We start from the raw sequence: 57671 nt of genomic DNA on the forward strand, positions 1-57671 counted from the left end.
AACTGCAATCATATCAGTCACTCGCAATATATCAGGTATCACCTGAAAACTATTAACCGACATGCCTACCCGTCGTGTCAGACTGAGCTTAGTCAGTGCTTCATCTGTAACACCAGTGAAGTTACCTTCTGAAGACACTAGAATATGTTCCTGTTTGCAAAATTGTTCGAGCGTCATTTCCGAACTCGCTGCCAGAGGATGATGACTTCGTGCTACGCAGACATAATCTTCTTCATAGAGCGCTCTTCCATGCAGGTCTTCGGGGGTTGTTTGCGGTGTTACCAAAGCCAGATCAACTTCACCCCGAGACAACTGCTGATACATTCGCTCATTGTCCACAGGCCGCACGGCGATTTTAATATATGGTGCACGTTGTTTTAGCTCAGCCATCAACGGAACGACAACTGCCTTAAGTGCATAATCCGTTGCGGCGATGGTATAAGTCAGTTCCGCCGTAATGGGATCAAATTCCTTTTTTTTCAGCAGAATAGTGATATCGGTGAGGATTTGTTTTACCGGCATAGAAAGTTCGTTGGCCCGTTGTGTGGGAACCATACCGTGACTAGTGCGAACGAAGAGTGGGTCGCCAAAATAATCACGCAAGCGAATAAGCATGCCACTGACGGCAGGCTGTGTCAGGGAGAGGCGCTGTGCAGCCCGAGTCACGCTTCCCTCATCCAGTAACGCATCAAGGGCTTTAAGAAGGTTAAGGTCGAGAGTTCTAATATCATTTTTCATAATGAAGTAGCCTGACAGATATAAAAATTTTAATTTAGGCTAAATGCTAAGGAAAGGGTTGTCTAGAAGGTTTATGAGGGTTTTCCTTTCGGATGATCTTCCATTTCTAGATGGTAACCCTTGTACAGATAAGTCCGCTTTTCGCTCATAGTGGACCTTTTGCTCAGTCAGTTCGTGCACTTCGTGTCAGGCGCGGACTGTCAATCATACAGTCGAACCGCATGAACCGGGGTATTTGTATATTGAGGTTATAAGGAAACGATGAGCTGTAACCTGGGATAACGTTCCAACCATTGCTTTGTAATGACCCGTTGTTTAAAACAATCCAACTTTTCACGTTCAAATGCAGGAGTCGGTCGTAAACGCAGTTCAAATAAGTCAGAAAGCCCATAAGGTGCAGTGATATCGAGACCTTCCTTCCCCAATCTGACAGCTACGGCCGTAGCTGTTTCAGGCCAGTGCAGTAAAGCATTTCCCGTTGAGGTATAGGGATGGTCACCATTACGTTGATGCATTCTGGCTTGATTCTTCACCGACCAGTTTAGCGAAGGTAACTGTTGCCTAAGCCTGCCTTCTGGATAGCTATCATGGTCTGGGCTACAGTGATCACAGTCAAACCAGACGACATCTACATCACCAGAAACAGGACTTAGCCCATACCCATGTAAGTGATCCCAGACAGCGTCTCGTACAAATCCCGCTCCAACCCAACCATCATTGAGCTCCAGTGCCCGAACCGCATGTAGGATCTTCATTCTTACAGGGTCATCTGACAATATTTTCTGCAATGACGTTTGGTATTCCATTCGTACCCCCTGTTGGATAAAGTTACCCACTGGCGGAAATATTATCAGCATCCTCCTGTCCATGTCCGCTTCACGCCCTGAGACATTCGACAAGCTTTTGATGGCTTCAGTAAGGGCTCATTACGCGCACCCCCAAGGGGACATTACAGCTTAGTGTTAACACCCTCATTCCAGACCTGTTCCCCCGGCGCGGTTAATGCTACATTGGCACAGCAAGATCATTCCCCCCACCAAAAATAGTAGGGCTATAGCCAGAATCAGGGCGCAAATGACACGTTATGTTACCCATTGTTGGTAACCCAAAATCGTTATAATGTGTAGGGATCTCCCTAAGGGAAATGCTTTCTGAAGTGCTGTCACGATATGCGAAGTCAGCGACGAAAATACGCCGCAAACTGAACTAATCTTCCTGATGGAGGACTGCACGTTTTATATACAGCCCGGCTATAAGGAACATCATCATGGCGACGCGTAACTATCGGCTGAATAATGACAACAATCCCCAGGAAAAAACCAGCACCCTGGATGGGCAGTCGCACAGGGCCGCACGGGCGCTGGACTCCTGGCGTTTAAAGTTTGACAATATTGCGCTGAGCAAATGTGGCGGAATGTCTCTGGAAAATGCCCGCCAGAATGCCGCAGAAATTTTTCCGATGCTGAAATTACGCTGGCAAAGCCACAATGATGATAACGTGGATTGCAGCGATATTCTTTCCCAGCTCCATACACGGGCAGATATTGTTCAGTTGATTATTATGTCTATCAACGTGGCGCAACACGCCATAATGACTCACGGTTTATTTTCCAGCGAAGCAGAAGCGCGCCTGTATTTAATGGGCCGGATAATGGACCATTACAAGGTGCCCCACCGTTTATAATCCAGGCAGAGCTGCCACCTCCACAGTATTCCCGCACCGGGTTCACATTATTCACCTCGCCCTGTTCCCATATAAAAAGCAGGTGTTAATATTCACCTGTTTATCCATACCCAATCTCACCGGAGCTTTGATGCTGGAGAATGTAATCATCTGATAATCAGCCTGCTGGCTCTACGCCACACTGGTTATCGCTGCGCTAAAACCTTACGCGAACACCTGCGGGTGTTGGCATGTTTTTGCACATGATGATTAACAGGTTTCAGTATGAATTTATCCCGTCAGGAACAACGGACTTTGCATGTACTCGCAAAAGGCGGGCGCATTGTACATACCCGTAATACCGCTGGTCGCGTTACCGCAGTTGAATGTTACAGCCGTGAAGGTTTATTGCTGAGCGACTGCACACTTGCTGTTTTCAAAAAACTCAAAACCAAAAAACTCATTAAGTCCGTAAACGGGCAGCCCTATCGTATTAACACGACCGGGCTGAATAACGTTCGCCCCCAACCGGACAACCGCTGAGGAGAGCACCATGGATATCCCACGTATTTTCACTATCAGTGAAAGCGCTCACCGGATCCACAACCCCTTTACCCCGGAGAAATATGCCACTCTTGGCCGGGCATTACGCCTGCAACCCGGAGACAGAGTACTGGACCTGGGCAGTGGCTCAGGCGAAATGCTGTGCACCTGGGCCAGGGACCACGCCATTACCGGCGTGGGTGTGGATATGAGCCCACTATTCAGCCAGCAGGCAAGGCAGCGTGCCGAAGCACTCGGCGTCAGCCATGCAGTGACGTTTATTCATAGCGATGCCAGTGGCTTTGTGGCCAGCGCCCCGTGCGATGTGGCCGCCTGTATTGGTGCCACCTGGATTGGCGGCGGTGTTGCCGGTACCCTTGCGTTACTGGAGAAAAGCCTGAAGCCGGGCGGCCTGCTGCTGATTGGCGAGCCATACTGGCGCCTGTTGCCGCCCACTGAAGCCATCGCCCGTGCCTGTGGCGCCACTGCACCAGGCGACTTTCTCACACTGCCGGAACGGGTTGCTTCATTTAGTTCATCCGGCTACGACCTGGTGGAAATGGTGCTGGCAGACCAGGACGGCTGGGACAGGTACGAAGCGGCAAAATGGCTGACAATGCGCCGCTGGCTTGATGAAAACCCGGGTGATGACTTCGCCGGGGAAGTGCGGGCGCAACTCACTGAAGCCCCACTCCGCCACGTAACATACACCCGTGAATACCTGGGCTGGGGGGTATTCGCCTTACTGGCTCGTTAATATTCATCAGCCAGGCAAGCCTGAAAGCAAAAAGGCCGGCATACCCAACTGGGTAACCGGCCTTTTTCTTGTGGAGCGGCCGCAAAAGCAGAACAAACGGGCGCTCAGAGCAATTCACTGTTATGAGCAAGCGCGGCGCTTCACTGAACCGGTTTCACCTGTGCCACCCAGAGCGGTAAATCCCAGGTACCGCCCAGGCGCAGGTAACGGCACGACCCGGTACCACCTTCATGGCTTTTACGGAAAGCAGCGCCATCCCATACCCAGCTGGCATTCCACCAGCAATCGCCTATGCCACGGCCTTTCTGGCTTTCTGAAATTTCGCCATCGGTATAATCAGAACCCGATGTCGTCACTAACACCGGCTTGCCCGCCAGTGACTTGTCGATAACCCAGTAGCCATAACCCTCGTTATAAGCCGCCCGCCAGCACAGGGCTGAAATCAGGGAGTGACTGTTATCCAGAGGCTGTAATGTTACCTCGTTGTCGCCCGGCATCTGGCTGTCGCCCTGCTCTTGCGAGTCGCTCAGGTTATCGCACATGTCGTCTCCCCCAAGCGTTGCCAACAGTTGCGGCTTCAGTATTTTCAACTCTGGTGCCGTTAACGGGCGAGGCTGAGCGCTGGCCGTCTTCACTTTTTGAATTACCGGTGCCGGAATGGCCGCCAGCACACTGCTTTCCGGCTTATCGCCTTTTTTGGTTAATGCACCCGGCGTACCAATGCGCCCTTGTACATCATCCATTTTCAGCAATACGGCATAAGCGCCATCGCCAGAGAGCACGAACGGTTCCGGCCCGCCCTTAAATTCAACTTTACCGCTACCTTTAATGGCGGCAACCAGGCGCTGGGTTTGTTGTTGTGAAAGTTGCCAGTCGTCGTTTTTGGTCGGCGTTAATGCACCCGCTGGCTGGCCGTTTATCCACAGTGCCAGTTGAGCTACCGGTGTGCTTTCACCTTCGTCCACTTCAGCCAGCATCACTTTGCCGGTAACCGCACTGCCCGCCCCAGCTTTACGGGTTAACAGCACCGAGCCGCCTTGCCCTTCTTCCGGGCTGTAACCTGCTGCCCGGCAGGTGAGCGTGTTATCACACACCACTTCCCAGTTTTTGTGGCTGAACGACACTCCACTATCCTGAGCCAGCGCTGGCACGCTGCAAAACACCATGGCCAGTAACCCCACCGGAGTAATACCCTTCATGTCATCTCTCCATAATGAATAAGCAAGATTAATCACAAAAAAACAACTCACCAAAATCAGCCTGCCATATACGTAATATTCATGCTGAGAATACAACGTTGTTTTTTGCTGAATAGCACATTCTTGCGGCACAAAGCACCGCCATCGCTGGCTGTATTGCGCCAAATGCAGGAGTAAAATAATAAACAATGTTAACAGATGATTTATATATATAATTACTTATTATGAGACAACAATAACATACAGTTATGGAGCAACAGTGATGATCAAACGGGCAACATTAGCCGCCCTTCTCCCGGCAATACTTCTGGCAAACGGGTGCGATGATGCATCCAAAGACAAAGCGAATACCGCAGAAGCACCCACTACAGCGCAGGCCAGTAAAACGGCACCGGGCGCTAACGAACTGGATAAGCGGCTCGCAGAAATACGTGCACAATCCACGTCAGCAAAAATTGAAGAATTTAATCAGTTAAAAGATAACGACCCAAAGTTACTGCAGAAATCCGTAGTGGCAGAAGTTAAAAAACAACTGCCGTTATTAATTGATGATGCCACCATGATGTCGGATGTCTCATCGGAAGGAAACACGTTCACTTATAAATTCGTGATTAAAGGGCTCCCTGCCAGTATTACGAAGAATGAGGAATGGCGCAGTAATATGCAGAAAGTGATTATCAAAAACTATTGCTCCAACGATAACCGGGTGAAAGTTTTCCGCTCACTCTTCCCGGATGGGGCAGTTTATAACTACTACCAGGACAACGAACTGGTCTATTCCTGGAAAGCACAGCCTTCCATCTGCAAGGAATAGTGGCACCTGTGTGGCTGGTGTGGTTTGTGGTTAGTTACAGCCAGCCCGTTCTCAGAACGGGTTGGCGGCATGATTACCCTGCGCGGAGCGCCCTATGCCGGTATTTATTTTCTTAAAAAAAGGCAGCCAGATTGCTGTGGTGGAGAAAGCGGATGCCCCTGAGGCAGCCCGCCTGAAAGCACAAGGTTATGAACAGCAGTTTGAGGAAATTACCGCCCCCAATACCGCGAAAGCACTGGCCCGCTTTCGGGATATTAAACAAGAGGAAGAAGCAATACAGCATGGTTTTTCTACAGGTGCGGCGTTTTTTTCCCTGCTTGCCGTACTGATGATGATCATCGCCTTTTTCTTGCAGAGGTAGCCAACCTGCCTGGCAACACAGGGGGCCATTTACCCCACCAAAATAATTCATATTTTTTGAAAGAGATCTGCAAATTGTTTTGATTTTAATCACCTCATGGCAGGCCTATGATTGTTCACATCAGGGCAATACAGCCCTACCGAACAAAACTATTTAAGGAATACGACCATGAAATCCATCAAAACTTTCGTTGCAGTTGCCGCTCTTTCTGTTATGTCTTTCGGTGCTTTCGCTCAAAGCGTAACCGCCACCGCTTCCACCCTGGACGGCGCTGAAGCACAGATTGCGGCTCAGGCTAAACAGGCTGGCGCTTCTTACCGCATTACTGAAGCCAATGTGAATAACGGTGTACATATGACGGCTGAACTGACCAAATAAGCCAGTACCCAGGCGAAAAAAAACACCAGTCTGATGACAAACCTCATGTCCGCACAGAACGAGAGGATGTCACCCAATAAAAAACCCGGAAAATCAATTTATTGATTTTCGGCTGCTAACTAAAAAGAAGGAAAAACCACGCTTTTTCCTTCTTTTTCATCAACCTGAAACCACCTTAACCGGTGGTTTTTTCGTTTCTGAGCCCTCAGCCTTTACGGCTTGCCAGGGTAACGCCGGCAATAATGGCGGTAATACCTGCCAGGTGAAACAGGTGGAACGGTTCACCCAGAAACACCAGCGAAAGCACCACGCCGAACACCGGAATCAGGTGGATGCACAACCCGGCGCGGGCAGCACCAATAGTTTCCACACAGCGCCCGTAAAACCAGTAAGAAATAAACGACGGGCAAACGCCCAGAAACAGCACCGCCGACAACGTGGTGGCATTCCACTGCACCGCCAGCCCACTGATATGCTCATGGAGCCAGAGCGGAGACACCACCAGCAATGTGATAAGCACCTGCACCCACAGTAACCCCATGCGGTTAATTTCCGCCGGCAGTTTACGCAGCCAGAGTGTGTATAACGCGAAACTTGCCATGGCCCCGAGCAGCATCACATCCCCGGAAGAGAACGCCAGTTGCATAAGCCCCTGCAGGCTGCCCCGGAAAATAATCACCAGCACACCGCAAAATGACACCGCAATACCTGCCACCTGCAACCCGCCAAGGCGTTGCTGATAAAACAGCGCTCCAAACAGCATAATCAGAATAGGTATGCAGGAATTCAGCAACAGGGCATTGGTGCCGGACGTGTGGTGCAGACCGTAGTAAACCAGCAAACTGAACGCAGTAATGCCACTAAGCGACAGGGCGATAATGCGCAGTGGAACCTGCAAATAACGGCGAAAATCCCGGCGGATAAACGGCGCGGCAAAAGGGAAAATGACCACCAGCGCCACCAGCCAGCGGAAAAAGGTTAATGTTGCCGGGGGGATATCATTACGAATGGCCCGGCCGACAATAAAGTTACCGGCCCATAATAACGGCGGGATAATAAACAAGAAAAAGGCCACCAGCCGCGCAGGCGATGCACCGCTGGTTTTCTCCAGTGCTGCAGATGATTCAGAAGCCACCCTGTTACTCCTTATTTTTCTCCCCCGCACAGACCTGGCTGCACACCACGGGCAGAATACGCATTATTTTCCTCATCATCTCTGTTTTTCGGCTATCTGGCATTAACTGTTTGGCACTTTAATGCAAATTGTATGGGGGTGGGAAAAGCACGGAAGGCGTTGCGGGCGAAAGTAAATAACCCGCAAGAAGCCACCTACCACTACTGATTCAACTCTTGCAACAACCTTGTGTTGATATACAGTTTTTCGCGCCCCACAGCCATTTCTTCCAGCACACCAATATCAACCAGTTGCTTAAGGTATACGGATGCTGTCTGGCGTTTAGCCACACCACGTTCCACAAGGTTTTCAATCCGGCAATAGGGTTGAGCAAACAGCGCCTGGATAAGTTCATGAGTATAAATTTTGGGTAGTTTTTCACGCACAAACGCTGCGATTTCTGCCATCAAGGCCCGAATAACTGAAATTTTACTCGTCGTCCACCGTGACGCGCTTTCTACTGCATTCAGCATAAAGAGTATCCAGGATTCCCAATCGCCTTCTGCGGTCACTTTTCGCAAAAGGGTGTAGTAATCATCACGCCTTTCCAGAATAAAACGAGACAAATACAAAATAGGTAGCGAGAGCAGTTCTTCCTGAATTAAATACAGGATATTCAGTATACGGCCTGTTCGCCCATTGCCATCGGGAAACGGGTGAATGCACTCAAACTGATAGTGCGCAATAGCCATTTTCACCAGCGGATCTAAATCATCTTCACTGTGTATAAACTGTTCCCAGTTCGCCAGTAAATTACGGATGGCGTCTTCACCGACGGGTGGCGTATATACCACTTTGTTGTTCTGATCCCGCAAGACTGTACCCGGTGTTTTCCGGACATCTGTTTGCACGGCGCGCAATTTGGTACAGATAGCGACCGCGGTATTTGTACAGAGTGGACAGGTTTCAAGGTGGGTAAAACCATCATAAAGCGCAGTACGGTAGCGCAGCGCCTCTTTGGTTGCAGGATCAGCCTTATCTGCGTGATCTGCATACTGAAAAAGCTGATCGCTGGTCGTTACAATGTTCTCAATGCGCGAAGAATCTTTTGCTTCCAGCATGGGCAGAATATTTATCAGTAAACCCTGATCGGGGATCAACTCACCGGCCGTTTTCAGCTCGGCAATGGCTGCGCGCGCACTAATGCATGCTTTAAGAACATTGCGTGTTTCAACCCTATCCAGTTCGGGCGGCAGCACGGGCAGTGCGTTGTAAGGCGTTTGCGGATCCCAGTTCATATGTTTATAAAAACCGTTTTAATCGACACATCACCATACTATGCCGATACGCGACACACGTCACTCCAATATGTTTAAAAAAAAGCATTTTATCGACATATCACCAGAACGTGTCGATGCCATGAACATGTTTGAGCCATATGTTTAAAAAAACGTATTTTATCGACATATCGCCAGAACGTGTCGATACCGTAAACATGTTTAGGCTATATGCTTAAAAAAACGTGTTTTATCGACATATTGATGGTGAGTTGTTGTAAATCCGGGCAGCAACTTTAGCCTGGGTTGTGACTTATAGTCCGTGGCCTGAGCGGCAATACCAGGTCATGTTAGTGGGGTGAATAACATCTCTCACATTCAGGCGCATTTATGGGGCTCATTCACTGATGTAATCCGCCATGAAAGTGAGGCAGAACCCACGAAGGAGCAATTATCATGAGCAACACAGACTGGCATTCAGCAGATATTATTGCCGCACTGCGTAAGAAAGGGACTTCCATGGCCGCGATTTCCAGGGAAGCGGGGCTTGCATCTTCTACACTCTCGAATGCACTTACCCGCCCCTGGCCCAGAGGCGAAATATTGATTGCAACAGCAATTGGCGTGGATGCCAGCGAGATTTGGCCGAGCCGTTATTTTGACAAGCAGGGCATGCGGATAGACCGAGCAGCCATGATGCGCAGGAAGAATGCGGTTTGATTACTCAGCACGCCCGTAAAGGGCGTGTTTGGCGATTGAGCAGCGCCCATCTTCACAGTGTTGATTCTGGAGAACATGCGTTAACAATCAATATCAAGCACGAAGATCTGCGATGTGGCAACATATTTTTCATTCATAAACCGAATGAATTCCCACGGCCCCACCTCGAACTCTATCTCGCCAAAATTGGCATCAAAAAGGATACAGCTTGATTTAATCCTGTTATCAAGCACCACCACATGAACAATGTGTGAGAACGTGAATACAATCATATACACGCCGTAACCCATCGAGACGGTATGTTCCCAGCGGTCAAAGTAAAAACGAAAAGTGTAGGGAAGGTTATCGCTTTTTAATATACAGGTAATTGAATTGAGCTTTCCTGCTTCACAGGCGTAATACGCTGCCCGCTGCCTTGCGGTAAAGTGGCAGGCTCGCGAGAAATACTCCAGTTCCTGAGGTTTATTTCTCACCAGGTTACGGCAATATGCAATACTTGTGGCCGTGCACACGCCACCATTGATGCCATCGGTGTAACCGCCTTTTTTTGCATCAGCATTGATATCACATTTGAATCTGTATCTCATTTTCTTCCTGAAAATTCACAGTTATAGCGTAACAATAATTAATCACAGGCGTGCTTTTAAGAGGGACATGACTTACCCAATACAACCACTGCCTGCCTGAGTAGCAGGAATCGATTTTAGGTACCTGATCCGGGTAAGAAAAGTAGATGTTACTTACTGGTTTAGCCAGTATTTAGAATAGTTCCGGTGTTCATTTTTTAAGTAAGACGGTTTCATTGCCGGAACAAACAGAAAGGCAGACATAAACCATGATACACATAAAAACCTGCCTGACCGCCGCTGAGAATTCACAGGTTGTGCTTACCTCAAATTATTGCCATCGCCGGAAAGAAAGCCAGGCAGAACACTCAGCCGGTACATAGCATATAGGGAGTGAATGAGTTCCATACTAAATACCCTCCCTGAACACGGGTCAGCCGTATTCTTGGGTGATCTCTCTGCACATCGAAAACGTAGGAATTAAAAAAATCATCCGGAAGATTATCTTCCAGATATTTAGTTGTTATAAACTTATCTATGTCAATCCAGCCATTGGTTTTAGTTTTATAGGAAAATTTTAACTGGCGGTAAACATGCCATGACTGATTGATATTACCCTCCTGGTGCACATCGCCAAAGATGACAAACGTACCATCATTACCATCAAGGCTGAAGGAAATATTTGAGTTAAACTGGTGCCCTGTTGCAGGTAAAACAATATTCAGCCTGCTGGTGCAATTTACTTCTTCTGAATAATTCGCATGCCGTAACGTATAACCATTGAGGTTAAGTAATATTGCGCCCAGTACCAGAAAAGCAGCAACAACGGAAACGATAAAGTACTTCGTTCTACCTTTCACGCAGGTAAACTCCTTTGCAATTCGAGAAAACGGCACTGCCACCCTTTACCTGGGCACATCGGCTCAAAAAAACACGGCCATTGGCATGGCTCAGAAAAACGTTGTCAGTAAACAGCACATAGACCTCATCACCTGAGCATTTTGCATACTGGTTAACCACCCCAATGAGCTTCTCATTAATGGGTGTTGATTTGTCTGCCATATACACCGGGCACTGCCCTATTTTCCCTGCCAGCACCAGGTTTTGTTGAGGAAATTTAATTCCCTGAGCTCCGGGAAGTGGAAATACCAATAAAGCGGTAAAAATAACCAGTAACAATATACCGTATAAAACAAGCCACTCAGGACTGTGTTTTTTTATTTTTGAGGAACTGTGCCCTGCACTGGATAATTTTTCGCTTGTTGGACCTGGAGGAGAATCATTAATAGTTACCGAATCACTGGCAATCAGAAGCCCTTTTTTCGGAATGGTTTGAATCACTTCACACTCGCACCCTAATTCAGAGAATGTCCGCCTGATCTGGGAGATATGCTGATTAAGAGAATTACTGGATGGCACCAGGCCATAATCGTCCCATACATGCTTAAGTATGCCCTCACGGTCAATAATGCACCCCTGGTTTTCTAACAAATGGCACAAAATACGAACAGGTAATGTAGTCAGTGTAACAACATTATCAGTATTAGTAACATTCCAGACTGCACCGTCTTCCGGCCGAAATGCAATAACATGTTGTATTATATATATCATAATTATTTCTGACGGTTAATTTACAATACAAGAGAAGCCAGGTAATGAGAAAGCACCCTGAGATTGCCCGGTTTTGCATGTAAAAGTTGCTCTGCGCCTCGCTGAAAGAAACCCTGTTCTTGATGCTCAGAAACTTGTTCTTGACATGAAGACGTATACTGGCCGCATATAAGTAGTCACAAGGTGAAGCAAGCCCTGCCTGGCGACTTCTGGTTTATCCTTACTGGGAGGTAAGGAGAATGCATTGGCAATACGCAGAGTACTCCTCCCATTCAGGGCACCATTTATAACCTAATGCCCAAAGTAATGATGACCTGGCCTGGTACTTATGGCAACCCAAAGCTTCATCAAATACATCTTCATGCCCTCCAAACAACTCGCTATTAGCTTAGTAAACACCTCGTATTTTACTTATTAATTTATTAATCACTGTATTAACTCATGGTCATCACCTCCCGCAAATCAGAATTTAAATCTGTTTAAATTAAAAATTTAAACATTTTTATCTAAATTTTATCGTAAACAAAACATATGTTGCCAGAGAAAATCAATAACTTGATCCTGACTCGCATCGGCCAATAGCACAAAGAAGTCATTTAGTGATCCTGATTCATATTGGCCGATACCCATAACGAAATTATTTTTGATTAACCTAAATAACCTTGAGTAAACATCATGAAAAAGACTTTGCTGGCAGCCATTATGGTTCCAACCTTATTCGTCGCATCTCAGAGTTTTGCCGATGAAGGCGACGGCCCAACCCCCATTAACGTAAATGGCGGCGTGGTTCAATTCTCCGGTTCAATTGTTAACTCACCTTGCAGCATTTCTACTGGCACCCAGAGCCAGACAGTTGAACTTGGCCAGTACCGCGCAGCAGACTTCAAAAATATTGGTGATACCTCTCCGGCAACTGGTTTTAACATCACTCTCAAGGATTGCTCAGTAGACTCCTACAGCAATGTTGCTGTTAGCTTTAATGGTAATGCAGCCAGTAATGATACTTTAGCTGTTGAAGGTGGCGCAGATGGTGTTGGTATTCAGATCGTAAAAGACGGTAAAGCACTGGCGGTTAATGGCAACGGTTCAACTGACCCGACGGACCTTATTGAAGGTGCTGATAACAATATCTATTTCCAGGCACAATACGTTTCTATCGCCAGCACAGTGACCGCAGGCGCGGCAAATGCTGTGGCCGATTTTATTCTGCACTATAAATAATTTTCCCAATAGCGCCTCACGTAACAGTGAGGCGTTTTGAGGTGGTAATGAAATGAAAAAGTTAATCTCATTCATCCTTGGCCTTTCACTGTGCGTGCCATCTTTAGCTTTAGCAAACGGGGTTTCATTAAATACAACCCGAGTTATATATGCAAAAGATGCCAGGCAGGCAACAATCAGCTCAAGGAATAGCGCCAAAGAAACAACATATTTAATGCAAACCTGGGTTGAAGAAGAAACAGGGGAAAAATCGAAACGGTTTATCATTACGCCTCCGTTGTTAACGGCCCGGCCAGGTAGTGAAAACCTGATGCGCATCATTTTGAAAGATGGCGCATCATTACCTAATGACAGGGAAAGCATTTTTTACCTTAATTCTAAAGCCATTCCATCAGTAAACAAGGCAGAGGCTGAAGGTAAAAACTTGTTAATTATTGCCGCAATAACTCGCATTAAACTTTTTGTTCGGCCTTCCGGGCTTAAAATCGGCCCTGATGAAGCCCCTGGCAAACTGGAATTTAAAAAGGAAGGCACTAACGTTAAGGTCCGTAACCCTACGCCTTATTACATCACCATAAATAACTTGCAGGCGGGCTCTAAAGTTATTAGTGATTTAATGATTGCACCACAGGAAGAACAAGTTATTAACAATATATCTGCCAGTTCTCTTGCATTCAGCACAATCAATGATTATGGGGCAACAACCCAGCAGATAAAAGTTAACTTATAACAGGCTTTGTTTGATATGGTTATTTACAAGTGTAAAACAATATCTTCGCTTTTGATATTAAACGCATTGGCGTGTAATTCATATGCCGAGGAACTTTGGTTTCCTGAAAGCCTTATTAATGAAAGTGGTTCAGACAACACCGACCTAAGCGCTCTGCTCAATGGCCATCAAAACCCCGGTGTCTACTCAGTTGACATTTTCTTTAACCAGGGAAAAATAACCAACCGTGATGTAGAGTTTATCTCTTCCAACGAAAGTGCTGATAATACGGGATTAATTCCCTGTATCAGTACTGAGGAATGGCTACAGTTCGGAATCAAAGCAGAATTCTTACCTGCAACCTCAGAAGCACCAAACCAATGTGTCTCCCTTAAAGACTCTATTCCTTCGGCTACGATTCGGTTTGATTTTGAGAAACTTGCCCTGCACATTGATGTTCCGCAAATTGCACTTAACAATAAAGCCAATGGCTGGATTCCGCCAGAAAGCTGGGATAACGGCATTACGGCAGCCTATATCAACTATTATGCCAGTGGGCAAAGAGGCAGCACACCTTACTCCCGCAACGAACACCGCTATCTTCGGCTGGAAAACGGGATCAATATGGGTGCCTGGCGAATCAGGGATGACCGCACATGGACCGAAAGCTCGGTCGGCGGCATCACTGAATCCAGGTGGCAACATGGTAATACTTATATTGAAAGGGCTATTATCCCGTTAAAAAGCCGGTTGACACTTGGCGACAGTACAACTGAAGGCAACATTTTTGACTCAGTGGCAATGCGGGGTGCCCAACTGCTATCTGAAGATGCCATGTACCCGGATAGCCAGCGCGGCTATGCACCTGTTATTCGCGGAACCGCATTAACCAATGCTCAGGTATTGGTCAGGCAAAATGGGTATTTAATCTATCAGCTCAATGTCGCCCCGGGCGATTTTGTCATTGATGATTTATACCCAATGTACTCAAGTGGAGACCTGCAGGTTACTGTTATTGAATCTGACGGCTCATCACGCATCAATACGATACCATACTCTGCTGCCCCTTTAATGATTAGAGAAGGCCGCTATCAGTACGCCATTGCGGCAGGTAAGTTACGCAATAACTTATCCAATGAATTTGAGTCACCAACATTTTTGCAGGCGACTTTTTCCGTAGGGCTGCCTGGTGATATAACCAGCTACTCCGGGGTCCAGTACTCTGAAAAATATAAATCAGGTTTGGTAGGGGCCGGGATTAATCTGGGTAGCTTCGGGGCAGTATCCGGTGATTTAACCCATGCTAAAACAGAGCTCTCCAATAAAGAAGAAAGCAAGGGTCAGTCATTACGGTTATTATACAGCCGTTCATTGAACGAGACAGGCACCACATTTCAACTTGCTGGTTACAGGTATTCAACGAAAGGTTTTTATTCTTTCAATGAAAGTGCCTATAAAAATAGCACCATTAATGAAACAGATAACAATGTTGTATACGACTACATCACAAATAGTTACAACCGCAATGATATCCGTAAGCAACAACTACAATTAAATATTTCACAATCACTGTCAGAAATAGGCAGCATATATATTACCGGAACAAGGCAAACCTATTGGAATAAAAAAACTCCCTCCGACTCATTAATGGTTGGCTTTAACGGATATTACCGTGATGTAAGCTACAGTATGAGTGTTAACCACAGCAAGTATGCCGGTAATCAGGGAAGTGACCGTTCCTTATTCATGTCGCTCTCTTTTCCGTTTAATTTTGGCCGGGTACTTAATCGTAACCCAATTAACGTCAATCTCAGTGCATCAAGAGACAACAACGGTACATTAACACAGCAAACCGGCCTGAGTGGTTTGTTACTGGAGCAAAGAAACCTGAGCTGGTCAGTAAATCAAAACTACTCAAAAGAAGATTCTGGTGGCAGTGCCAGTGCCAGTTATCAGGGGAGTTATAACAATAGTTCTGTTGGCTATTCTTATAACAAAAACTACCATCAGTTAAGTTATTCTACCTCAGGTAGCATCCTGGGGCATGCGGATGGCATTACCCTTGGGCGGCCGATTGGGAATTCTGCCATTCTGGTTGAAGCCAAAGGGGCTGCCGGCATTGAACTACAGAATTCAAACGGAATTAAAACAGACTGGCGAGGATACGCCATATCGCCATGGGCGAATAATTACAGGCTCAACCGGGTGGCATTAGATAATACTTCATTAGATAACTTTATAGAGGTTCAGGGGTCTGTTGATAACGTAGTTCCTACCCGCGGCGCTATTGTTAAATCCAGTTTTGCCACTGTTAAAGGGTATCGCGCATTATTTACTTTAAAACATAATGGTAAGCCACTGCCATTCGGCTCTACTGTTGTTGCATCAGGTAATTATGGTTTAGTTGATGATGAAGGAAATGTATTCCTTTCCGGCCTGCCAGATACCGGTGAATTAACCGCCAGTTGGGGAAGTAAAGAATTCAGTTGTAAGGCAGAGTTTGATATTTCAAATTCTGAATCAGAGCATATTATTGAAAAAACACTAACTTGCCAATAATGGGATTTATCTATGATTATCAAAAAAAGAATTAACTTTATCTGCCCACTACTGTTTGCGATGTTTTTTTCCTCGTCGGCTTTCAGTGCCACAAATATGGAGATGAAAGTAACAGCAACAATTAAGGATGCTACCTGTAGTTTTGCAAAAGAACTCGGCACCATTCCTTTGGGGGAAGTAGACATAGCAGACCTCTCTACTACGGATATCTCACTGAGTAAAGAAGTGAAAGTTGAACTTAAATGTGGTAGCGATGCCAAATCAGTTTATTTGACGATGAACGGCACTGCCGCTACCAACGATACCTTTAAAAACGAAGGCACTGCCGCTGGCGTTGGTTTAAGAATTTTTGAAGATGCGGCCAAAACTAAAATTGTTATCCCTAACACAACTAAAATCGCACTGACCCCAAGTGCTCAAGCCGCATCGCATAATTTTACTTTGGGTATTTTAGCATTAGCTGGTGCAACACCTGGCCCGGGGTCTTTCTTATCTACAGTAACCATTGCTATTAGCTATTCGTAAAAAAGGAGTGGGCCCATAATGGGCCCATCGGAACATCCAATGAAATATCTTCTCATTGCTATTTTGGCATTCAGTAATTCATTCTCTGCTATTGCGGCCACACTCCAGTGTACAGCCAAAGGCTGGAGTGCCGGTAGAAATCATACTTCTTACCATACATCCCAATATTGGGATGAAATAATAACAAAGAACATTAAGTTAACGCTTCTGCGTGATAATATTAATTTTTTAACAGGCGCTGAGGTGATGTGGTCCGTGGGTAACGATAAGACTATGCTTTACTATAAGTATGCGTTGACAGGTAAAGAAGACCAGGCAACGCTCCTCACAACCTCAGGTAACGTAGTTTATTGTACCGGTGGTACCTACGATCGTTGTGATATAGGACGTTCTACTATACCACAGAGCTATGGCAGACGTTATAACGTGGATTTCACTATAAAGAAAGATATTACCGGAGATTTAAAAATAAAAGTCAGCGCCGACGATGGAAGAGTTGACGAATATTTTGTTCTAAATGCACCTGATATAATCAATATTGGCGACGCCGTTAGTATACCGGATACGCTAGAATTCACAGCCAGTAATGATAAAGATTCGCTCTTATCGCAAAAAGTTTTGGAAAAAAATAATGGCCCGGGTAGTATTACTATCAGGCCGTCTGGTGGTTTCAACGACTGGTACACAGATGCGGCTAAAAGTGTATTTATCTACCCATCCAGTACCGCCAATAGCAGCACTGTTCCATCCAGCACAACCTATACCAACAAAGTTGGCGAACCGATTTATATCAATTTAAAGGTTAATAAGGGTGCGACAAGTGCTGCTCACTCTCAACGATTAACAATAACACTAAACTGCCCTTGATTAGCGGTGCGGGCAACATCGTATTTTATATTTTGCTTCAGCTTATTTGTTGAAGGTATATAGGGTATATGTTTGCTCGCCAGTGCTTGTCTCTTTTCTGCGTTGTGCCGCCAAACAGCCTGCCCTGGTGGAATGTGCCAGCTCCTGCACTCAACAGGTATTAAGCAAGCGGCGCACCACCTGGTTGCGAGCCTGACCGTTACCTCCCAGCCCACCGCAAAGCCAGTATTTGAGCCAGACAAAGAGGAGGCCGGGATGTGCCAGTAGCGACTGGTAAGCCGTTTCATCAAAACCGCCCATCACTTGATTATCTATCAACTCTTTCTTTGTTGGCTGGGTGTTGCGACTGCGGGGTTTACAGCCTTCAGCGTTGGCGATTTCCCAAAAGCCGTCAGCTCGGAGCCGCCAGAATGGCATATTGGGGTAGTCAGTGCGCCGTTTGGGGCCAAACTCTTTTAACAAGTGAGTAAGCTGCTGGTGGATCTCCTGGCCGTAGTTGAACAGGCGCGGGTGGCCTGCTTTGTACTGGGACAACACATACAACAGCAGCAACGGCTTATGCGGCGCGCATACATCCCCCTGACGCCACACAGAAACGTTAGAGATGGCCGATTGCAGCGCTTCGCGAGATATCATAGGAGTTAACCAGGTAACAGACTGATGTTATTGCGATCATGCTCGCAAAAGCGGTGAAATTCAATTGTTGCCTGTTGAGTGCACCAGCATGGAATTCCCTCGCTGCTCGTGGTCGATTACCTGTAGATGAAACATGTCAGTGGCGTGAATTATCCTCTTCCAGCCAAACGCCCACACTGCTGCCGCATGCCATCAAAAATACACTCAGCAAGCTCAGGTGGAAACGACTCCGGAAGCAACGCAGATACACGCTCAATGACTTGTGGTGTGCTGGATATAATGTCATCCATCATGGACTCAACCTGTCGTCTTCCCAATCCGGTTAATTCACCATGATTGATCCAATGCCGCCGTTGAATTCTATAAATGTGGTAATAATTACTGCTGCCGCGAACAGCCATTGCCAGTTTGCATCTCTGCCAGGATATTTGATTATTACCATGGCCAATTACCGGCCATGCTGATAAAACATCATAAAGAGGCGTAAGGTGGTAACGGCTTTGTGGCTCAATAGCGATACTGAAATTTTTGGCATGGCCGTCAGTAGCAGCCATCAGCCAGAAAATAATTTGCGCCCTGAAGAACTGCTCTTTGTCCTGCTCAGCCTGATATGAATGACTCAGTATTTCCATAATATCGGAAATACCCGGCCCACCATCAGACTGGTATTTTCGTAACGGAGAAACACCCAAAGCCTGACACATATCCTCTTGTGGCAAACGAATGATCCATTGCCGATCGCCTGACCATCTTCTGTCGAAACGCTCAACCACTAATGCCTTTTGATCTTCAAACTGCGCAATCTGTGTTTTTGCTACAGGGATCCCGTAGTGCTCAAGAAGCAAAGAACATAGCCATTCATTTTCAACCGATGTACTCATATCCGCTTGCATGTTCCCAACCAACCCTAGCGGCAGCTTGAAGATATGCGTCGTCGGGGTATTACCTTCTGGTAAACACCATTGTTCTTCATGCCACAATAAAGCCGTTTTTTCCTGCGCACCGGCAATTGATAATCGCAAATCGTCAGTTTCGTCCTGCCGACCAGGCAACGATACCGCCGTAGTGTTACGCAATGTAGTCGCGATATCAGCTTCAGAAAGTGGGCGATAATTTACGGAAAATAAATCTGTGGGCTCTTCATCAACATTCAGTAACTGTATTGCACCAACGCAGTCTCTTCCCAGCTCAGCCAATAGATCAAAAGGCTCAAGGCTTTCAGACTGGTAACGCACAGCTAAACGCCTGCGTATACTTTCGCTGTCAGGCAATAAATTATCAAAATAGTCACGAACAACATTACCGCGCCAAAGCTGATTACCAGGAGTGAAAGGCAAAGAAAGCGATAAAGGTCTTCCCTGTTCATCCACTATCCATTCTGGAAAGTATTGCAATAAATCCTCGCCTCTGACCTTCTCCCAGAATCCGACCCGAATTCCATTCATCCATATTGCTAAACGCTGCTGTGTTCGACGCATATCGTCACCATTTTTCCCGTCTGGCAGGTGAATCTTTTTGCGGTTCTGACTCTTTCATTGTTGAAGATGACATCGAAGAAAGTATCTGTGGTCCAGAAGAGAGTACCATTTCAACACCCAGCACGGTAAATACCCTGAATAGCCGCTCCATACTGGCACTGGCTGGATTCGCTTCCAGCCGGGCATAGGTTTGTTGTGTTACTCCTAACCTTTCAGAAACTTCTTTTTGTGTCAGTCCATTAGCCTTGCGAAAGCCAATCAGCAATGGACGAATTTGATTCAAAGTTTTCAACGGATAAACAGTATTCATAAGGCATTTACCATTGTTAGAGGCGTTGATACAGTCTATAAGCTGTATTTGGACAATACACCTTATAAGCTGTAAATGCAAAATACAGCTTATAAGCTGTTAAATGAATACAACACCCTATAGGCTGTTAGAAGAGGTATCCTTATATGATGAGCTCTCATCAGCAGCATTCTGGAACTTGGAAATGATAAAGCCAGCATAGTAACCCAATCCTCAATTCAAGTTTTTCGCGCGAAAAACTTGAAGAAAAGGTGTGAATTAATTCTAACGCCAGGTGCTTAGGCTAACAGTGGCAAAAATACGCTTTGATGCCAGTGGCATTACATCAGCATCTATCAATCTACCGCTAACCAATAGGCAAAAGGGTAATGCCACTGGCATCAAAATTTCCATCAAACAATCTTCCCACCTAAGTTCTCGCTTTTCCATTGCTTACAACCCCTCACACCGTCACTCTACGCTGGAGCTAACGCTGAGCTGGAACGTTATGCCAGTCGTCATGTTCTAGCTGAGAGCAATCTATCTCAAAAATAATAAATATTGAGATAGTTGTACAAAGCAGTCTATACTATCTCAAATCAATGATATTTTGAGATAGTAAAATGCCAATCAAAAGACCACCGCGACTTATTCCGTATTCCCAACTCACCGGGGCGGATCTCGAAGCCCACCAGCACTACAGCCGCGTGACGGACGATAAAGGCCGCTATCTTCCGTTTGACGAATTTTGCCGTCGCACGGCCCGTGGAGAAAATGTCTCTATCGCCTGGACGCTTACACGGCGCGCGCGTGACTCAGCCCTTCAACGGATCAATTATCGCAACGAAGCAGGTGAGCAAGCGGGTTTTGTCCTGACGCCTAATATTATGTCAGTGTGTGAGCTGGTAGATAAACACGCCACAAGGCTGGCGCTCAAGGAACTTACCACCCGGCTCAGGGGCGCAGGTAAAGAGTTAACGGCACTAAGCCTGGAAGAGCCAATTACCTCATCGCAACTGGAAGGCGCTAACACAACCACGCTTGTGGCGCGGAACATGCTGGAAAGTGGCAGGGCTCCCCGCACTGAAGATGAACACATGATCGCGGGTAATGCGCGGCTGATGGCCGAAATACCGGAACTTATCCAGGAGCCACTAACACCAGATTTAATCCGCCGTTTCCATGCTGTTGGCATGGGGGGAATTAACGACGAGAAATACCGCCCAGGAGAATTCCGCGACACCGATGATGTGGTGATTGCAGATTATGACGGTAACATCGTTCATCAACCGCCAGCCGCCACCGGCCTGCAGGCACGCCTGCAAATGGTGTGTGACTTCGTTAACGGCACAGAATCCTACATTCACCCCCTGGTGAAAGCCTGTATTCTTCACTTCATGATCGCCCACGAACACCCTTTCCGAGACGGTAACGGACGTACAAGCCGTGGGCTGTTTTACTGGTACATACTGAAATCAGGGTATGACGTGTTTAAATATGTCTCTATCAGCCAGCTACTGCATTCCGCCCCGGCTAAATACGCCCACAGCTACCAGTACACTGAAACCGATGGTATGGATCTGACGTACTACCTCGAATACCAGGCCAGTATTATCCACCGGGCGGTGACACGGCTCTTAAAGCATGTTGACGAACTGGTTGCCTGCGCTGCCCGGATTGACCAATTTTTATATAAATCAGGAAGCTTAGCGCGGCTGAGCGGGCGACAAGTCACCCTACTCAATATCATTTTGGCGGAGCCAGGCAGGAAATATTCCGCCGCAAACGTAGCGGAGGCGCTGGGCGTATCGGATAACACTGCCCGTAATGACCTACGCACCCTGGCGCGTGAAAATCTCTTAACCGAGATATCAGAGAACGACCAGAAAACGGTTTATAAGGTGTCTCGGGAACTGAGTTAATACGCTGGGAGAATAGTGGGAGGGAATAATTTCTTCCCGACTTTCAAATACAATGGCTACTACATTGAGAAAATGCAGTAATGCTCTTCTTCCAAGAAAAGCTTGTTCAAAGCCTGTTTATTATCAGCTTCAGTTACTGGGCGCTCACCTAATGCCACAAATTTAGGATCATGACTGCCGCGCCCCCCATAAGATCAATCTCCAGGCGTTTGACGCGTTGTTCCTGCTCTTTAGCTAGCACTCACTGAAAGTGACATGTATACACGGAAAGCGTTTTATCAGAAGTGAAATTATGGGGACGATGGTATTTAATTATATCGAGTGTGATTACAATCGGTGGCATCGCCACAGTGTCTGCGGCGGTCTTAGCCGGAACAATTTGAAAACAAAAACCTCGCTTAGGATTGTGTCCACATTGTGTTGGTAGGATCAAATCATCAGTGCCGCTACATGCAGCAATTACTTGAACATGTAAATAAGTATATGAATGCTGCTTAGCCGGTCCCCGGCAATCAACATGCTCAGGCTAAGGTTGAACGATAATATGAGCCGTTATTTAGTAATTAATTCAGTAAACCCTTCCGCCTCACGCTGCAGACGATGTTACCATTTAACGTGTTGATAAAAATATGGAAAATAATTTTAAGCACATATGATGCAATGCATAAACAACCCATATGTTTTTACTGATGATACAACTGTTATTACCCTTGGTTGCATAGTTCTCCTGAGTGTTCTATATCTAAGAGCTTAAACTATTTGTCATTGTGCATAGCGACGCCAACGCCAACGCCAACGCCAAGGTAAAGCTTCCTTTTATTTGAAATAATAGAACAACTAAACAAATAGAGTGAAATAATCAATTTTTGTCATTTTTTAAATAAAAATCACTTGTGGCATCCCCCACAAAAATTAGTAGTTGAAGTCATACCGACATAAGAATATAATTATCGGTTTTTAAAAAAAACCAAAAAAATTTTCTCTTGCTTGTAAGGAGTTTGCTTTGAGTCAATCAGAATGCATTTCTTGGGTAAAATGTACTCCCTGGCTAAGTAACTTTCTTAATCGTAGAGGATTAAAACAACCTGATGGCCGTCCACTATATGAATATCATGCGACCAACGATGAATACAATAATCTAACACAATTACTCCGCGCAGTGGGTCAAGTACCGGGTAATATCGATGATAAAGGTCACGCTGCCTGTTTTGTCCTTTTTTGCTCTGAATGGTATCGCAGGGATTATGAGCGCCATTGTGGTTGGACGTGGGACCCTATATATAAAGCATTGGGGGTATCATTAACGTCGACTGAATTACGGATTATTATCCCTAAAGGGATGGAAGGTTACTGGCTCCGCCCAATTCGGTTTTACGAATCGGAACGACGTAATTTTCTCGGAACATTGTTCAGTGAGGGAGGATTACCATTCCGCTTACTGAAGGAATCGGATAGCCATTTTCAGAATGTATTCTCCCGGATTCTCAATCAATATGAGCAGGCACAACTGGCGGGGTTTTCCATACTTTCACTGGTACGAACTGTCATAGAAAAGTCAGCCTTACCAACTGTTTTTAGTGAAGACACCTCTGTCGAACTCATCAGCCATATAGCGGAAAAACTCAGCTCACTTGTTCTAATGTACAACCTGAGCAATCATACCGAACCAGTGAAGCAGCTTGATCAAGTGCATCCAAAATGGCGCGATGAGTTTCCCATGCCTTTGGATGATGAAACAGGCACCCGCTTTCTTAATGGGTTGCTATGTACTGCCTCTGTAGAAACTAAATCACGCTTACAAAAAAATAAGGGTTCCGGTTATCAATTCTATTGGTCGGAAAACCATCCTGATCAAATCCAGGCGGTAATTGCGCTGCCTGATGAACTCATTTTCTCAATCATCAGTCCCCCTTCGACGACGCGATTTGAACTTGCCATTTATGAAGATGGTGAAGAAGTCACAAGTCTCGGTACAGCCTATGCGTCACTGGAGAACGCCCATGCCAAAGTTCGCCTGCGAAAAAATGAGTCCAGATTTGTCAGACGCCAGCCAGCTGCAAGCTTAACGATTGTTGCACGAACTGGAGGAATGATTGTTGGCACCATAAAACTTGAAAATAGTGAAATCGCCGTTGGCGAGGTACCACTTACTTTTGTTTATGATGAAGAACGCTGGTTATTGCAAGGGCAAGCTTCTTGTAATGTACGTAATAGCAATGTTCTTATTGCCTTACCTCAAGAAAAAATCACTCTTTCAGGATATGAAGGCTCTCCAGGAACAGCCTCGTTATTAGGACTTAGAACACTGTCCGTAAAAGGACGACAGGATGTAACCATTTCCGGAGATGAAACATACAGGATCCGCATCGGGAGAGAACAATCTAATCAGAGCGGATTTCATTTTTATGGGAAACATGTAACCTGGGATTGCCATCCTGATGAAACATTCCTTGGTGTACCTAAAGTTACGGCTAAAAACCTGAATACTGAAGATATACAATTCAAACGGTACCTGAGTGGCATATCGTTAGATGAATGTCAGGTACAAGAGATGATGGGTACACAATATGTTTCTATCAGAAATACTCACAATGAAACACTACTGCGTCGAAAAATTGGGATCTTGCCGGCGGATTTTAACATTGAAATAAAAGGTGGCGAGCTCGCCAATGAAGGTTCCATTGTTATCTCAACGCAACATCCCTGCATGACTGTCTTAAAAGATAAAACACTAGAGGTTGCTCGCAAACGCTCAGCAGGACACACAGAAATATTACTTAAAGCAGAAGGAATACCTCCTGCGTTTGTCTCTTTGCAGATTTACCCAAATTTGGGAGCAGCCCCAGTAGAGATGACCTTACCTTTCCCTGCAAAAGGTTGCCTGGCCCTAGATGTAAATGGATGCTCTCTGGATAAAAATATTACTCTGAATGATTTGCTTGGCTCGAGAGCTTTTTTATTTGGTAAAAATGGCGATCCGACACGTTTTTCACTGGAATTACATTTACGTTCCCAAAGTGGGTTACAGGCATGGCAAGAATGGCGTTATACCGCAGGAGAACACCCCGTTGAACTCAATTTATACAGTCTGAGGGAGCACATTGAAAACTTACTGTCTCTTGAGACAGGAATTGACCAGGTTGTAGAGATGCAAATCAAAGGCGCAGGTGCTGTGATAAACTGGCAGATTTGGCGCTATAAATACAGTTTACGCTATGATTATGAAAGAGAACTTCTCATCAGCCAGTCAAACCATTACCGTACAGGGCAAATGCCTTCACCTGTCATTATGTTATTGAGCGAACCGGAGAAGAAAGTCATTCCATTAGCATCAAGAATGAGCGAAGGTGTACCGATAGGTGAATATGAACTGAGTTCGATTATTAACAAAAATGGGCCGTGGTTAGTCGTCCCCAAACAGGGTGAGGAAATGGCGTTTCGCCCCTGCTTCATTCGTGGGGAATCTTCATTACCCATGGATGAAAGTAGTATCCGCTCATTACAGAAAGCAACCCAGCTTTTTAATCCCCAGTCAGAAGTCAACACCATTACACTGGTACTTGAACAGATGGCTAACGATCCCGCGCATTCCGGCTGGCAGTTTATGCGTAACCTGTACGACCAATTTGGTTATCTGCCGCTGGCAACCTTTGAAGTTTGGCGTGCGCTAGTACAGCATCCACGAGCACTGGCGATGTCGCTATTTAAATTTGAGATGTCAGCTGAGTATCTGAGCCGCATTGAAAATGAGTTCCCTATTTTATGGGAGTTATTCCCCATCTTCGAAATCAAAACCGCAGCCGATCGATTTAAATTGTTCCTGAGCCAAAAGGGGGCACCGGAAGAAACTCAGAATTTACTGGTGAAGAGCATGTATCAGCGATTGGGGCTCGTTTTTCCGACATATGCCGACGAAATTGAGAAATGGTTAAGTTACGGACAATTCCCTCCGCCCATTCCAGAGTTCTTCGTTCGCGAGTGGTATCAGGAGCTTTTACGTGAGCATAGTGAAGCTCGCTGGCCAGAGTACGGTAGCAAACAGCTGCATAGCTGGATGGCATCACAAAAAAATCCAGTGATCAGCATTAATCCTGACGCAGATTACCGCTATTCCGTTGCCTGGTTACCCATCTTCGCCGCGGCCGTAGCAAGCGGTAATACCTCTTTTGAAGCCGTATTTGACCATGAACCCGGTGCTGTATTTTTCCTAAGACAGGTCAGGGACTTCGATTCCCGCTGGTTTAAGGCCATCTTCCAGTGCAGCCTGTTGCGTTATTTTGCTCAAAAATAAAAAGGGATAAGAATGACTACACGCTATTTTTCGTCACTTATTGAACAATCGTTGTCTCGTTCAACTGAAGCAACACTGAGTATCATGGGGGTCACAAACCCGCAGTTGCGTGAGCACCTTGCGCAACAAATGGGCGCCGATTGTGGGAAATCAGGCTCATTCCTTGCCTCTCCCGTTTTCCAGCAAATGTTTGGCTGGAAAGAGTCAAACAACACGATGCGCAGCCTGACGGAAGGCAACGCATTGCTAAGTAAAGCCGTGGTTGATTCGCTCGATGATCAGAACAATGGTCGCTACCGTTTTGGTGCTGACTGGAAACCTTTCACTCACCAGCTAGCCAGTTGGAAGGCTTTACTGGAAGAGAAACATTCAGTGGTAGTCACCAGCGGTACGGGTTCAGGAAAAACGGAATGTTTCATGGTTCCTGTGCTGGAGGACCTCTACAAAGAATTACATGAAAATGGCAACAACCCACTTGTCGGCGTCAGGGCCCTTTTCCTCTACCCTCTCAATGCCCTGATTAATTCACAACGTGAGCGCCTGGATGCCTGGACACGTGGTTTTGGTTCTGGAATCCGATACTGTCTCTACAACGGAAATACTGAAAATCTACACGCCGCAGTGAAAAGCGAGCAGGTAAAAAGGCCGAATGAAGTACTCTCACGCGAAAAAATGCGCGAAGAACCAGCTCCGATTCTGGTGACCAACGGCACGATGCTGGAATATATGATGGTCCGCCAAGTCGACGCCCCGATTATCCAGCAATCTAAATCACAAAAATCATTACGCTGGATCGTATTGGATGAGGCGCACACCTATGTCGGCTCGCAGGCCGCTGAACTGGCGCTGCAGTTACGCCGCGTGATGACGGCCTTTGGCGTGATGCCAGATGATGTGCGTTTCGTGGCAACCTCTGCAACTATTGCCGGAAGCGATGCCGAAAAACAACTGAAGAAATTCCTTTCTGAATTATCCGGTATACCGCAGGAGCGCATCGATGTACTGGATGGAAGCCGGGTGATTCCGGAACTGGAACAGTGCAAGCACGTTTATATTCCGTTAGAAGAAATCGAGCAAATCCCTGATACAGACATTAAGGGCGTGAGCCCTGAGCGCTTTGATGCACTTACGCATTCACCTGAGGCGCATTACTTGCGTGAGATGTTAGTCACTCAGCCTAATCCCATGAAGCTGGATACGATGACGCTGCGGTTGAATACACTGACCAAACATAATTACAGCCAGCAGGATGTACTGCGCTGGCTTGACGTTTGCTCTGGTACACAACCCAATACTAGAGATCCGGCATTTCTGAAGGTAAGAGCACATATCTTTCAGCGCAGTACCCAGGGGGTGTGGGCTTGCATTGATAAAGAGTGCAGACAAAAGCATGGCACTCCGCTGGAAAAGGGCTGGCCCTTTGGTTATGTGTATGTGAACCAACGGCAAAATTGTGACTGCGGAAGCCCGGTCTACGAACTGGCATTCTGTAATGAATGTAACGAACCGCATCTTCTGGCACGGGATAAAAATGGCAAACTTGTCCAATGGGAAAATAAAGGTGGCGATGAATTCTCTTTGCAGGATGAGGTGAATGTTGAAAACGACGCCACTGAAGAAAAAGTTGAGAAAGAAAGTAGTTACCACCCTCCACTTATTATTGCGCCAAACAAGACCAGCGAAACAGGTTATATCATACAGCAACTCGATCGCCAGACTCGTCGTATTGGTGTAGTTAATAATGAAAGCATTGAACTGATGATTAACGATATTGAACAGGTATGTAGTGCCAGTGGCTGCGGCTACAGAGGCTCGAGTGGAAAACAACCTTTCCGCCGCGCATTGTTGGGTGGACCGTTTTATGTCACCAATATTGTGCCAACCGTTCTGGAGTATTGTCAGGACTTTACCAGTGAAGAAGGAAAGGAGGGAGTGGGCCCTGATTCACTGCCAGGAAGAGGCCGCCGTCTCATCACCTTCACCGACAGCCGCCAGGGAACAGCGCGCATGGCGGTACGCATGCAGCAAGAGGCTGAACGCAGTCGCTTACGGGGCAGCGTAGTAGAAATATTGGGCTGGCATCAACGAACACAGACTTCCACCACTCCCAATGCTAATACAGATCTGGAAAAGTTATTAGCATTGGCAAAACAGGCACGCGAACAGGCCGAAGAATTTAGAAGCTGGGGATTACCAGAACAAGCGAAGCTGGCAGAAGTACAGGCTGAACAGCTTGAACAAGCTTTTCAGGCTGCAACCGGAGGTAACGTAGCGCCCATTCTGATTTCCCGAACCTGGACAGAAATAGTCAATGAGCTTAAAGAGAAAACAGATATTAGCGGCCCTATTCTGCAATACAATCACTATTTGAAGCCTGAAATTTTCAACGAAAACGGCGGGCCGCTGAAGCTTTCGGAAATGTTGCTTTTCCGGGAATTCATGCGCCGGCCTAAACGAACTAACAGCCTGGAAACGCAAGGACTGGTACGGGTTGGTTACCAGGGGCTGGAAAAGATCCATAAGATCCCGGTACATTGGCAGGAGAAAGGGCTGACCCTGGATGACTGGAAGGATTTTCTTAAGGTTACGCTCGATCTATACGTTCGTGAAAGCAACTTCACACAACTGGACGATGAGTTAAAAAACTGGATTGGTAGTCGTTTTTCGTCAAAATTCGTCCGTAATCCGGAAACGAAAGATCCCGAAGATAATCAGAACAAACGCTGGCCACAAATTCGTAAAGGCAATTTATCTCATCGTTTAGTGAAGTTACTAATGCTTGGTGCCGGATTTAAAAAAGTAAATACGTCGACGATTGATATTATCAATACATGGTTGAAAGAAGCATGGAACCAGCTTACCGGGCCACTTGCCGTACTTAAGCCGGATGGTAACCGTTTCTATTTGCCGAAAGAGCATTTGACCTTCTCTTTAATCACGGATGCATGGATTTGTCCAGTCACCAATAAAATTCTGGACACTGCTTTTAAAGGGTTAACCCCATATCTACCCACTCATATTTCCTTTGAACAACTCACCCAGGCGCAATACGACGCATTTGTCGCGCAGAAGGTCACCATGCCAGAGATCTGGAAGCTGGATCGTTCACAAGAAGACTACGCTCCGGGTCTGGCGAAAGTACGTGAGTGGGTCAGCCATGAGCCGCTGATAGCGCAATTACGTTCGGAAAATGTCTGGACGGATATTAACGATCGTGTCGTGGAAGGCGGATTTTACTACCGCACTGCCGAGCACTCTGCTCAGCAGTCTTCAGAACGCCTGCAAAGCTACGAAAAGATGTTCAAAAACGGGCAGCTTAATGTTCTCAACTGTTCCACCACCATGGAAATGGGGGTTGATATCGGTGGCATTACCGCCGTGGTGATGAACAACGTACCGCCGCATCCGGCTAACTATTTACAGCGTGCCGGGCGAGCCGGGCGTAGCCAGGAATCACGTGCGATTTCTTATACTCTGTGTAAAGGAAACCCGCACGACCAACAGGTTTTTGCCAACCCACTCTGGCCGTTTGAGACCATGATACCGGCACCTATGGTGGCGATGAACTCAGTCCGGCTGGTACAACGCCACGTCAATGCATTATTACTGTCCGACTTTCTATGTCACGTCATTGGCGAAACGGATAAGGAAAAAACCAGTCTTGATAGCCTCTGGTTTTTCGGTGAAGACGACGGGCAATCAAAATGTGAACGCTTTAAAATCTGGCTCGAGCGTCCGGTTCTTGATATCGACGCAGCGCTGGAACGGCTGGTGAAAGGCACAGCATTACATGGCGCCAGACCCGACCTGTTGCGGGATAAAACAATCCATGCGATTACGTTCTTGCAGCAGCGATGGCTTTCCGTCTACCGCGGTCTTGTAGCCCAGGAGCGAGAATCGCAGCCACAAACACCTTATCGCAAGCGCATAGAACTGGAGAAAAAGCGGCACTGTGGCGAATATTTGCTGCGTGACCTGGCGGCCAGAACTTTCCTGCCTGGATACGGCTTCCCGACAGATGTGGTGACATTTGATAACTTCACCATGGAAGACTATGTCCGTGAAAAATCACAGAAAAGCCGGGATAAAAAAGATCGCGAAGATAACGTTTCGCGTTATAAAGGACTCCCCTCCCGCAACCTTGGGGTTGCCATCCGTGAATATGCACCAGGTGCAGAAATTATTCTTGATGGCCGGGTCTTCCGTTCTGCCGGCGTCTCCCTGCACTGGCACAATATTAATGCCGATACCAATGAAGCCCAACGTCTGGATTGCGCCTGGCGCTGCCACAAATGCGGGACCATAGGCTATGAAGAGGGGTTGAGCAGTTCCGGGACGCTATTTTGCACCAACAGTGCCTGTGGTGAAAAAATCATCCTGGATAATCGCCGCCAGGTGCTGCAGCCTGCCGGGTTTGTGACCGATGCGCATGCGCCAGTGACGAACAATATTGAAACCATGAAATTTATCCCGGTTGTCCCTGCCTGGGTATTTGTTAAAGCAGAACCTGTACCGCTGCCTAACCCGATAATGGGGTATATGTCATCTGGCGCTGATGGGCATGTTTTCCAGCAAAGCCTTGGAGAAGGTGGGCATGGTTACGCACTTTGCCTGAGCTGCGGTCGCGCAGAGTCGATGTTGAACGCAAACGATGTGCCGAAAAGTATGGAAGCCCACTACCCGCCACGTCCGGGAAAAGCGGATCGCGACAACCAGAATCAACGTCTAATTTGCCCCGGTTCGACGGCGCTCATGAAGAACGTCACACTGGGGGCATTGGCACGAACGGATGTCTTTGAAATGGTTCTACGCAAGCCGCAAAACGGTGAATATCTGCCGGATAGCACGGAAGAAGGCCGGATTGTTGCCATGACTCTGGCAGTTACCCTACGCCAGGCGCTGGCCGGGGTTTTGGGTATCTCCGCGGCAGAACTGGGCTACGCTGTGCGTCCTGTCAGACTGGAAGACGGGCAATCAGTATTAGCCATTCAACTTTACGATGTGATTAGCGGTGGTGCGGGTTTTGCATCCAGTGCACCAATGCACATTGAGGCCATTCTATTGGGAATGGTGAAACAATTAGGCTGCCACCACTGCGATACGGCATGCAGTGAATGCCTCCTCGACTCCCAGACTCGCCACGATCACGATCTGCTGGATCGTAAAGCAGCACAGGCATGGCTTGGTGATGACTTCTCGTACTACATCGGTTTGCCGGATGATGAAACATTCTCGCTACCGGATGCCCGATATTGCCCGGGAGCCATTGGCGATACCCTTCGTCGGGCGATTAACGAAGGAGCTGAAAAACTCACTCTGTGGATGAATGGGCCACTCAATGAGTGGGATCTTTATGCCCGTCAATTCCGGGCGGCTATTCAGAACTACCGGGTAAAAGACAATGTCGCGGTCGACCTTGTCATTCCTGCTGGCGTAGATGATCCGGAGCTGTTGCATGAGCTTTCGCAGTTTACTGCTTTGGGCGTGCGTTTGTGCCATAGCGAACAGGTTCTGGAATTGCCGATTGTGGCGCAAATCGCCTTTGCTGATCGCATAATGACGCTGGCTTCACGCAGCCAGCAGGCAACTATCCCGGGGCCAGGCTGGCACCTGAATGACGAACTGGTCATTCGCAGCCTCGGCTATAAAACGGTAAAACTGAACGAGTTTGTTCTGCCGGGAAAAGCAGCGAATGCTGTTGAGCGTGTAAAAGACATAGAGATTCATAAACAGTTAAATGGTCCACTTTCGCAGTTCGGACAACGCTTCTGGGACGCGCTGTTTAACAGCCATGAAGAAGCACAGTCGCTGATGAAAAACCCGCGAATCACCTGCGTTCACTATACCGATCGCTATCTGCAAAACCCGGTTGCGCTGGCGCTGCTGGGGGCGATACTGAAACCGCTAAAAACAAAGCTGACCGATGACGCTGAGCTTAAACTTGATACGCTGTTTAAGCCCAAAGATCGTCCCGGTAACAGACCATTCCATGACTGGATGAGCAACGTGGATTTTCAGGATTTCGCCGACCAGTGGTTTACTGCGGCAATGGGCAGAGCGGTAGAACTGACTGTGTTCGATTCACCGCGAGATATTCCACATCATCGTAAGCTGACGGTGACCTTTGAAAATGGTCAGACGTTGAAAATCCGTTTCGATCAGGGAATGGGATACTGGCGTATCGAATTCCCGTATGTATGGCGTAATTTTGACTTTGCCGATGACGTGACTTATCAGCTCGGAAAAATGGCGCAAGCCTGCCAGGAAGGTACGGTGATTAATAGCGAGGAAAGCTGGGCAACGGATGTGCTGGTAGAGGTGATGGCGTCTTAATGGATTAGCGCTCCCAATAAAGAGTTGGGAGCGCTAAAAATGCACGAATCAGTGACTTTAGATAATCACTATTACGCTTTTTTACGCGCGGCTTTTTTACCGCTACTGGTTGCGCGTTCGGCTTTGATCTTTTCCAGCAGAGCGGCGGCGCTATTTTCACCATTGATAAGCTCTGGGTTTTCGGCACGCCACTGGGCAGTAAGCTCGCCGCGGAAAGCTTTTGCCAGGATCGACTGGGTGAGGTTGTTGACACGAGTTAGGGCGTTGTTGACCTGTTTTTCAATGGTATCGGCGTAGGTGAAAAGCTGTTCGACGCGGCGGACGATTTCGGCTTGTTCTGGGAGTGGGGGAATATTAAGTTGAAGCTTCTTAAAATTCTTCAAATTAACTTTTTGTTGAGCAACTCCTGCTGATATTTCAATAACTTTCTCCCTAAACTCATTCGACATTATCGTAAATAAAATAAATTTAGAGAGCGCTAGCTCATTAGCTACTCTTAATTTTATGCAGTCAGCTGTAATCACTGCCTCTTCACAATCGGAAGGGTAGATGGCAGCATCTCCCGGTGGATCACCCATTTTTGTAATAAGAAGATCACCAGGTTTTGCTCTATGTGCTTTGAGTTCTTCAAATTTTGATGAGTCTATGTATCGTGTTTCGCTATTAGAGAAACTACATGCTCTAATATCGCGAACAAATATCAACGGATGACCTTCTTCCCTATAATCTTCAACTTTTAAATTACTACCAAATGGACCGATGCCGAGTGAGTATTTATCGCTGCAAGCTAGCCGTTCAAGGGGCATTTCTACCCAATTATCTTTTAATTTATTTTGGACACGAAAAATTTCTGTTAATTTTCCATTAATAGCTATAGTCAGAACTGCCTGACGAAAACGTTTCAGGATTTGTGGTATTTGCTTAAGACGTGCTTTAGTGCTGTCTACCTGCGCCAGCAGCGTATCGAGTTTTTCGGCAATGATTTTTTGTTCGGAAATCGAAGCTATCGGGAGATTTAAGTCTCGAATAATTCCTAAGTTAATTCTAGGCCTTGTAGTGCCTTTTATATGTTTATTAAGTTGACTAATAACCAATGGTGAATTTAACAAGTAAGTTAAATACCGTTTATCAAATGCAAGATCATTAATACGTAAGCGCACTAGATCAGCAACAATGATCCCATCCTGGAAGTTTTCCGGAATTATGCACGCTAGACCTAAAGGATCTCCCAGCTTTGTAATGACAATATCGCCTTTTTTATATGAATGCCTAGATAGTTCAACGGCTTTTTCATTTGAAACATACTTTATGTTTTTGTTAATAAAGTGTAGACGCTTGATATTCTGTAAGCGAATTATTGGCGTTCCACTGAGCTGATATTCAGATGCTTTTAGGTTCGACCCAAAAGGGCCATCAACAATGTCATTTTTGGGGCTAACGACAAAATCACTGGCTTTTCCTAAAATCCATTCTTTAGGCATTAAATCACTCATGCCTTCACCTCACCAAATGCTTCATTCAGCAACTGACGCTGCGCATCCGTTTCATCGCCCGCGCTCAGCTCGCGCATCAGCGCATCCAGCTCGCCCAGCGCCTGTACCAGCTCGCCCATCGCTTCTGCCGCCAGCACGTCCGGCTCTGGCAGGCTGTCGGCGTCGATGCTGTCCTTATCCTTCAGCCAGGAGATATCCAGCGAATCGGATTTCGCCGTGCGGATCCACTCGCGCCTGAACTTGCGCCAGCGGCTGGTGGCCTGGTGTTGGTCGGTGTTTTTGTTCTCTTCGCTGTCGGCGACTTCGCTCTTTTCGGCGTTAAAGCTCCATTCGCCTTCGGTACGCGGGCTTAAGCCGTGCGGATCTTCACCGTAGACGGTTTCAAACGGCTGCAGGTGCTGTTCGGTAAACGGCGTGCGCTTGCCGAAGCTCGGCATATTGGTGCGCAGGTCATACACCCACACGTCATCGGTGCAGTTTTTATCCTGATTCGGGTTGGCTACCGTGCCTTTGGTAAAGAACAGCACGTTGGTTTTGACGCCCTGGGCGTAAAAGATGCCGGTCGGCAGACGCAGGATGGTGTGCAGATGGCATTTGTCCATCAGGTCGCGACGAATATCGGTACCCTTGCCACCTTCAAACAGTACGTTATCCGGCACCACCACCGCCGCACGGCCGCCGGGGCGCAGGGTTTCAATAATATGCTGCATAAAGCACAGCTGTTTGTTGCTGGTCGGGTGCACGAAGGTGCGGGTGATGTTGGTGCCCGCGGCGCTGCCAAACGGCGGGTTGGTGGCGACGATATCGGCCTGCGGTAAATTCTCGCCGTCGCTGCCCAGCGTGTTGCCCAGACGGATGGCGCCGCCGTGGTCGAGGTTGCCTTCAATATCGTGCAGCAGACAGTTCATCAGCGCCAGACGACGGGTGCCGGGAACCAGTTCGAGGCCGATAAACGCGCGGTGGATCTGGAAATCCTGGGTGTCGCCATCAAGGTCATCCAGATCGTGAGTCTGAGATTTCACGTAACGATCGGCTTCAATCAGGAAGCCCGCTGTACCCGCAGCCGGGTCCTGCACCACTTCACGCGGCTGCGGCTTTAGCAGATGGATAATGGTTTTGATCAGCGGGCGTGGGGTGAAGTACTGGCCCGCGCCTGATTTGGTTTCGTTGGCGTTCTTTTGCAGCAGCCCTTCGTACATATCGCCGAAGTCATCGCGGGACTTCCCGTGGTCGCCATTGTACCAGTCCAGCGCGTCCATATAGCTGACCAGTTCAGTCAGCTGTTTGGGCCGTTCAATGGTGGTGCTGACATTATGGAATACCGCCTGCACCAAATTTTTCTCATCTGAGCCTAACTGAACCAGCAAGTTACGGTAGAACTGCATCTGATCCTGGCCAATACGCGATTTCAGGTCATCCCAGCGGTAGCCTTCCGGCAGGTAGTCTGCTTCCTGGCCAGTCTCCTTGCACATTTTCAAAAACAGCAGCGAGGCAAGTTCATTGACGTAGTTTTGATAGGAGACGCCGCCGTCGCGCAGGTTGTCGCACAGTTTCCACAGCTTAGCGACCAGATCGTTATTGTTCATTGAAAATCCCATGTAAAACATCGGCCCTTATCGGGGCCGCAGAAAAAGAAATTGCCGGGGATGATAACGCGTCAGGCGAGCTCATCCCAGATGTAATCGCTGAACTTATCCAGCACGCTGTCGAGGTTGTCGTCAAAGGTGCGCTGTAACATTGGCTTACCGCCGCGACGGTGGAAATTACCGGTTTTGAACACGTCGTCGTCGAGCACCACTTTCTCTTTCAGCGCCTGCGCTAAACGGTCGAGCCAGCTTATCTGCTCAGGGCTCCAGTCGTTCTCGCCTTTGATGCGCGCCAGCGCGTGATCGACACGCTCGTCGAATGGTTTGAGCGCATCGCCCACCGCCGCACGGCGGATATGGCCGATCAGCCTGGCGGCGATATCCTGATTACGCGTCGCTTTCCACGCGCTGCGCAGGGACGACTCTTCAAAATGCTGGCGGTCAAACCACTCCTGCAATTCCACCAACCCTTTACGGGTGAGGTCGCGCGGACGATTGATCACCGCCTGCAGCGCGGGCTGGGCGTTAGGAGCGTGCTGCACCAGCGCATCGAACGCTTCGAGGAAATCCTGCGGCGTGTCATAGTCGCCGTACAGCGACTTGACGCTCACCACCTCATCGTCAATATCGAGGAAGATGGGGGCGTCGCGCAGGGCATTGATATCGGTTTTTAGCCTTTCCAGGCGGGCGATAAAGCCGGGGAGCTTATTGAAAATCTCGGCGCTCCAGTGCGGCCCTTTTTCCCGCAGGCGCGAAGCCAGACCACCGAAGTTGACACCCGCGGCATCCAGGCACAGTTCATCCAGACGGCGGACCTGCTTATCCACCGCTTCGCTGCGATCGCGGTTATAAGTGGCGAGGCCGATAATTCTCTGCAGCTTGGCGACCAACTGTTCATGGCTGTGCTCGGCAAAACTGCGGCCATCCGCTTCAATGATTTTGTAGGTTTCAGAGTCCGTAATTTCATTGACCAGTGTTTGTAGCTCCACTTGCGGACGCACAACCACCGGGCGCATGGTGTCGACGCTTTCCAGTGAGCTGTAGATATCAACGCAGTCGAAAATCTTAAAGCTGGTTTTCCCCACCGACGGGCACAGACGCGTGGCGCGGCCCTTCATCTGCTCGTAGAGAATGCGGCTTTTGACTTTACGCAGGAACACAATATTACAGATAGACGGAATATCCACGCCGGTGGTCAGCAGGTCAACCGTGACCACGATATTGGGTAGCCGCTCTTTGTTGAAGCGGACGATCATGCTTTGCACTTTCTTCGCATCTTTATCGGCATCACCGGTGATCTTGATAATCGCGTCGTGCTCCAGCTGCGGATACTTTTTCTTAAACGCGGTGCACAGCTCGTCAACCACCATGTCGGCATGGGCGTTGGTGACGCAGAACACCAGCGTTTTTTGCTGCCCGGTGGGATTCAGGTATTTGGTGAGCTCACCGCATACCGCACGGTTAAACGCCGGGATCACCAGGCCGCGGTTAAAATCGGCAACCTCAAAATCCTGATCATCGGCCAGCGTGTCGTTGATCAGCTCGCCTTGCGGGTTCAGGCGCTCCACCTGTTCGCCCTCGGAAAGATAGACCCCATCCAGCGCGTTACGCGTGACAATCTGAATGGGGGGGGCCTGGTCGATCAAGTAGCCGTCGATCACCGCCGTTCGGTAGGTGTAGCGGTAAACCGGCTCGCCGAAAATATCTACCGTGTGCAGCGCTGGCGTGGCGGTCAGGGCAATTTTTACCGCATCGAAATGATCGAGAATGCGGCGGTAGGCGGAAACATAATCCAGCTGGCTTCGGAACTGCAGCTCGCCTTCGGTCTGCTCTTTATCGAGAATGTAGCCGCGATGTGCTTCATCGACCACGATACAGTCGTAGCGACCAACCGGCATCGGTTCATCTGATTGCAGTGTGCGTTTAACCAGAGACTGAACCGTAGCGACGTGAATTTTGGTGCTGTCTTCCGGGAATTTATCAGTCAATCCTTTGATATCGAAAATGCTGTTAAAAGTGTCGCCGTTAATCCGTGTATCTTCGAACGATCCCAGCGCCTGCTCGCCAAGCGAGCGACGATCAACCAGGAACAAGACGCGTTTGAAACGCTGCGACTGGATCAGGCGGAACATCAGGGCGATGGCGGTACGGGTTTTACCGGTACCGGTCGCCATCGCCAGCAGGATCTCTTGTTGGCCGTTAACAATGGCCTTCTCTACCGCGCGAACGGCATCCTCCTGGTAATAACGCAGGCCGAGTTCACTCATTCCGGGGTTTTCAGCAAACCACTGGTTTTGTTTCTGTGGGTCGCAGCCCAGCATATCCTGCAGCTCTTCCGGGCGATGCCATTCCGGCAGTGCTTTCGACATGTTGGTGGTGTGGCGGACGTCGCGATACCAGATACCACTTTTGGTCTTCATCGCCGCGCGGTATTCGCGCCCGTTGGTGGAGTAGCAAAAAGGGATTTTAAAGTGCTGTTTACCGCTGGTGTCCTGCCAGCTGATTTCGTAGACCGGTACGGCGTCGTATATATCGTCGGGAGTAAAGTACTCCAAAAGTGTATTGCGCAAAAAAGCGTTATCAAAATATTTACTGTACCGATAAGCCTCATTAAGCTTGTCGGGAATATCAATATTTTTACGTTTTGCTTCGACCACAGCGATGGGCTTGAGGCCAATGAACAGAACATAATCCGCAAAGCCTTGCTTCCCTGTTTCATCTTTGCCAGTTGGCCATTCGGCAATGGCTTTATTTACACCCGGTTCCGGACGTTCACCTTTGGCAAAGCGTAGCGTTTTGCTATCAGCCTGCCAGCCCGCTTTACGCAACTGGGCGTCAATCAGGAATCGACTCTCTTCCTCGCTGAGATTCAGCGTGCGCTTGATAGCCTGGTCGGTGATTTCTTTATGATAGGCCTTACGTTCCTGTTCGGTCTGTTTTGCTAACTCAGCGTTTTTGGCAGCGAGCTGTGCTTCCAGGGCAGCCACGCGGGCTTTGGTCTGGGCTTCAGTTTCCTGCTGCTTGCTTTCGAGAACGGCAATGTATCCGTTAAGTGCAATTAAGCGTTGCTGCTGAGCTTCCAGCTCTACCTGGCTGTGTACTTTTTCCTGTGCCTGCTGTTCCAGTTGCTGTTTGAGAGTGAGGACTTCGGCGTGGTAGAGATTCTCGCCGTGCTCAGGCATCACAAAAGCCGGTACCGGAAAATCGTAATCTTTGGTCACCAGCCGGTAATACCAAACGGCAAGACGGAATCCGAGACGCAGGCACATCTGGGCATCATCCAAATCATTATGGTATTCGTGGACGGCCTGGTTGCCAATTCGGCGCAATTTATGGAATACAGAAAGGATGCTGTCATCAACAAAGGAAATTTTGCCCAATTCACGCAGAAGATCGTGTTGATTCTCACAGAGGGGTATATCCAGCAGCAGGCCAAGGTGTTTAGCCGTCGCTTCACCAAACATACGCATTTTCACCAGCGTAGTGTTGGGGTCATTCGGATAATTATTTTCCGCCGCACAGGCGATGGCATAAGTGAAATCGTTGACGCCCTTCAGGAACTCAAAATTGGATTTAGTCATCATTAAGTTTTAATCCATCGCTGTGCAAGCCTATCCATATATTTAAGGCTCATAACTCTTTATCTTAGCTTTCCACATCTTCCCGGGCAATAACCAGCGTCACAGTAACTAACTCATTCTTAAGGAGTCGTACATTTTGTATATGCTGTACTAAACACAAAAAGTCCCAAAATCAAACAGGCTAACCCCCCTTCTCCCGATTAGCCTCCAGATAATCCGCCTTATGGTTATACGTCGCACGTACAGAGCTACGCTCCTGGTGACTCATCTGCCGTTCTACCGCATCCCTCGACCACAAACTTCCGTTTTTGTGTCATAGCCCATCACTGAAACGCCTTGTTCACCGCATTCTCACTCATGGGTTTACGAGGATGTTGAGCGCCTACAAAGATCAGCTCATGGTTCCCATTCATGCTTTTGATCTTTTCCAAAATGGCGAGAATCTGGAGAGATAAGAGAACAAGATGAAGTACCCGCATCGGTAAGTTGATGCTGATTGAATCAGGTCGAATGGTGAGAGTAAAAAGCAAGAAAAGCCTTGAGGACACTAGATTTCAGACACAAAAAAAGCCACCCTCAGGTAGCTTACTTTGCATCGCTTGGTGCGAAGGCCGGACTCAAATCACACTTTAATTTCATGAAAAATATATATAATTTTAAATTAACAATGATAAGTGCCCCTTTTTGTGCCCCCATGCTTTTTTGTGCCCCTACAAAATCCGACATCTAATGGTAAGTTATCAAATCTCTCCTTGTTAGGTTCCGTGCATCGGATCCTAACCAGGACAATACACCATATGGATGCTCGTTCGGATTAATCACCCGTCATTCCATACAAAAACTTATGCTTTTGGATGTGGGAGCAAAAAGTTTTTTTATGGAAAACTGTTCACAGTGTTCACTGAGCATTTTTGTGCTTAATATTCAATGCATTAAAAAGTGAATAGTTGATGAACAGTGAACACTTTACTGTTCACTGCTGCTGGCTAGTCTGCTGTGAGCGAAAAGCAGAAATATTAGGTGATGTGCGAATGAACCCGAGCCAGCCTCCTGGCCACCTCGGATGTGTAGGTTGGTTACCTAAAAAATCTATTTGTCATCTTCCGCTTCCGCTTCCTCTTCCTCATCCTCTTCACTATTGGGAGTGATAAACAAAAAGTTTGTCTGAAAAATTATATAGCCCTCAGCTTTCTTAACACTATAGTCACTCAGTACGTTAAGAACGCTGAGTGGGAAGTCATCTTCATAATTGTCAACATCTAAGTATTCATTCCAGCGGCCAAAAATTTCACGCCTGAAGAACGCAGGTGTTATACGCCCCCCATCTTTTTGAAACCACTGCAATAGTTTGAATGTTGGAATGTAGGTCGAGCCTTTGTGATACAACTCGGCAAAGTGCATTGTCAGTTCATGAGTTATGCGTGGATTGATCTTTATCATCTGTAAACCCTCTCTTTTCCTGTAGTGGTAAGAAGCATAACACCATTAGAGTGCTATTGAAATAGCAATGTTATAAATATAAGAGTGTTATATTTAACACAATCAAAAAAAATCATTTAAATACAATTAGATATTGTATATTTTACACTATAAATTACTCCATAAATACTTTCCTGCTACTCCTCCAACTGTGTAATACCTAACTCACTAAAAAATCCGAAAGGTCATTCTTACCAGACCCCACTAGTTGGCACACAACGATATTAACAACATTCACTCTTGGCACTGAGCTGCGCTGATTACTTTCAATGGGAAAAAGTTTTTGGGAAAAACTGTTCACAGTGTTCACTCTTCATCTTTCTTTATCATATTCATTGGGTTACGAGGTGAACACCTGGTGAACAGTGAACACTTTACTGTTCACTCTGGCTGATTTTCAGGTAAAAAAAGACCGGCATCAGCCGGTCAGGGTAGTTTATTTTGCGGTGGGTTCGTCGCACTTCGGCAGCCAGTCGGCGTTGCTTTCCTCTTTCAGTGTGAGGTTGGTCTGCATGCCCTGATTTGTCCGCCGTTTGTCGTAATTCAGGCCGTACTCTTTCAGCATGGACGACAGCCCTTTACCGAACATGGTCAGGCTGAGGGTGTTTTTGTAGCCGTGCGCCTCCATATAAACCAGATAGGCATGATACAGGTACAGGCGCGGCTGACGCGGGATAATGTTGGCGTTCCCCATATACATCCCGTCAGCGTCCGGCAGGGCTTCCAGATAGCCACAAAAATCAAAGGCCGGGTCAGCATCGCGCTTGATGCTCAGTGCTTCGTCCGAGTTCTGCTGTGCCTGGAGCAGTGCGCGGGCGCTCATCGGGTCGCTGAACTTCTGCATCAACTGGCGCACGATAACGGCCAGCTCACAGGCGATTTTGTCCTTAAGCTGCGGGTCGCGGTCTTCCGGCGCAATCTGTTCCGGGAAATGGATTATCACCCGGCGACGGGACACGCCGCCGCTGCGGTCAGTGAAGCGCATCGGGTTGTTGTTCACCGCCAGAATCACTGCCGGAATGTGCGTGGAATAGCCATTCTGGTATTTCGGGTCGACCGATACCGCATCACCGCCGGTAATGGCCTTGAGCCCGGCACCGTCACCGCTCCATTTCTCCTGGTCAGGTAAGCGAATCAGTGAGAAGCCCGTCAGGGCAGCGCGTTCGCGGGGTAATTCCAGCATGTCGATGGTGGCCGATGTTGCGTTATCCGCCCCGGCGAGCATCGTGGCAATTTCAGTCATAATACTTTTTCCGCTGCCACCGGGGCCGGTGACTTCGAGAAAGAGCTGCCAGTCGTAGCGGTTCGCCAGCACCATAAACAGCGCAGCCAGTATCACGTCACGTTTGTCTGAGCGGCCACCGGCGGCACGGTCGAGCCAGTGCCAGAAGTTCGGCGCATGGGTTTCCAGCGTTTCCCCGGCCACCGGCGCGGTGAAATCAACATCACACAGGGTGCGCAGCCAGTGCGATTTGTGGTGCGGGCTGAACAGGCCGGTGCCGGTATCGAGCACACCGTTACGAAAACCAATCAGGCGCCGTGAGGGTGCGCTCTGCTGCGGAATAATCAGTTTCAGGGTGTCCACCACTGCGTTAATGGCGGCCGACGAGAACGGGGCGCGCAGACGCTGAAACAGCCCGGCCACGTCACGGGCAAAATCCAGTGGCGGAATGATTTTCCAGATACCGTTTTCATAGCGGGACAGGAGCTGGCCGCCGGTGTCGACCGCCAGTGCCTCGCCGTAATGCTCATGCACCCGCGCCGCCTTTTCACTGGCTCTCATGGCAGTAAATTCCGCCTCGCTCATGGTGTCGAACGGGCTCTGAACCGGTGGCCGCAGGGCGTCGTAAATGGCCTGACGTGTGGTGTCTTCGCCGTGCTGTATAAACGCATCATTCCAGTCACCAAACACCGGCGGCAGGGCGACAGTTCCCTCACAGGTTTTTGCGGCTGCGGCGGCTTTGCCCTGACCGTTGCCATTGAGGTCACGGTCGGCGGCGAAAACAATCTGGCAGGCCGGGTGTTTCTGCCGGACAAGGCTCGCCAGGGAAAGAAGGTTCACGGACGACAGCGCCACCATCACGGTTTCCCCGGTCAGGTGATGTACGGTCAGTGCCGTGGCATACCCTTCGGCAATCCACAGGCGTTTCCCGGCCTGTTTCTGGCCGTTGAAGGTATGGCAAGTCCCTTTCACCTGGCCGCCTTTCAGCGTGCGTTTCTGGCCGTCAGCACTGATTAGCTGGACATTCACCAGTGCGCCGGTGTCGTCATACAGTGGCACCACCACATCACCGGCGCGGTACGACACGCCACCGGTTTTGTGCGCCCCTGTCAGCACGGAACATTCATAATCCGGGAAGCCCTTGCCGGTCAGGTAGGCGTTACCGGTGGCCGTGCGGGTTTTTGCCATCAGGGTGACGGCCAGTGCGGCCGCTGCTTTGCGCCCGGCTTCCGTTCCGGCTTCTGCTGATGCAATCATTTCCGGGGCGACCGGTGGCAGATTACCGGTCACGGCATTCACCTTTCCGGCGGCCTCTGCCGCTGACACCCCGAACACCCTTTCAACCAGTGTCAGGCCGTCACCCGCGCCGCACCGGTTGCAGTACCATGTGCCGCGCCCCTCCTGGTCATCAAAGCGGAACCGGTCACTGTGCGTATCGCCACCACAAATCGGGCAGGCCTGATGGCGGTTTTTCAGCACCTTCACACCCAGCGCCGGAAGAATGCGCGGCCAGTGGCCGCGAGCCCGTTCTACGGATTCCGTTACGTTCATGTTCATGGTTATTATCTCCCTCAGTGCAGTACCGGTGCGGTGATATGGCGGGCGCAGAGTTCATCCATCACGGTCAGCCCGAGAAAGGACAGCGACGGGGTGGCTTTCAGGGGGCCGGCTTCCATTAAATCTTCCAGTAAGGCACAGGCAATCTGGCGGCCTTTTTCCTCGCCGTGCTGGCGCAGGTAGAAGCCCTCCAGCTCGGAGGCAATGGCACTTTCCAGTGTGTCGAGGGTGAGCGTCGGGTAGCGGTGCTGGCGTTCGCACAGGGTAAGCCAGGCACAGGCCACCGCACGGCGGTACAGTGCGGCACGTAATACGGGCGGTAAGGGGTGTTTCATGCGCGTACCTCCTCAGTGAGCCAGCGCTCATTACAGCGTTCAACCACGCCGTCGAGCTGGGCGGTCATCAGGTAAATCACTGAGGTGAGCTGTAACTGCTGCGCCGGGTCACGATGTACAGTGGCGCAGTCCTGCACCTGCATCAGGTCGCTGACGAGCTGACCGACATTGCGCATATGCTCCAGGCATTCGAGGTCACTGACGGTAATGGTGGTATGTTTCATGCGCGCACCTCCGCAACCGGCAGACGGCCAGCGAACGAGAGGACGTAATCACGGACAAGGGAAAGGCGTGCGGCGCGTTCATCACTGGCAACAGTGCGAAGCATACGAATACGGGGTTTACGGTCTGCGCGACGAACGGCAGCAAACACAAAGACAAACTGCGGGTGTGACAAAGTGAGGGTTGTAGCCATAAAGGCAGCCTCCATTGAGTAGCGGTTAACGCCACCACCGGAAACGCCAATTTCACTGGTGGCAGCCCGGACGGGGTTGGCGTAACCGGCCTCAATGGGTACCGGCCAGCCCGAAGGCTGCCCCGCCCGGACTGCCATTATCTCGAATAAACCATCGTGTACATTTAGACACCACAGTCCGAAACATGGGTATGCCTGAGCTACGACGAAAAAAAAGACGCATAGCGCGTCTGGTGTCGCCATTGAGTTATTCGGAACGCCAATCCCGGCTGCCGATTTTGCGACAGCGCAGGGACTATAACCGGAAAAAGCCCCGGCCTGCAAGCCAGGGAAAAGAATCAATAACACAAAAGCACTCCTCAGCAGTCTGTCAGCACGTCACCGGCAGGATGTTCAGTGGCTGATTTATGTGGGTGTGACGGGCCGGATGTACGTTCAGCCCGGAATGCTGACGAGCGCACGCGGAACGTTTTGCGGTGACGGTCTCCCGTGGTCAGGGAAGTTAGCGCCAGTGCCAGCAGGCGGGCATCTTCATCAGCCAGGGTGTGGGTCTGTCCGGTCAGTGTCAGGGTAATCATTTCGTCAGTTCTCCGTTACGGTGGGCAATGCGGTCAGCCATCCATGCCGAGATTTCAGACTGCGCCCAGGCGACATTTTTGCCGCCGAGGGAAATCTGCCTCGGAAAGGCGTCACGGCTGATAAGGTCGTAAATGGAAGAACGGGACAGCCCGCACAGGTGAATGACTTCGGGCAAACGAATAAAACGCTCAGGCGCGGTTTCAGAAACCGGCATCAGTGGAGCCACAGGGGCGGAAGGTGAAGAAGAAAAAGCGGTGTGCATCGGGCTACCTCGTTACAGTCCATACAGTGCCGGGGGTATCTGTCCGGCCTCGGGTAGCTCTCTATTTTGTGAATATTTTTACGCAAGGCAACAAGTGATTTTTTGAGGGAACACTACACATCAGCGTGTTTTTTATACAATGGCAAACGTTGGCAAACAGATGCAAATCACTGCACTATATTTCAACTAAATTTATTTATTTTAGTTATGCATAAACAAAAATTAATAGAAAAAATATCTAAAGACTCTGACTGGCGTGAAAATAATCCGGTGAACAGTAGTGAACACCAGGTGAACACTTATTTCTCAACTATTCACCTCTTATCTTACTGTATTACTTATCTTTTTATTAAGAGTGAACAGTAGTGAACAGTTTTTATTATAAAAATAACCAGTGATAAGGGTTTCCTGCGACCTTTTCCTGGCAAGCCGGGGTTTGAGGTCTGTTTGTGTCATTTTTGCCACAACGGCAATGTGTCGTGTTGTTGTGTGTGGCACGGCAGAATCTTCTCATCTTGAAACACTGAGGAGCCCGAACATGGCCAAACCCCGTATGCCTGATTACCTGAAACCGGCACTGACACAACTGGAGAACGCCAGAGCCGCCCATCTTGAAAACGCCCGCCGGATGGATGAAACCACCACCGCCATCAGCCGGGCAGCAGAGCAGAAAACCGCGCTGGAGCAGGAAAACGACGGTGACACCGGCGCATGGCGCAGTGCCTTTCGTGCCGGTGGTGCCATCCTGACCGATGAACTGAAACAGCGGCATATTGAGCAGGTGACACGCCGGACGCTGGCGCAGGAATGTGAGAACCTCTCTGAAGTGCTGGCATTTGAGCGTGACCACCTGCGGGCGGCCTGTGACGGCACGGCCAGAGCCTGGCGGCAGGCACATCACCATGTCCTGAGTCAGTACGCAGAACATGAACTGGATGCCGCATTACGCGAAACCTGCGGGGCGCTTGTCCGGGCGATGAAATTAAGCGTACTGGTACGGGAGAATCCCCTTGCCAATACCACCGGCCATCAGGGCTATACAGAACCGGAACAGGCGGTGATGCAGCAGGTGAAAAACTGGCTTGAGCAGTCGGTTAAAAACTGCAACATCCGCCTGACAGATGAACCGGTGTTGTACAAAACCGGGCTGTCGGCGGCCACACTGCCACATATGGAACACGGTGTGGCGGCCACGCCCGTTCAGCGTCAGGTCTGGCAGGCGAAAATGCGCCAGCGTGAGTCTGACCTGAAAGCTCGGGGGTTACTGTCATGATGTGCTGCCCGTTCTGCCGTCAGGCCGCCCATGTGCGAACCAGCCGCTACATGTCGGAAAACGTTAAGGAGCGTTATCACCAGTGCCAGAATCTGGAGTGCTCGGCCACCTTCAAAACCCATGAATCCATTTTTGAAGTGATTCGCTCACCGGTGGTGGAAGAAAAACCCGTACCGGTGCCGCCAGCGCCCACAGCCACCGGCAGGGTAAAAGGCTGTTACCGCTCACCGTTCCGCCACTGACCAGGAGAAAACCCGGTGACCACCATCACATTGCAGCAGGCCGCAGCGGCCTGCCAGACCAACAAAGCCGCCTGGCTGAACCGTAAATCAGAGCTGGCCGCGGCAGAACAGGAATACCGCGAACAGCTTCTGGCCGTTGATGACCCCATTCCGGCCAGAATGCAGGAACTGCGCGACATCACTGACATCAAAAAATGGGAAGTGAATCAGGCCGCCGGTCGCTATATCCGCTCACACGAAGAAGTGCAGCGCATCAGCATCCGTACCGGGCTGAATGACTTCATGCAGCAGAACGGCGCAGCACTGGCCGCGATTCTCGCCCCGGAACTGATGCACCTGAGCGGCCAGCCTGAAATGGTACACAAACGCGCCCTCGATCGTTCATCAGAATACCTGCGTGAAGCCCTGTCGGTGTGGCTGGCCGGAGGGCATGACATTACTTATTCAGAACGGGACAGCGAGATTTTAACCGCCGCCGGATACCGGCCGGAAGCGCCATCCCGTGATGACAGCCGCGAGCAATTTACCCCCGCACAGAACATGATTTACACCCGCCGACGTGCCGACATGGCCGCGCAGTAACCTGCGTAAAAAACCGCGAAAATCCCGCCTTTTTCCCCAAAAAAAGCCATGCATGCATAAGGTGCATGGCTTTGCATGCGTTTTATGACTACCTTTAATGCTGTTCCCGCCAGTGCTGGCAGGGGCTGAGTCCGTTAATGCAGGTGCATTAAAACCGCCCCGGAAAGCGGGCAGGCGAGGCGGGGAAAGCATTGCGCGCCAGAATGATAATTAATTATTTTAATTTACAGCCCCCATGCACCGTTGCTCCGACAAGGCAGTTAAACTGAATTGTACGACAGAGGTACGTTTCTCAAAACGTCATGAAATGACCGTAGAAACCATCTCGGAGCCAACTGTAGCGGCAGATTATCTAGTCTCTTGTCAGGCATCACGGCTAGTGACAAACTTCTCATGTAACACATTAACTCTTTGGACTCACACAACCGTTTTAGCAATGGGGAATTCGCATGCAAATTTCATTCGACAGAAAAACGATAACAAACTGTTTACAGCAAAATTTTGTATTACCGACTTTTCAGCGCGACTACAAATGGGAGCTAAAACATCTTCAAGATCTCATGTCCGATATTCAAGATTCATTCTTTGATAATTGGGAACCAGAGCACGGACGAAGAACAGTTTTGGGTTATGCACCTTATTTCCTAGGAACTATAATAGTTACCCCCGTTGAAGAAGGTGCAAATCTAATAGTTGACGGACAGCAGCGAATAACAACTCTAACTTATATTCTTTGTTATTTTCACCGAATGAAAAATTTGAACCCAGAGCTCCACATATCTTCTATAGACAATACAATTAGACGACAAGTGGCCGGAGAAAATTCTTTTAATTTAAGTGCGGAAGGTGCAAGAAAACAGTTATTTGATGCATTGATGGATGATTGTAATGATGAAATAGATTTTTGTTCAAAAGTTGACTCCATTTCCAACAAAGACCCTGGAACAATAAAAATATGGACACTCTATCAAAAAATAGATTCACTTATTGATTCAAGAATAAAAGATAATAATTTATTACCTCACTTTGTAGATTATCTAACAGAATGTGTTTATCTCTTTCAAATTGGTGTTGACAAAGAGCGTGATGGCCATAAAGTTTTCGTAACGATGAATGACCGAGGACTTAAACTTAGCCCTATAGATCTCCTAAAAGGATTTCTCCTCTCAGGAATTTTAGAAGATGAGCAAAACCAAGAAGCACATAACATATGGACTGAAAATATAAACAAACTCAATAAAATTGGGATTGATGAAGACTCTAATTTCTTTAAAACATGGTTGCGTTCAAAATATGCAACAACCATGCGAGGCAAGAAAAAAGGTGATGAGTCAGGGGATTTCGAAATAATATCTGATAGCTATCACAGATGGGTTATTGAAAATAAAGAACAACTCAAATTAAATAATAGCGATGATTTCTTCGACATAATAACAAAAGAAATAAAATATCATGTCGACACATTCTCTTTCATTAAGGAATGTGAGAAAGAATACAATCAAGAATACCCATATATCTTCTTCAATGGTGCAAGAGATTTTACATCTCAAGCGATGGTTATACTTAGTGCTTTAAATCATTCTGATTCGACTACAGAAAAGAATAATAAGATAAAAATATTATCCTACTACCTTGATTTCTGGGCAACAGCCAGAACTATTGAAGGCAAAGCAAATACATATGATAACGTAAGAGATCTTATGTTCAACTTATGCCTTGAATTAAGAGGTAAGAAATACCCTCAAATTAGAGAACTTTTATTTTCCAAAATAAATGAAATAGAAGGAGTTATTCCTCAGATAGTCAAAATTAATTTCGAAACTATAAAACGACAAGAATTATTGAGACTTCTAGGAAGACTTGCAGATTATTTAGAGCTAGGCATAGATTCAACTTCAGCAGTGGGGTTCAAAACATATGCAGATCGAACATTAGATAACCGAACTTTTGATATCGAGCATTTGATATCAGATCAGTTTGCTCAAGTAAACGAAATGCTACGAACTGCGGGTAAAGCTGAGTTTTCTTCCTTATCCGAATTCAATTCTGTGAGAAATAATATTGGCGGATTAATTTTACTTCCTCGAAGTCGGAATCGTTCTATGAAGGATATGATGTATACTGAAAAATTAGAACGATATAGCGGTGAAAATATTCTAGCACAGACATTGTGCGAACAATTCTATCTAAACCAACCAAACTATATTAGATTTAAAGAAAGCACTGGAGTTGATTGCACTGCAATTCCTGTAATAGATAAGGATAGCATTATAACTCGCGCTGACTTATATAAAACAATTGCTCATAAACTTTGGAGTTTAGATGCAATGAAACATTTATTCCCTGAATGATTTCCTCCCACTATTATCCCCAGAGGCTCATATGAGCCTCTGGGGATTTTTAATTAAAAAATTGTAAAGTTAATTTATTTTTTTGCAAAATCAAAGGGGGTTATTGACTCGTAAATATTAGCATTTAAGTAATCAGCCCACCATTGCACCATTAACCGCCGCTCATCCAAATGTTCAGAAGTATGAATATAAGCAGCACGCACATTGTTACGTTCTGAATGGCTTAACTGCCGTTCTATCGCATCATCACTCCACAACCCTGACTCACCCAACGCACCACGCGCCATCGTTCTAAAGCCATGCCCGCAAACTTCGGTTTTCGTGTCATAGCCCATTGTTCGCAGGGCACTGTTAACCGTGTTCTCACTCATGACTTTCGCAGCATCGTGATCACCGGGGAAAAGCAGCGCTTTATCACCACTGATTTGCTTAAGTTGTTCCAATAACACCATAGCTTGTCGACTAAGCGGAACGATGTGTTCCTCTTTCATCTTCATACCACGATGAGAGTAGCGCACACCTTTAATTTCTTCCCGCTTTGCCGGTATGCGCCAGATTGCTTTTTCAAAGTCGAACTCATCCCAGCGAGCGAAACGTAACTCACTGGAGCGAACAAAAGTGAGTAAAGACAGTTCTACGGCAATCCGGGTCATCATCCGGCCACGGTATGCCGCAAGACGAGCGAGAAATTCAGGGAAGCGGCTGGAAGGTAAAGCCGGGTAGTGTCGCGCTTTGGTTGTCGATAACGCACCGGCCATGTCACTGGCCGGGTTTGAGTCAATGTAATCGTTCTGTACGGCATAACGCATTATGGCCGTGACACGCTGTTGCAGGCGTTGTGCAACGTCATGTTTACCGCTGGCATCAACTTTTTTAATTGGGGCTAACAGTTGGCTGGTTTTGAGCTGACGAATATCGGACGAACCGATATAAGGGAAAATATAAAGCTCAAGATAGCGCAGAACGCGCGAACGATGGTCTTCACTCCATCGCTTGTTACTGGCATGCCATTCACGAGCAATGGTTTCGAAAGCATATGCCCCCGAATTTTCGGCCTGAGCTTCTTTCTGTTCAGCTTTTGGGTCAATCCCCTGCCCTAACAGCTTTTTGGCTTCATCACGTTTTGCTCTTGCCTCAGCAAGCGTAACTGTCGGCCAGACACCAAATGCCAGGCGATCTTCTTTTTTGTCGGAAGGGCGTCTGTATTTCATGCGCCAGTATTTGGAACCTTTCGCAGAAACTTCAAGATACAACCCACCGCCATCGGCCATTTTGTAGGTTTTGTCTTTAGGCTTTGCGGTCTCTACCTGTCTGGCGTTGAGCTTCATTTTGGGGGCACATTTCTAATCGAAGTTAAGATGCCCCCAATTATGCCCCCAGTGCCCCCCGGATTTCAACGGACTGTCCCGGACGATGCTGGACGCGAAAATCGCTGTAAGTGTTGATTTTAAAGGGTTTAGTGGACTTTCTCGGATGGTCTGGGAAGAAGTCTTGGTGCCGAAGGCCGGACTCGAACCGGCACGTATTTCTACGGTTGATTTTGAATCAACTGCGTCTACCGATTTCGCCACTTCGGCACAGAAGGGGATGCGGAAAACGTGAAGGATTATACCTGTTCCCATTCATGGCGCAAGGCTTATCCCTGCGTCTCGCTACCGTATGCTGAAAAAACCGCCAACCCAATCATTACCTTACCGTGAATACCCTCCACCACCACCCCACCACTATCAGATTCCTGGCGCTGGCTTTTCCCGCGCACATCGGCCAGCATACCTTGTTACATCAAACGCTTGCGGTTCTGGTTAAGGGCCGTGCTGCGTTCGCTAAGATGTTCTACACTTCAGGTCAGTCCTCAAACCAGGGAACCAACATGACAATCATTAAAAGCTATGCTGCGCCGCAGGCCGGTGCAGAACTGGAACTGTATGAGTTCGATGCCGGGGAGCTTGCTCCGGAAGATGTCGAAGTGGACGTAGAATATTGTGGTATTTGCCACTCTGATTTGTCGATGATCGATAACGAATGGGGCATATCCAGCTACCCACTGGTTGCCGGGCACGAAGTCATTGGCCGGGTCAGTGCGCTGGGCACTGGCGCACAGGATAAAGGCCTGAAAGTGGGCCAGCGCGTGGGTATCGGCTGGACAGCGCGCAGTTGCGGCCACTGCGATGCCTGCATCAGCGGCAACCAGATAAACTGCCAGCAAGGCAGCGTGCCCACCATTCTGAACAAAGGCGGGTTCGCCAACAAAATCCGCGCAGACTGGCAGTGGACCATTCCGTTGCCGGAATCCATAGATGTCGCGGCGGCTGGCCCGTTGTTGTGCGGCGGCATTACTGTGTTTAAACCACTGCTAATGCACCATATCACCGCCAACAGCCGCGTGGGTGTGATTGGGATTGGTGGGCTGGGGCACATTGCCATTAAACTGCTGCGCGCCATGGGTTGTGAAGTGACCGCATTCAGTTCGAACCCGTCTAAAGAGCAGGAAGTGCTGAAAATGGGTGCAGATAAAGTGGTGAACAGCCGCGACCCGCAGGCACTTACCGCACTGGCCGGCCAGTTTGATTTAATCATCAACACCGTGAATGTGGATCTGGACTGGCAGCCCTACTTCCAGGCGCTGGCCTGGGGCGGGAACTTCCATACTGTTGGCGCGGTAATGAAGCCGTCCCCGGTGCAGGCATTCACCCTGATAGCTGGTGACCGCAGTGTTTCAGGTTCTGCCACCGGTTCGCCGTTTGAACTGCGCCAGTTAATGAAGCTGGCGGCCCGGGCGCATGTTTCCCCACAAACCGAGCTGTTCCCGATGTCAAAAATTAACGATGCACTGCAGCATGTGCGGGATGGCAAGGCCCGTTACCGCGTGGTGCTACAGGCAGATTTCTGATAACAGCTTAATGGGAATAAATAACGGCCAGGCACGCACTGTGCACTGGCCGTCTTTCAGTTGCTGCTGGCTCACTTGCCATTTTCAGGCACTTTCTTCTTCCAGTTCACTGCTTCCCTGAACCTTACTGTTCTGTTGTGCCGCCAGTTTTTTCTCCTGTTCCCGTGCGCACTGCGCCTGCTCGCAATAACGCTGGAAACGTTCACAAAACCACGCTCGCTGGGCATCCGTCATATTGCCGGTAATCGCTGCCACATCTACTTTATGCCCTTGCGCCCGCATGCGGGCAAAACTGCGTGCCAGAAAATCAAAATTCTTTAACGCCATCAGTTCTGCTTCACCCATGCTGCCCCTCCATCTTCCGTAAATGTTGCCTGTAAGCTTTCCTGTTTTAAGTATTGTCCTCATCGGCTTTTTCGAATGGTCAAAAGGTGCGCACAGCAGCAACTAAACCGGCCTGGGGTCACATTTCGGGGGAAAATACGGGGGAATCTTTGTGGGGCAAAAAACCCAACAAAAAACCCGCTACACAGAGCGGGTTTGAGCCTGATGACAAACCTCATGTACGCACAGAACGAGAGGATGTCACCCTATAAAAAACCAAGAAAATCAATTCATTGATTTTCGGCTGCTAACTAAAAAGAAGGAAAAACCACGTTGTTTCCTTCTTTTTCATCAATCTGAAACCCGCCACACAGAGCGGGTTTTGCCAGATATCACAACTGCCGTTACCACAGCTAACTGCGTTTCACCAGCAACCACAGGCTGATTAGCAGGAAAGACGCACTGGGCAGGATCGCGCCCATAATTGGCGGAATATGGTACACCAGGCTAAGCGGGCCAAAAATCTGGTCCAGCACATAGAACACAAAGCCGCAACTGATGCCGGTTACCACGCGCACGCCCATTGGCACACTACGCAGCGGGCCGAAAATAAACGACAACGCCATCAGCATCATTACCGCCACAGAAACAGGCTGGAATACCTTGCTCCACATATTGAGCTGGTATTTGCCTGGGTCCTGCCCGCTGGATTTCAGGTACTTCACATAGTTATACAGGCCGCTAATTGACAGGGCGTCCGGGTCCATCGCCACCACGCCCAGTTTGTCCGGGGTGAGTGTGGTTTTCCAGGTGCCGTTCAGTTTTTGCGAGCCGGTAATCTGCGTGGGGCTGGATAAATCAGATTCATCAATCTGCGAAAGCTTCCACTCTTTCGCGTCTTTATCAAACTTCGCCGAAGCCGCGTTCTCTACCGAAAGCAGGCGGCGTTCTTTGTTGAAGCGATAAATGCTGATGTTTTCCAGTTCGTTGTTGCCTTTTACCCGCTGGATAAACACAAAACTGTTACCGTCTTTCGCCCACAAGCCTTGCTGAGTGGAAAGCAGCGAACCACCGTACATCATTTGCGCCCGGTAGTTGCGCGCCATTTGCTCGCCCTGCGGAGCAACCCATTCGCCAATCGCCATGGTCAGCAATACCAGAGGGATGGCCGTTTTCATTACCGATGCCGCCACCTGCATACGGGTAAAGCCGGAAGCCTGCATCACCACCAGTTCGCTGCGTTGTGCCAGCATGCCCAGCCCCAACAGCGCGCCAAGCAGTGCAGCCATGGGGAAGAAAATCTGAATATCTTTGGGAACACTGAGCAGGGTATACAGCCCGGCGCCTGCTGCGGTGTAGCCGCCCTCGCCGGCCTTTTTCAACTGATCGACAAACTTGATAATGCCGGAAAGCGATACCAGCATGAACAGCGTCATCATAATGGTGTTGAAGATGGTCTTGCCAATATAGCGGTCAAGAACGCCAAACCCTGCCATCAGACCGCTCCTTTCTTAACAAACTGCGCACGCAATTTACGCATGGGCACGGTATCCCACAGGTTCAGGCCTACGGCCAGCGCCAGGTACAATGCATTGACAACCCACATCCACATGGCCGGGTCCAGCTTGCCTTTGGCGCCATTAGAGCGAATAGAGGTTTGCAGCAAGAAAAACACCAGGTAAAGCAGCATAGCAGGCAGCATGGATAACACCCGGCCCTGGCGCGGGTTCACCGCACTGAGCGGCACCACCATCAGCGCCATAATCGCCACCGCCAGCACCAGGGTAATGCGCCAGTTCAGCTCAGCACGGGCAGAGGGCGTATGGGTGTTCCACAAAGTGCGCATATCCATCTGTTCGGTATCGTTCGGGTCCAGCGTCACAGCCTGGTGGCCAATAATCGCTTTATAGTCCTGGAAATCCGTAATCCGGAAATCACGCAACAGCGCCGTACCTTCAAAGCGAGTGCCTTTGTTCAGTGTTACCACCTGGGAGCCATCTGGCCGCGGTGACATTTTGCCGGAATCCGCCACCACCACAGAAGGCCGGGCATTGCCTTTCGGGCGCAACTGCGCAAGGAACACATCGTGGAATTTACTGCCGTTCACACTTTCAATAAACAACACCGAGTTACCATCGGAAGACTGCTGGAATTGCCCGGCAGCCAGCGCCGCCATGCCGGGGTTGGCTTTTGCTTCCGCCAGCACTTCATCCTGGTGGCGTGATGACCAGGGGCCGGCCCACATCACATTCACCGCAGCAACAGCACCCGTCAGTAGCATCAGCACGCCTGCCGCTTTAACCAGCACTGATTTACTCAGCCCGCAGGCATGCATTACCGTTATTTCACTCTCGGTATACAACCTGCCAAAGGTCATTAACAGGCCCAGGAAAAGACTGAGAGGCAATATTAATTGCGCCATTTCAGGCACGCCAAGCCCTAATAAAGAGAGCACTAAATTCGTGGGGATTTCACCGTCAACCGCCGCGCCCAGTACCCTGACCAGCTTCTGACAGAAGAAGATAAGTAACAGGATGAACAGAATCGCCAACTGGCTTTTGAGTGTCTCCCGTACAAGATATCTTATGATTATCACATTAAATACGCCTGTGAAAACGAGTCTTTTTGCAGGAAAATTGCTTGTTTCATCGCTTATACGTCATTTATTCTCTTGAGTCGTCGAAAACACCGCTAAGATTAAATAATCTCTCGGCTTCAGGTTTCACGACCTGATAAGTGACGAGCGGAAACCAGTAAAACGTCCGTTAAGATTAACACGAAGTCACCGCAACAGCGGAGTGCGAGTTACGAAAGTTTTCAATTCTATCCGTACAAGCCGCTGTTGTCTTTAAGATTCAGGAGCGTAGTGCATGGAGTTCAGTGTAAAAAGCGGCAGTCCGGAGAAACAGCGGAGCGCCTGTATCGTCGTGGGTGTATTCGAACCGCGCCGCCTGTCCCCAATCGCAGAACAACTCGACAAAATCAGCGACGGTTATATCAGCGCTTTATTACGGCGCGGTGAACTGGAAGGGAAGCCTGGGCAAACCTTATTACTGCATCACGTCCCGAATGTGCTCTCTGAGCGCATCCTGCTGATTGGCTGTGGTAAAGAGCGTGAACTGGATGAGCGCCAGTACAAACAGGTAATTCAGAAAACCATTAACACCCTGAATGATACGGGTTCTATGGAAGCCGTCTGTTTTCTGACCGAGCTACACGTTAAAAGCCGGAGTACGTACTGGAAAGTGCGCCAGGCTGTCGAGACAGCGAAAGAAACCCTTTACAGTTTCGACCAGTTAAAAACCAACAAAACCGAGCCACGTCGCCCGCTGCGTAAAATGGTGTTTAATGTGCCAACCCGCCGGGAACTCACCAGTGGCGAGCGCGCAATCCAGCATGGTCTGGCAATTGCGGCAGGCATTAAAGCCGCCAAAGACCTCGGGAATATGCCACCGAATATCTGTAACGCTGCGTACCTGGCGTCTCAGGCGCGCCAGCTGGCTGATGCTTACAGTAAAAATGTGGTTACCCGGGTGATTGGCGAGCAACAAATGAAAGAGCTGGGGATGAATTCTTACCTGGCTGTCGGCCAGGGTTCCCAGAACGAATCCCTGATGTCGGTTATTGAATATAAAGGCGACCCGTCCGCCGATGCCCGCCCGGTGGTTCTGGTAGGTAAAGGCCTGACGTTTGACTCCGGTGGTATCTCCATTAAGCCTTCTGAAGGCATGGACGAAATGAAGTACGACATGTGCGGCGCGGCGTCGGTCTACGGCGTAATGCGTATGGTGGCGGAGCTGCAACTGCCCATCAACGTAATTGGCGTACTGGCGGGTTGTGAAAACATGCCAGGCGGGCGTGCTTACCGCCCGGGCGATGTGCTCACCACGATGTCCGGGCAGACAGTTGAAGTGCTGAATACCGATGCCGAAGGCCGCCTGGTGCTGTGCGATGTGCTGACCTACGTTGAACGCTTCGAGCCGGATGTCGTGGTGGATATCGCCACACTCACCGGGGCATGTGTGATTGCGCTTGGTCACCATCTCACCGGGCTGATGTCCAACCATAACCCGCTGGCTCACGAGCTGCTTGGGGCGTCGGAGCAATCTGGCGACCGCGCGTGGCGCCTGCCAATGGGCGATGAGTACCAGGATCAGCTGGACTCCAATTTTGCCGATATGGCGAATATTGGTGGCCGCCCTGGCGGGGCAATTACTGCCGCCTGCTTCCTGTCACGCTTTGCCCGTAAATACAACTGGGCGCACCTGGATATTGCCGGTACCGCCTGGCGCTCCGGCAAAGCGAAAGGTGCCACTGGCCGCCCGGTGGCCATGCTGGCGCAGTTCCTGCTTAACCGCGCGGGGCTGGGCAACGAAGAGTAACCTCCGTCCCCTGCTTTCACGGCAGGGGCGAGTATTTTACGGGGAAGGCCTGCCAGGTGCGGGCTTACCCGTGCACAACAGGCCCCCATCGTGGTATGCTTGCTGACCGCCTGGCGGTGTATGCGCCCGCATTCACCCCGGCTCGCTTGCCAACAGGCTGGCACCGCCTTGAAGGCGCCATACTCACCTGGGAAACCGCTGCTCAAACCACGAGCCCGGCGTGAGTGAACAGTCACCGACAACACCCGGAAATCATGAAAAACGCAACGTTCTATCTTCTGGATAACGATACCCCGGCAGGCCCGCTAAGCGCTGTCGAAGCGCTGGTGTGCGAACTGGCGGCAGAACGTTGGCGGGAAGGCAAGCGTGTGCTGGTTGCCTGTGAAAACGAACAACAGGCTATCCGGTTAGATGAAGCGCTATGGCAACGCGAACCCCACCATTTTGTGCCCCATAACCTGGCCGGTGAAGGCCCGCGTTTTGGTGCGCCGGTTGAGCTGGCCTGGCCGCAACGCCGTGGCAGCGCGCCCCGCGATATTCTTATCAG

General features: G+C 48.8%; 48 protein-coding genes, 1 tRNA gene and 3 pseudogenes (2 of these 52 only partly in view). 24 read left to right on the forward strand and 28 right to left on the reverse strand.

The features are described from left to right. On the reverse strand, positions 1–738 hold the 5' portion of the coding sequence (locus tag MPHASIOC01_RS24085) for a LysR family transcriptional regulator (RefSeq protein WP_353613454.1). It extends 180 nt beyond the left edge of the window; only the first 738 of its 918 coding nucleotides appear in the window; the start codon lies at positions 736–738; its stop codon lies off the left edge, out of view. 248 nt (positions 739–986) lie between these two features. Then, a complete protein-coding gene (locus tag MPHASIOC01_RS24090) occupies positions 987–1544 on the reverse strand; it encodes a nucleotidyltransferase family protein (RefSeq protein ID WP_353613455.1) in 558 nt (185 codons plus the stop codon). A 461-nt stretch (positions 1545–2005) separates the two neighbouring features. Here MPHASIOC01_RS24090 and MPHASIOC01_RS24095 point away from each other — a divergent pair, with 461 nt between their 5' ends. The 3 genes from MPHASIOC01_RS24095 to MPHASIOC01_RS24105 all read left to right on the forward strand — a co-directional run bounded on the left by MPHASIOC01_RS24095 (position 2006) and on the right by MPHASIOC01_RS24105 (position 3701). Next, positions 2006–2422 carry a hypothetical protein gene (locus tag MPHASIOC01_RS24095; RefSeq protein ID WP_064598464.1) on the forward strand — a complete coding sequence of 139 codons (417 nt, stop codon included), beginning with the start codon at positions 2006–2008 and terminating at the stop codon, positions 2420–2422. 264 nt (positions 2423–2686) lie between these two features. Beyond that, positions 2687–2944, forward strand: a complete 258-nt coding sequence (locus tag MPHASIOC01_RS24100) for a YjhX family toxin (RefSeq protein ID WP_064598462.1) — start codon at positions 2687–2689, stop codon at positions 2942–2944. A gap of 10 nt (positions 2945–2954) precedes the next feature. Then, positions 2955–3701, forward strand: coding sequence for a cyclopropane-fatty-acyl-phospholipid synthase family protein (locus MPHASIOC01_RS24105; RefSeq protein ID WP_064598460.1), 747 nt, complete (start codon positions 2955–2957; stop codon positions 3699–3701). Between the two features lie 140 nt (positions 3702–3841). Here MPHASIOC01_RS24105 and MPHASIOC01_RS24110 read toward each other — a convergent pair whose 3' ends face one another. Next, the gene (locus MPHASIOC01_RS24110; RefSeq protein WP_353613456.1) at positions 3842–4900 is read right to left on the reverse strand and encodes a DUF1176 domain-containing protein; all 1059 of its coding nucleotides are present in this window, start codon (positions 4898–4900) and stop codon (positions 3842–3844) included. A gap of 262 nt (positions 4901–5162) precedes the next feature. Here MPHASIOC01_RS24110 and MPHASIOC01_RS24115 point away from each other — a divergent pair, with 262 nt between their 5' ends. The 3 genes from MPHASIOC01_RS24115 to MPHASIOC01_RS24125 all read left to right on the forward strand — a co-directional run bounded on the left by MPHASIOC01_RS24115 (position 5163) and on the right by MPHASIOC01_RS24125 (position 6453). Continuing rightward, on the forward strand, positions 5163–5714 hold the full coding sequence (locus tag MPHASIOC01_RS24115; protein WP_064598457.1) for a hypothetical protein: 552 nt from the start codon (positions 5163–5165) through the stop codon (positions 5712–5714). 94 nt (positions 5715–5808) lie between these two features. Further along, positions 5809–6075, forward strand: coding sequence for a hypothetical protein (locus tag MPHASIOC01_RS24120; RefSeq protein WP_064598455.1), 267 nt, complete (start codon positions 5809–5811; stop codon positions 6073–6075). 168 nt (positions 6076–6243) lie between these two features. Further along, positions 6244–6453 (forward strand): YdgH/BhsA/McbA-like domain containing protein, encoded by a 210-nt coding sequence (locus MPHASIOC01_RS24125; protein WP_036106759.1) that lies wholly within the window; start codon positions 6244–6246, stop codon positions 6451–6453. Between the two features lie 205 nt (positions 6454–6658). Here MPHASIOC01_RS24125 and MPHASIOC01_RS24130 read toward each other — a convergent pair whose 3' ends face one another. Then, a complete protein-coding gene (locus tag MPHASIOC01_RS24130; RefSeq protein WP_231889195.1) occupies positions 6659–7588 on the reverse strand; it encodes a DMT family transporter in 930 nt (309 codons plus the stop codon). Positions 7589–7788: 200 nt separating this feature from the next. Next, the gene (fic, locus tag MPHASIOC01_RS24135) at positions 7789–8865 is read right to left on the reverse strand and encodes a protein adenylyltransferase Fic (protein ID WP_064598453.1); all 1077 of its coding nucleotides are present in this window, start codon (positions 8863–8865) and stop codon (positions 7789–7791) included. Between the two features lie 435 nt (positions 8866–9300). Between fic and MPHASIOC01_RS24140 the strand changes: the two genes are divergently transcribed. Further along, complete coding sequence (locus tag MPHASIOC01_RS24140; RefSeq protein WP_353613457.1) at positions 9301–9564, forward strand: helix-turn-helix transcriptional regulator; 264 nt, start codon at positions 9301–9303, stop codon at positions 9562–9564. Positions 9565–9644: 80 nt separating this feature from the next. Here MPHASIOC01_RS24140 and MPHASIOC01_RS24145 read toward each other — a convergent pair whose 3' ends face one another. The 3 genes from MPHASIOC01_RS24145 to MPHASIOC01_RS24155 all read right to left on the reverse strand — a co-directional run bounded on the left by MPHASIOC01_RS24145 (position 9645) and on the right by MPHASIOC01_RS24155 (position 11741). Then, positions 9645–10151: a hypothetical protein gene (locus tag MPHASIOC01_RS24145; protein WP_353613458.1), complete on the reverse strand. Its 507-nt coding sequence runs from the start codon at positions 10149–10151 to the stop codon at positions 9645–9647. Between the two features lie 347 nt (positions 10152–10498). Further along, positions 10499–10990: a hypothetical protein gene (locus MPHASIOC01_RS24150; RefSeq protein WP_353613459.1), complete on the reverse strand. Its 492-nt coding sequence runs from the start codon at positions 10988–10990 to the stop codon at positions 10499–10501. Next, positions 10980–11741 (reverse strand): winged helix-turn-helix domain-containing protein, encoded by a 762-nt coding sequence (locus MPHASIOC01_RS24155; RefSeq protein ID WP_064598447.1) that lies wholly within the window; start codon positions 11739–11741, stop codon positions 10980–10982. Before MPHASIOC01_RS24155 ends, MPHASIOC01_RS24150 begins: the two co-directional genes overlap by 11 nt. Positions 11742–12416: 675 nt before the next feature. Between MPHASIOC01_RS24155 and MPHASIOC01_RS24160 the strand changes: the two genes are divergently transcribed. Genes MPHASIOC01_RS24160 through MPHASIOC01_RS24180 form a run of 5 tightly spaced genes read left to right on the forward strand, consistent with a single transcriptional unit; the run spans position 12417 to position 17622 of the window. Continuing rightward, a complete protein-coding gene (locus tag MPHASIOC01_RS24160; RefSeq protein WP_064598445.1) occupies positions 12417–12962 on the forward strand; it encodes a fimbrial protein in 546 nt (181 codons plus the stop codon). A gap of 52 nt (positions 12963–13014) precedes the next feature. After that, positions 13015–13692 (forward strand): fimbria/pilus periplasmic chaperone, encoded by a 678-nt coding sequence (locus MPHASIOC01_RS24165; RefSeq protein WP_064598443.1) that lies wholly within the window; start codon positions 13015–13017, stop codon positions 13690–13692. A 15-nt stretch (positions 13693–13707) separates the two neighbouring features. Beyond that, positions 13708–16230: a fimbria/pilus outer membrane usher protein gene (locus MPHASIOC01_RS24170; RefSeq protein ID WP_064598441.1), complete on the forward strand. Its 2523-nt coding sequence runs from the start codon at positions 13708–13710 to the stop codon at positions 16228–16230. 12 nt (positions 16231–16242) lie between these two features. Next, positions 16243–16755 carry a fimbrial protein gene (locus MPHASIOC01_RS24175; RefSeq protein ID WP_064598439.1) on the forward strand — a complete coding sequence of 171 codons (513 nt, stop codon included), beginning with the start codon at positions 16243–16245 and terminating at the stop codon, positions 16753–16755. 18 nt (positions 16756–16773) lie between these two features. Beyond that, positions 16774–17622, forward strand: coding sequence for a hypothetical protein (locus MPHASIOC01_RS24180; protein WP_064598437.1), 849 nt, complete (start codon positions 16774–16776; stop codon positions 17620–17622). A 243-nt stretch (positions 17623–17865) separates the two neighbouring features. On the opposite strand, the pseudogene MPHASIOC01_RS24185 reads toward MPHASIOC01_RS24180, so the two are convergent. The 3 genes and pseudogenes from MPHASIOC01_RS24185 to MPHASIOC01_RS24195 form a co-directional block, all read right to left on the reverse strand. Continuing rightward, positions 17866–18258, reverse strand: a pseudogene (locus MPHASIOC01_RS24185) (restriction endonuclease); the annotation flags it as partial. 149 nt (positions 18259–18407) lie between these two features. Further along, positions 18408–19736: a type II toxin-antitoxin system HipA family toxin gene (locus MPHASIOC01_RS24190; RefSeq protein WP_064598435.1), complete on the reverse strand. Its 1329-nt coding sequence runs from the start codon at positions 19734–19736 to the stop codon at positions 18408–18410. Between the two features lie 4 nt (positions 19737–19740). Then, a complete protein-coding gene (locus tag MPHASIOC01_RS24195; RefSeq protein ID WP_064598433.1) occupies positions 19741–20046 on the reverse strand; it encodes a helix-turn-helix transcriptional regulator in 306 nt (101 codons plus the stop codon). Positions 20047–20648: 602 nt separating this feature from the next. On the opposite strand from MPHASIOC01_RS24195, the gene MPHASIOC01_RS24200 reads away from it, so the two are divergent. The 4 genes and pseudogenes from MPHASIOC01_RS24200 to MPHASIOC01_RS24220 all read left to right on the forward strand — a co-directional run bounded on the left by MPHASIOC01_RS24200 (position 20649) and on the right by MPHASIOC01_RS24220 (position 32571). Further along, positions 20649–21947 (forward strand): Fic family protein, encoded by a 1299-nt coding sequence (locus MPHASIOC01_RS24200; protein WP_353613460.1) that lies wholly within the window; start codon positions 20649–20651, stop codon positions 21945–21947. Positions 21948–22185: 238 nt separating this feature from the next. Then, positions 22186–22349 (forward strand): annotated as a pseudogene (locus MPHASIOC01_RS24205) (IS3 family transposase); the annotation flags it as partial. Positions 22350–22950: 601 nt separating this feature from the next. Further along, entirely contained in the window at positions 22951–26238 is a 3288-nt protein-coding gene (locus MPHASIOC01_RS24215) for an STY4851/ECs_5259 family protein (protein WP_353613461.1), read from the forward strand. A gap of 12 nt (positions 26239–26250) precedes the next feature. After that, positions 26251–32571 (forward strand): DEAD/DEAH box helicase, encoded by a 6321-nt coding sequence (locus MPHASIOC01_RS24220; RefSeq protein WP_353613462.1) that lies wholly within the window; start codon positions 26251–26253, stop codon positions 32569–32571. A gap of 71 nt (positions 32572–32642) precedes the next feature. Here the strand turns inward: MPHASIOC01_RS24220 and MPHASIOC01_RS24225 are convergent, their stop codons facing one another. The 11 genes and pseudogenes from MPHASIOC01_RS24225 to MPHASIOC01_RS24275 all read right to left on the reverse strand — a co-directional run bounded on the left by MPHASIOC01_RS24225 (position 32643) and on the right by MPHASIOC01_RS24275 (position 45080). After that, entirely contained in the window at positions 32643–34064 is a 1422-nt protein-coding gene (locus MPHASIOC01_RS24225) for a restriction endonuclease subunit S (protein ID WP_353613463.1), read from the reverse strand. After that, a complete protein-coding gene (locus MPHASIOC01_RS24230; RefSeq protein ID WP_353613464.1) occupies positions 34061–35650 on the reverse strand; it encodes an N-6 DNA methylase in 1590 nt (529 codons plus the stop codon). The genes MPHASIOC01_RS24225 and MPHASIOC01_RS24230 overlap by 4 nt, the downstream gene beginning before the upstream one ends. A gap of 71 nt (positions 35651–35721) precedes the next feature. Next, entirely contained in the window at positions 35722–39234 is a 3513-nt protein-coding gene (gene hsdR, locus MPHASIOC01_RS24235) for a type I restriction-modification system endonuclease (RefSeq protein WP_353613465.1), read from the reverse strand. A gap of 178 nt (positions 39235–39412) precedes the next feature. Beyond that, positions 39413–39710 (reverse strand): annotated as a pseudogene (locus MPHASIOC01_RS24240) (tyrosine-type recombinase/integrase); the annotation flags it as partial. A 610-nt stretch (positions 39711–40320) separates the two neighbouring features. Then, the gene (locus tag MPHASIOC01_RS24245; protein WP_353613466.1) at positions 40321–40671 is read right to left on the reverse strand and encodes a hypothetical protein; all 351 of its coding nucleotides are present in this window, start codon (positions 40669–40671) and stop codon (positions 40321–40323) included. A 475-nt stretch (positions 40672–41146) separates the two neighbouring features. Further along, on the reverse strand, positions 41147–43489 hold the full coding sequence (locus MPHASIOC01_RS24250) for a primase-like DNA-binding domain-containing protein (RefSeq protein ID WP_353613467.1): 2343 nt from the start codon (positions 43487–43489) through the stop codon (positions 41147–41149). Positions 43490–43503: 14 nt separating this feature from the next. Further along, positions 43504–43824, reverse strand: coding sequence for a DUF5375 domain-containing protein (locus tag MPHASIOC01_RS24255; protein ID WP_353613468.1), 321 nt, complete (start codon positions 43822–43824; stop codon positions 43504–43506). Next, the gene (locus MPHASIOC01_RS24260) at positions 43821–44048 is read right to left on the reverse strand and encodes a hypothetical protein (RefSeq protein WP_353613469.1); all 228 of its coding nucleotides are present in this window, start codon (positions 44046–44048) and stop codon (positions 43821–43823) included. Before MPHASIOC01_RS24260 ends, MPHASIOC01_RS24255 begins: the two co-directional genes overlap by 4 nt. Further along, the gene (locus MPHASIOC01_RS24265; protein ID WP_353613470.1) at positions 44045–44587 is read right to left on the reverse strand and encodes a host cell division inhibitor Icd-like protein; all 543 of its coding nucleotides are present in this window, start codon (positions 44585–44587) and stop codon (positions 44045–44047) included. Before MPHASIOC01_RS24265 ends, MPHASIOC01_RS24260 begins: the two co-directional genes overlap by 4 nt. Before the next feature lie 11 nt (positions 44588–44598). Next, positions 44599–44817 (reverse strand): hypothetical protein, encoded by a 219-nt coding sequence (locus tag MPHASIOC01_RS24270; RefSeq protein ID WP_353613471.1) that lies wholly within the window; start codon positions 44815–44817, stop codon positions 44599–44601. Beyond that, positions 44814–45080: an AlpA family transcriptional regulator gene (locus MPHASIOC01_RS24275; protein ID WP_353613472.1), complete on the reverse strand. Its 267-nt coding sequence runs from the start codon at positions 45078–45080 to the stop codon at positions 44814–44816. The genes MPHASIOC01_RS24270 and MPHASIOC01_RS24275 overlap by 4 nt, the downstream gene beginning before the upstream one ends. Positions 45081–45618: 538 nt before the next feature. Between MPHASIOC01_RS24275 and MPHASIOC01_RS24280 the strand changes: the two genes are divergently transcribed. The 4 genes from MPHASIOC01_RS24280 to MPHASIOC01_RS24295 all read left to right on the forward strand — a co-directional run bounded on the left by MPHASIOC01_RS24280 (position 45619) and on the right by MPHASIOC01_RS24295 (position 49528). Next, positions 45619–46353, forward strand: a complete 735-nt coding sequence (locus MPHASIOC01_RS24280; protein WP_353613473.1) for a glycoprotein 3 — start codon at positions 45619–45621, stop codon at positions 46351–46353. Further along, complete coding sequence (locus MPHASIOC01_RS24285; RefSeq protein WP_226574566.1) at positions 46350–46595, forward strand: ogr/Delta-like zinc finger family protein; 246 nt, start codon at positions 46350–46352, stop codon at positions 46593–46595. Before MPHASIOC01_RS24280 ends, MPHASIOC01_RS24285 begins: the two co-directional genes overlap by 4 nt. A gap of 15 nt (positions 46596–46610) precedes the next feature. Then, positions 46611–47177: a phage polarity suppression protein gene (locus tag MPHASIOC01_RS24290; RefSeq protein ID WP_353613474.1), complete on the forward strand. Its 567-nt coding sequence runs from the start codon at positions 46611–46613 to the stop codon at positions 47175–47177. A gap of 449 nt (positions 47178–47626) precedes the next feature. After that, entirely contained in the window at positions 47627–49528 is a 1902-nt protein-coding gene (locus tag MPHASIOC01_RS24295) for a DUF262 domain-containing protein (protein WP_353613475.1), read from the forward strand. A gap of 74 nt (positions 49529–49602) precedes the next feature. On the opposite strand, the gene MPHASIOC01_RS24300 is transcribed toward MPHASIOC01_RS24295, so the two are convergent. From MPHASIOC01_RS24300 to MPHASIOC01_RS24310, 3 genes are all read right to left on the reverse strand, one after another. Beyond that, positions 49603–50856: a phage integrase central domain-containing protein gene (locus MPHASIOC01_RS24300; RefSeq protein ID WP_353613476.1), complete on the reverse strand. Its 1254-nt coding sequence runs from the start codon at positions 50854–50856 to the stop codon at positions 49603–49605. Positions 50857–51020: 164 nt separating this feature from the next. Beyond that, positions 51021–51105 (reverse strand) — tRNA-Leu (locus tag MPHASIOC01_RS24305). Between the two features lie 59 nt (positions 51106–51164). Then, complete coding sequence (locus MPHASIOC01_RS24310) at positions 51165–51299, reverse strand: hypothetical protein (RefSeq protein WP_353613477.1); 135 nt, start codon at positions 51297–51299, stop codon at positions 51165–51167. A gap of 99 nt (positions 51300–51398) precedes the next feature. Here MPHASIOC01_RS24310 and MPHASIOC01_RS24315 point away from each other — a divergent pair, with 99 nt between their 5' ends. Further along, a complete protein-coding gene (locus tag MPHASIOC01_RS24315; protein WP_353613478.1) occupies positions 51399–52418 on the forward strand; it encodes an NAD(P)-dependent alcohol dehydrogenase in 1020 nt (339 codons plus the stop codon). Positions 52419–52502: 84 nt separating this feature from the next. Here MPHASIOC01_RS24315 and MPHASIOC01_RS24320 read toward each other — a convergent pair whose 3' ends face one another. The 3 genes from MPHASIOC01_RS24320 to lptF form a co-directional block, all read right to left on the reverse strand. After that, complete coding sequence (locus MPHASIOC01_RS24320) at positions 52503–52763, reverse strand: hypothetical protein (RefSeq protein ID WP_064598405.1); 261 nt, start codon at positions 52761–52763, stop codon at positions 52503–52505. 392 nt (positions 52764–53155) lie between these two features. After that, on the reverse strand, positions 53156–54238 hold the full coding sequence (gene lptG / locus MPHASIOC01_RS24325; RefSeq protein ID WP_064598403.1) for an LPS export ABC transporter permease LptG: 1083 nt from the start codon (positions 54236–54238) through the stop codon (positions 53156–53158). Then, the gene (lptF, locus tag MPHASIOC01_RS24330) at positions 54238–55338 is read right to left on the reverse strand and encodes an LPS export ABC transporter permease LptF (RefSeq protein ID WP_353613479.1); all 1101 of its coding nucleotides are present in this window, start codon (positions 55336–55338) and stop codon (positions 54238–54240) included. The genes lptG and lptF overlap by 1 nt, the downstream gene beginning before the upstream one ends. Before the next feature lie 274 nt (positions 55339–55612). Here lptF and pepA point away from each other — a divergent pair, with 274 nt between their 5' ends. The 3 genes from pepA to MPHASIOC01_RS24345 all read left to right on the forward strand — a co-directional run. Beyond that, positions 55613–57124, forward strand: a complete 1512-nt coding sequence (gene pepA, locus MPHASIOC01_RS24335) for a leucyl aminopeptidase (RefSeq protein WP_064598400.1) — start codon at positions 55613–55615, stop codon at positions 57122–57124. 95 nt (positions 57125–57219) lie between these two features. Next, positions 57220–57348, forward strand: a complete 129-nt coding sequence (locus MPHASIOC01_RS24340; protein WP_269448071.1) for a hypothetical protein — start codon at positions 57220–57222, stop codon at positions 57346–57348. Positions 57349–57378: 30 nt separating this feature from the next. Continuing rightward, positions 57379–57671 carry the 5' portion of a DNA polymerase III subunit chi gene (locus MPHASIOC01_RS24345; protein WP_064598398.1) on the forward strand. Its footprint extends 166 nt past the window's final position, so only the first 293 of its 459 coding nucleotides appear in the window; the start codon lies at positions 57379–57381; its stop codon lies off the right edge, out of view.

It is taken from the genome of Mangrovibacter phragmitis (assembly GCF_040429585.1).
In the GTDB taxonomy this organism is placed as follows: domain Bacteria; phylum Pseudomonadota; class Gammaproteobacteria; order Enterobacterales; family Enterobacteriaceae; genus Mangrovibacter; species Mangrovibacter phragmitis.

Bases quoted from the DNA above. Each gene is read 5' to 3' on its own strand.
- MPHASIOC01_RS24090 (WP_353613455.1), bottom strand. From the start codon at position 1,544: ATGGAATACCAAACGTCATTGCAGAAAATATTGTCAGATGACCCTGTA.
- MPHASIOC01_RS24095 (WP_064598464.1), top strand. From the start codon at position 2,006: ATGGCGACGCGTAACTATCGGCTGAATAATGACAACAATCCCCAGGAA.
- MPHASIOC01_RS24100 (WP_064598462.1), top strand. From the start codon at position 2,687: ATGAATTTATCCCGTCAGGAACAACGGACTTTGCATGTACTCGCAAAA.
- MPHASIOC01_RS24105 (WP_064598460.1), top strand. From the start codon at position 2,955: ATGGATATCCCACGTATTTTCACTATCAGTGAAAGCGCTCACCGGATC.
- MPHASIOC01_RS24110 (WP_353613456.1), bottom strand. From the start codon at position 4,900: ATGAAGGGTATTACTCCGGTGGGGTTACTGGCCATGGTGTTTTGCAGC.
- MPHASIOC01_RS24115 (WP_064598457.1), top strand. From the start codon at position 5,163: ATGATCAAACGGGCAACATTAGCCGCCCTTCTCCCGGCAATACTTCTG.
- MPHASIOC01_RS24120 (WP_064598455.1), top strand. From the start codon at position 5,809: ATGCCGGTATTTATTTTCTTAAAAAAAGGCAGCCAGATTGCTGTGGTG.
- MPHASIOC01_RS24125 (WP_036106759.1), top strand. From the start codon at position 6,244: ATGAAATCCATCAAAACTTTCGTTGCAGTTGCCGCTCTTTCTGTTATG.
- fic (WP_064598453.1), bottom strand. From the start codon at position 8,865: ATGAACTGGGATCCGCAAACGCCTTACAACGCACTGCCCGTGCTGCCG.
- MPHASIOC01_RS24140 (WP_353613457.1), top strand. From the start codon at position 9,301: ATGAGCAACACAGACTGGCATTCAGCAGATATTATTGCCGCACTGCGT.
- MPHASIOC01_RS24145 (WP_353613458.1), bottom strand. From the start codon at position 10,151: ATGAGATACAGATTCAAATGTGATATCAATGCTGATGCAAAAAAAGGC.
- MPHASIOC01_RS24155 (WP_064598447.1), bottom strand. From the start codon at position 11,741: ATGATATATATAATACAACATGTTATTGCATTTCGGCCGGAAGACGGT.
- MPHASIOC01_RS24160 (WP_064598445.1), top strand. From the start codon at position 12,417: ATGAAAAAGACTTTGCTGGCAGCCATTATGGTTCCAACCTTATTCGTC.
- MPHASIOC01_RS24165 (WP_064598443.1), top strand. From the start codon at position 13,015: ATGAAAAAGTTAATCTCATTCATCCTTGGCCTTTCACTGTGCGTGCCA.
- MPHASIOC01_RS24170 (WP_064598441.1), top strand. From the start codon at position 13,708: ATGGTTATTTACAAGTGTAAAACAATATCTTCGCTTTTGATATTAAAC.
- MPHASIOC01_RS24175 (WP_064598439.1), top strand. From the start codon at position 16,243: ATGATTATCAAAAAAAGAATTAACTTTATCTGCCCACTACTGTTTGCG.
- MPHASIOC01_RS24180 (WP_064598437.1), top strand. From the start codon at position 16,774: ATGGGCCCATCGGAACATCCAATGAAATATCTTCTCATTGCTATTTTG.
- MPHASIOC01_RS24190 (WP_064598435.1), bottom strand. From the start codon at position 19,736: ATGCGTCGAACACAGCAGCGTTTAGCAATATGGATGAATGGAATTCGG.
- MPHASIOC01_RS24195 (WP_064598433.1), bottom strand. From the start codon at position 20,046: ATGAATACTGTTTATCCGTTGAAAACTTTGAATCAAATTCGTCCATTG.
- MPHASIOC01_RS24200 (WP_353613460.1), top strand. From the start codon at position 20,649: ATGCCAATCAAAAGACCACCGCGACTTATTCCGTATTCCCAACTCACC.
- MPHASIOC01_RS24220 (WP_353613462.1), top strand. From the start codon at position 26,251: ATGACTACACGCTATTTTTCGTCACTTATTGAACAATCGTTGTCTCGT.
- MPHASIOC01_RS24225 (WP_353613463.1), bottom strand. From the start codon at position 34,064: ATGAGTGATTTAATGCCTAAAGAATGGATTTTAGGAAAAGCCAGTGAT.
- MPHASIOC01_RS24230 (WP_353613464.1), bottom strand. From the start codon at position 35,650: ATGAACAATAACGATCTGGTCGCTAAGCTGTGGAAACTGTGCGACAAC.
- hsdR (WP_353613465.1), bottom strand. From the start codon at position 39,234: ATGATGACTAAATCCAATTTTGAGTTCCTGAAGGGCGTCAACGATTTC.
- MPHASIOC01_RS24245 (WP_353613466.1), bottom strand. From the start codon at position 40,671: ATGATAAAGATCAATCCACGCATAACTCATGAACTGACAATGCACTTT.
- MPHASIOC01_RS24250 (WP_353613467.1), bottom strand. From the start codon at position 43,489: ATGAACATGAACGTAACGGAATCCGTAGAACGGGCTCGCGGCCACTGG.
- MPHASIOC01_RS24255 (WP_353613468.1), bottom strand. From the start codon at position 43,824: ATGAAACACCCCTTACCGCCCGTATTACGTGCCGCACTGTACCGCCGT.
- MPHASIOC01_RS24260 (WP_353613469.1), bottom strand. From the start codon at position 44,048: ATGAAACATACCACCATTACCGTCAGTGACCTCGAATGCCTGGAGCAT.
- MPHASIOC01_RS24270 (WP_353613471.1), bottom strand. From the start codon at position 44,817: ATGATTACCCTGACACTGACCGGACAGACCCACACCCTGGCTGATGAA.
- MPHASIOC01_RS24275 (WP_353613472.1), bottom strand. From the start codon at position 45,080: ATGCACACCGCTTTTTCTTCTTCACCTTCCGCCCCTGTGGCTCCACTG.
- MPHASIOC01_RS24280 (WP_353613473.1), top strand. From the start codon at position 45,619: ATGGCCAAACCCCGTATGCCTGATTACCTGAAACCGGCACTGACACAA.
- MPHASIOC01_RS24285 (WP_226574566.1), top strand. From the start codon at position 46,350: ATGATGTGCTGCCCGTTCTGCCGTCAGGCCGCCCATGTGCGAACCAGC.
- MPHASIOC01_RS24295 (WP_353613475.1), top strand. From the start codon at position 47,627: ATGCAAATTTCATTCGACAGAAAAACGATAACAAACTGTTTACAGCAA.
- MPHASIOC01_RS24300 (WP_353613476.1), bottom strand. From the start codon at position 50,856: ATGAAGCTCAACGCCAGACAGGTAGAGACCGCAAAGCCTAAAGACAAA.
- MPHASIOC01_RS24310 (WP_353613477.1), bottom strand. From the start codon at position 51,299: ATGCTGGCCGATGTGCGCGGGAAAAGCCAGCGCCAGGAATCTGATAGT.
- MPHASIOC01_RS24315 (WP_353613478.1), top strand. From the start codon at position 51,399: ATGACAATCATTAAAAGCTATGCTGCGCCGCAGGCCGGTGCAGAACTG.
- MPHASIOC01_RS24320 (WP_064598405.1), bottom strand. From the start codon at position 52,763: ATGGGTGAAGCAGAACTGATGGCGTTAAAGAATTTTGATTTTCTGGCA.
- lptG (WP_064598403.1), bottom strand. From the start codon at position 54,238: ATGGCAGGGTTTGGCGTTCTTGACCGCTATATTGGCAAGACCATCTTC.
- pepA (WP_064598400.1), top strand. From the start codon at position 55,613: ATGGAGTTCAGTGTAAAAAGCGGCAGTCCGGAGAAACAGCGGAGCGCC.
- MPHASIOC01_RS24340 (WP_269448071.1), top strand. From the start codon at position 57,220: ATGCTTGCTGACCGCCTGGCGGTGTATGCGCCCGCATTCACCCCGGCT.